General features: G+C 43.4%; 42 protein-coding genes and 1 pseudogene (1 of these 43 running past the window's edge). 17 read left to right on the top strand and 26 right to left on the bottom strand.

Annotated features, from left to right (window positions below):
* The 3 genes from bchM to LYNGBM3L_RS27440 all read left to right on the top strand — a co-directional run.
* Positions 1-501, top strand: the 3' portion of a protein-coding gene (gene bchM / locus LYNGBM3L_RS27450) for a magnesium protoporphyrin IX methyltransferase (RefSeq protein ID WP_008189103.1). The gene continues 186 nt to the left of window position 1, outside the view; 501 of the gene's 687 nt are visible here — the last part of the coding sequence; its start codon lies off the left edge, out of view; it ends in the stop codon at positions 499-501.
* Between the two features lie 668 nt (positions 502-1169).
* Positions 1170-1571 carry a hypothetical protein gene (locus LYNGBM3L_RS27445; protein ID WP_008189100.1) on the top strand — a complete coding sequence of 134 codons (402 nt, stop codon included), beginning with the start codon at positions 1170-1172 and terminating at the stop codon, positions 1569-1571.
* A 14-nt stretch (positions 1572-1585) separates the two neighbouring features.
* A complete protein-coding gene (locus LYNGBM3L_RS27440; protein WP_008189098.1) occupies positions 1586-1963 on the top strand; it encodes a DUF423 domain-containing protein in 378 nt (125 codons plus the stop codon).
* Between the two features lie 221 nt (positions 1964-2184).
* Here the strand turns inward: LYNGBM3L_RS27440 and LYNGBM3L_RS27435 are convergent, their stop codons facing one another.
* Complete coding sequence (locus LYNGBM3L_RS27435; RefSeq protein WP_008189094.1) at positions 2185-3126, bottom strand: glycosyltransferase family 2 protein; 942 nt, start codon at positions 3124-3126, stop codon at positions 2185-2187.
* 63 nt (positions 3127-3189) lie between these two features.
* Here LYNGBM3L_RS27435 and menB point away from each other — a divergent pair, with 63 nt between their 5' ends.
* Entirely contained in the window at positions 3190-4023 is an 834-nt protein-coding gene (menB, locus tag LYNGBM3L_RS27430; protein ID WP_044495057.1) for a 1,4-dihydroxy-2-naphthoyl-CoA synthase, read from the top strand.
* A 650-nt stretch (positions 4024-4673) separates the two neighbouring features.
* Here menB and LYNGBM3L_RS46180 read toward each other — a convergent pair.
* The 3 genes from LYNGBM3L_RS46180 to LYNGBM3L_RS27420 form a co-directional block, all read right to left on the bottom strand.
* Positions 4674-4991: a hypothetical protein gene (locus LYNGBM3L_RS46180; RefSeq protein WP_044495055.1), complete on the bottom strand. Its 318-nt coding sequence runs from the start codon at positions 4989-4991 to the stop codon at positions 4674-4676.
* 327 nt (positions 4992-5318) lie between these two features.
* The gene (locus LYNGBM3L_RS44440) at positions 5319-5492 is read right to left on the bottom strand and encodes a hypothetical protein (protein WP_154659936.1); all 174 of its coding nucleotides are present in this window, start codon (positions 5490-5492) and stop codon (positions 5319-5321) included.
* Entirely contained in the window at positions 5480-6103 is a 624-nt protein-coding gene (locus tag LYNGBM3L_RS27420; RefSeq protein WP_008189087.1) for a DciA family protein, read from the bottom strand. Before LYNGBM3L_RS27420 ends, LYNGBM3L_RS44440 begins: the two co-directional genes overlap by 13 nt.
* Before the next feature lie 371 nt (positions 6104-6474).
* Here LYNGBM3L_RS27420 and LYNGBM3L_RS27415 point away from each other — a divergent pair, with 371 nt between their 5' ends.
* Together LYNGBM3L_RS27415 and LYNGBM3L_RS27410 are read left to right on the top strand one after the other, a co-directional pair.
* The gene (locus tag LYNGBM3L_RS27415) at positions 6475-7899 is read left to right on the top strand and encodes an atrophin-1 family protein (protein ID WP_008189085.1); all 1425 of its coding nucleotides are present in this window, start codon (positions 6475-6477) and stop codon (positions 7897-7899) included.
* A gap of 86 nt (positions 7900-7985) precedes the next feature.
* Positions 7986-8681, top strand: coding sequence for a PspA/IM30 family protein (locus LYNGBM3L_RS27410; protein ID WP_008189083.1), 696 nt, complete (start codon positions 7986-7988; stop codon positions 8679-8681).
* A gap of 295 nt (positions 8682-8976) precedes the next feature.
* On the opposite strand, the gene LYNGBM3L_RS44435 is transcribed toward LYNGBM3L_RS27410, so the two are convergent.
* Positions 8977-9150 carry a hypothetical protein gene (locus LYNGBM3L_RS44435; protein WP_154659935.1) on the bottom strand — a complete coding sequence of 58 codons (174 nt, stop codon included), beginning with the start codon at positions 9148-9150 and terminating at the stop codon, positions 8977-8979.
* 92 nt (positions 9151-9242) lie between these two features.
* Here LYNGBM3L_RS44435 and LYNGBM3L_RS27400 point away from each other — a divergent pair, with 92 nt between their 5' ends.
* A complete protein-coding gene (locus tag LYNGBM3L_RS27400; RefSeq protein WP_008189078.1) occupies positions 9243-10010 on the top strand; it encodes a PspA/IM30 family protein in 768 nt (255 codons plus the stop codon).
* 238 nt (positions 10011-10248) lie between these two features.
* On the opposite strand, the gene LYNGBM3L_RS27395 is transcribed toward LYNGBM3L_RS27400, so the two are convergent.
* The 3 genes and pseudogenes from LYNGBM3L_RS27395 to iscB form a co-directional block, all read right to left on the bottom strand.
* Positions 10249-11214 (bottom strand): glycosyltransferase family 2 protein, encoded by a 966-nt coding sequence (locus LYNGBM3L_RS27395; RefSeq protein ID WP_008189076.1) that lies wholly within the window; start codon positions 11212-11214, stop codon positions 10249-10251.
* A gap of 457 nt (positions 11215-11671) precedes the next feature.
* Positions 11672-13210, bottom strand: a pseudogene (locus LYNGBM3L_RS27390) (carotenoid oxygenase family protein).
* Complete coding sequence (iscB, locus tag LYNGBM3L_RS27385) at positions 13197-14456, bottom strand: RNA-guided endonuclease IscB (RefSeq protein ID WP_008189072.1); 1260 nt, start codon at positions 14454-14456, stop codon at positions 13197-13199. The pseudogene LYNGBM3L_RS27390 and the gene iscB overlap by 14 nt, the downstream one beginning before the upstream one ends.
* Positions 14457-15326: 870 nt before the next feature.
* Between iscB and LYNGBM3L_RS27380 the strand changes: the two genes are divergently transcribed.
* Both LYNGBM3L_RS27380 and LYNGBM3L_RS27375 read left to right on the top strand, forming a co-directional pair.
* Positions 15327-19379, top strand: a complete 4053-nt coding sequence (locus tag LYNGBM3L_RS27380) for a two-partner secretion domain-containing protein (protein ID WP_008189070.1) — start codon at positions 15327-15329, stop codon at positions 19377-19379.
* A gap of 503 nt (positions 19380-19882) precedes the next feature.
* On the top strand, positions 19883-20092 hold the full coding sequence (locus tag LYNGBM3L_RS27375) for a hypothetical protein (RefSeq protein ID WP_044495053.1): 210 nt from the start codon (positions 19883-19885) through the stop codon (positions 20090-20092).
* An 826-nt stretch (positions 20093-20918) separates the two neighbouring features.
* Here the strand turns inward: LYNGBM3L_RS27375 and LYNGBM3L_RS27370 are convergent.
* A complete protein-coding gene (locus LYNGBM3L_RS27370) occupies positions 20919-21125 on the bottom strand; it encodes an SPOR domain-containing protein (protein ID WP_008189068.1) in 207 nt (68 codons plus the stop codon).
* A gap of 490 nt (positions 21126-21615) precedes the next feature.
* Between LYNGBM3L_RS27370 and LYNGBM3L_RS27365 the strand changes: the two genes are divergently transcribed.
* From LYNGBM3L_RS27365 to LYNGBM3L_RS27355, 3 genes are all read left to right on the top strand, one after another.
* Positions 21616-22062: a helix-turn-helix domain-containing protein gene (locus tag LYNGBM3L_RS27365; protein WP_008189067.1), complete on the top strand. Its 447-nt coding sequence runs from the start codon at positions 21616-21618 to the stop codon at positions 22060-22062.
* 676 nt (positions 22063-22738) lie between these two features.
* Positions 22739-24679: a ShlB/FhaC/HecB family hemolysin secretion/activation protein gene (locus LYNGBM3L_RS27360; protein ID WP_008189066.1), complete on the top strand. Its 1941-nt coding sequence runs from the start codon at positions 22739-22741 to the stop codon at positions 24677-24679.
* Between the two features lie 259 nt (positions 24680-24938).
* Positions 24939-27668, top strand: a complete 2730-nt coding sequence (locus tag LYNGBM3L_RS27355) for a CHAT domain-containing protein (protein WP_202799270.1) — start codon at positions 24939-24941, stop codon at positions 27666-27668.
* A gap of 112 nt (positions 27669-27780) precedes the next feature.
* Here the strand turns inward: LYNGBM3L_RS27355 and LYNGBM3L_RS27350 are convergent, their stop codons facing one another.
* From LYNGBM3L_RS27350 to LYNGBM3L_RS27305, 11 genes are all read right to left on the bottom strand, one after another.
* On the bottom strand, positions 27781-29181 hold the full coding sequence (locus tag LYNGBM3L_RS27350) for a CHAT domain-containing protein (protein WP_044495050.1): 1401 nt from the start codon (positions 29179-29181) through the stop codon (positions 27781-27783).
* Positions 29182-29650: 469 nt separating this feature from the next.
* Positions 29651-30718, bottom strand: a complete 1068-nt coding sequence (bchI, locus tag LYNGBM3L_RS27345) for a magnesium chelatase ATPase subunit I (protein WP_008189063.1) — start codon at positions 30716-30718, stop codon at positions 29651-29653.
* Between the two features lie 439 nt (positions 30719-31157).
* On the bottom strand, positions 31158-31370 hold the full coding sequence (locus LYNGBM3L_RS47930; RefSeq protein ID WP_143764239.1) for a hypothetical protein: 213 nt from the start codon (positions 31368-31370) through the stop codon (positions 31158-31160).
* A gap of 71 nt (positions 31371-31441) precedes the next feature.
* Complete coding sequence (locus LYNGBM3L_RS27335) at positions 31442-33703, bottom strand: molybdopterin oxidoreductase family protein (RefSeq protein WP_008189061.1); 2262 nt, start codon at positions 33701-33703, stop codon at positions 31442-31444.
* Between the two features lie 469 nt (positions 33704-34172).
* Positions 34173-35696, bottom strand: a complete 1524-nt coding sequence (locus tag LYNGBM3L_RS27330; RefSeq protein WP_044495048.1) for an MFS transporter — start codon at positions 35694-35696, stop codon at positions 34173-34175.
* A 396-nt stretch (positions 35697-36092) separates the two neighbouring features.
* On the bottom strand, positions 36093-36236 hold the full coding sequence (locus LYNGBM3L_RS46175; RefSeq protein WP_165691830.1) for a hypothetical protein: 144 nt from the start codon (positions 36234-36236) through the stop codon (positions 36093-36095).
* Positions 36237-36525: 289 nt separating this feature from the next.
* On the bottom strand, positions 36526-37902 hold the full coding sequence (locus tag LYNGBM3L_RS27325) for an ABC transporter substrate-binding protein (protein ID WP_008189057.1): 1377 nt from the start codon (positions 37900-37902) through the stop codon (positions 36526-36528).
* 197 nt (positions 37903-38099) lie between these two features.
* The gene (locus tag LYNGBM3L_RS27320; RefSeq protein WP_044495073.1) at positions 38100-39638 is read right to left on the bottom strand and encodes a ferredoxin--nitrite reductase; all 1539 of its coding nucleotides are present in this window, start codon (positions 39636-39638) and stop codon (positions 38100-38102) included.
* A 269-nt stretch (positions 39639-39907) separates the two neighbouring features.
* Entirely contained in the window at positions 39908-41017 is a 1110-nt protein-coding gene (locus LYNGBM3L_RS27315) for a hybrid sensor histidine kinase/response regulator (protein ID WP_008189053.1), read from the bottom strand.
* Between the two features lie 12 nt (positions 41018-41029).
* A complete protein-coding gene (locus tag LYNGBM3L_RS34330) occupies positions 41030-42775 on the bottom strand; it encodes a histidine kinase dimerization/phosphoacceptor domain -containing protein (RefSeq protein ID WP_008189051.1) in 1746 nt (581 codons plus the stop codon).
* 111 nt (positions 42776-42886) lie between these two features.
* A complete protein-coding gene (locus tag LYNGBM3L_RS27305; protein ID WP_008189048.1) occupies positions 42887-44164 on the bottom strand; it encodes a valine--pyruvate transaminase in 1278 nt (425 codons plus the stop codon).
* On the opposite strand from LYNGBM3L_RS27305, the gene tsaB reads away from it, so the two are divergent.
* The 5 genes from tsaB to LYNGBM3L_RS27285 all read left to right on the top strand — a co-directional run bounded on the left by tsaB (position 44163) and on the right by LYNGBM3L_RS27285 (position 47934).
* The gene (gene tsaB, locus LYNGBM3L_RS27300; RefSeq protein WP_008189047.1) at positions 44163-44954 is read left to right on the top strand and encodes a tRNA (adenosine(37)-N6)-threonylcarbamoyltransferase complex dimerization subunit type 1 TsaB; all 792 of its coding nucleotides are present in this window, start codon (positions 44163-44165) and stop codon (positions 44952-44954) included. The genes LYNGBM3L_RS27305 and tsaB overlap by 2 nt on opposite strands.
* A gap of 174 nt (positions 44955-45128) precedes the next feature.
* Entirely contained in the window at positions 45129-46262 is a 1134-nt protein-coding gene (gene dprA, locus LYNGBM3L_RS27295; protein WP_008189045.1) for a DNA-processing protein DprA, read from the top strand.
* A gap of 51 nt (positions 46263-46313) precedes the next feature.
* Positions 46314-46460 carry an endo-1,4-beta-xylanase gene (locus LYNGBM3L_RS37215; RefSeq protein ID WP_008189043.1) on the top strand — a complete coding sequence of 49 codons (147 nt, stop codon included), beginning with the start codon at positions 46314-46316 and terminating at the stop codon, positions 46458-46460.
* A gap of 570 nt (positions 46461-47030) precedes the next feature.
* Complete coding sequence (locus LYNGBM3L_RS27290) at positions 47031-47276, top strand: endo-1,4-beta-xylanase (RefSeq protein ID WP_081431851.1); 246 nt, start codon at positions 47031-47033, stop codon at positions 47274-47276.
* Between the two features lie 82 nt (positions 47277-47358).
* Entirely contained in the window at positions 47359-47934 is a 576-nt protein-coding gene (locus LYNGBM3L_RS27285) for a Uma2 family endonuclease (RefSeq protein ID WP_008189039.1), read from the top strand.
* A gap of 244 nt (positions 47935-48178) precedes the next feature.
* Here LYNGBM3L_RS27285 and LYNGBM3L_RS27280 read toward each other — a convergent pair whose 3' ends face one another.
* From LYNGBM3L_RS27280 to LYNGBM3L_RS27250, 6 genes are all read right to left on the bottom strand, one after another.
* A complete protein-coding gene (locus tag LYNGBM3L_RS27280; protein ID WP_008189037.1) occupies positions 48179-49489 on the bottom strand; it encodes a YeiH family protein in 1311 nt (436 codons plus the stop codon).
* Between the two features lie 516 nt (positions 49490-50005).
* Positions 50006-50194, bottom strand: coding sequence for a hypothetical protein (locus LYNGBM3L_RS27275; protein ID WP_131826974.1), 189 nt, complete (start codon positions 50192-50194; stop codon positions 50006-50008).
* Between the two features lie 914 nt (positions 50195-51108).
* Positions 51109-51798 carry a hypothetical protein gene (locus LYNGBM3L_RS27265; RefSeq protein ID WP_131826972.1) on the bottom strand — a complete coding sequence of 230 codons (690 nt, stop codon included), beginning with the start codon at positions 51796-51798 and terminating at the stop codon, positions 51109-51111.
* 60 nt (positions 51799-51858) lie between these two features.
* The gene (locus LYNGBM3L_RS27260; protein ID WP_008189026.1) at positions 51859-54348 is read right to left on the bottom strand and encodes a CHASE2 domain-containing protein; all 2490 of its coding nucleotides are present in this window, start codon (positions 54346-54348) and stop codon (positions 51859-51861) included.
* A 163-nt stretch (positions 54349-54511) separates the two neighbouring features.
* On the bottom strand, positions 54512-55690 hold the full coding sequence (locus tag LYNGBM3L_RS34325; RefSeq protein ID WP_008189024.1) for a DUF1822 family protein: 1179 nt from the start codon (positions 55688-55690) through the stop codon (positions 54512-54514).
* Between the two features lie 2 nt (positions 55691-55692).
* Positions 55693-57207, bottom strand: coding sequence for a hypothetical protein (locus LYNGBM3L_RS27250; protein ID WP_008189023.1), 1515 nt, complete (start codon positions 57205-57207; stop codon positions 55693-55695).
* Positions 57208-57671: the final 464 nt, after the last annotated feature.

The following is a 57671-nucleotide window of genomic DNA, read 5'->3' as shown; positions in this document are numbered from 1 at the left end:
TCGATTTGTGATGCTGGTTGTGGTGTTGGGAGTCTTAGTATTCCTCTGGCAAAAGCTAGCGCTATAGTTTTTGCTAGTGATATTTCTCAGAAAATGGTAGGTGAAGCTCAGGTAAGGGCTAAGGAGAGTTTAGGGAATACTGACAATCTCTCGTTTATGGTCAAGGATTTGGAAGGGTTAGGTGGTAGCTACCACACCGTAATTTGTCTAGATGTGTTGATTCATTATCCCCAGGATAAAGCGGCTGAAATGATAACTCACTTAGCCTCTTTGGCCGAGTCTCGTTTAATTCTTAGTTTTGCCCCGAAAACGTTGCTTCTTACTGCACTCAAAAAGATTGGTGAGTTTTTTCCAGGACCAAGTAAAACCACTCGTGCCTATCAGCATCGAGAAGCAGATATCGTTAATATTTTAGTAAATAATGGGTTTTCGATTCAGCGACAGGAAATGACTAGCACTCGCTTTTACTATTCTCGCTTATTGGAGGCTATCCGTAACTAAAAAAAAAGCATTCAGCGGTCAGCCCTCAGCGGTCAGCCCTCAGCGGTCAGCCCTCAGCAGTCAGCAGATGTAACAGAGATTAAATGAATGCTTACCGCTTTGATTCAAAAGCACCGATTGGGCTACGCGCATGCTGCGCGAACAGTAGCCTGGCACAGGCTTCGACCCTGGGAGGTAACCCATAAGCTGATACGCGACACGCTGATAACTGATAACTGAAAGCTGAAAGCGTAAGCATTCAGCCGTCAGCCGTGAGCTAAAAGCTCACGCTACTTGAGGTGCTTTTTGGCACAGGCTTTGGCCTTGGCCTTTTGGCCTTTTGGCCACGCTACGCGAACGGCCACGCGTGCGCGTTTGGCCACGCTGTGCGAACGACCCTGGGACTTCACTCAGCATTATTCCAATGCTTACTTGTTTTATTCAAAAGCTGAGAGTTGATAGCTCAGAGCTGATAGCTCAGAGCTGAAAGCTGAAAGCTGAAAGCTGAAAGCTGAAAGCTGAAAGCTGAATACTTACCTGAAAGCTGAAAGCTGAAAGCTGAAAGCTGATAGCTGATAGCTGAATAATTACCTGAAAGCTGAAAGCTGAAAGCTGAAAGCTGAAAGCTGAATACTTACCTGAAAGCTGAAAGCTGAAAGCTGATAAACGTTTGTTAAAAATTTGCTATAATGAAACGGTTTAAAAAAATATCTGCTGGTTTGCTGCTTACCTTTGGTATTCTATTATTGATGGTACCTGTTGTAGTTTCAATTCGAAGGGAAGCAACGTCGCAAGATAAAGTTGATGCAGTGGGAAGCTTGATAGTAGGTATCCCAGCTACCTTCTGGGGAGTATGGTTAACATGGGTAATGTATCGACAAGATCAAAAAGAAGTTATCGAGCACCTTCAGTCTACATTTTATCGCTTGATTCAAGACGAAAATGGTAGAATTTCAGTCTTGAAATTAGCAATGGCAGCCAAACTTCCTATAGATGTAGCTCAAGACTATTTGGATCACAAAGCTAGAGAGTGTGATGCCACCTTTGAGGTTACTGAAGAAGGGAGAATATTTTATAATTTTACACTTTAGTAAGGACAAAATTGATGACTCGGATTTTTTTAGCGATCGCATCGATTTTAGGAGGATTATCAGTAGCAGCTGGAGCCTTTGCTAGCCACGCTTTGAAAGAGAAACTGACCGAACGAGCATTGGAAATTTTTCAGACTGGTGCTCGCTATCAAATGTACCATGCTCTAGCGCTAATGTTGGTAGCCTTGTTGTTGAGCCGTTCAGAAGTAGCACAAACCTCCCTTACCGTAGCTGGCTCAGCTTTTATCGCTGGAATTGCCATTTTTTCTGGCAGTTTGTACGCCCTGAGTTTAACCGGGATCAAGTGGCTAGGAGCGATCGCACCATTAGGTGGTGCAGCGTTGATCTTGGGATGGGGTTGTTTAGCGATCGCAGCTTTCTCTTTCCAGTAATCACTAAATATTTTAGGGAACAGGGAAGAGGGAACAGGGAACAGGGAACAGGGAACAGGGAACAGGGAACGGGAAATAACGAATTTAAATGCAAATCAGCTTAACTATTTTCTTGACTTTCAACCTTGGCCAAAAGGCCACGCGATCGCGTTCAACCTTCAACTTTTAACATTAAAATTTAAACCTTCAACCTTCAACATCTAACCTTCAACCTTAAACCTTCAACCTTCCATATCCCGCTCAGCAGCATAAACACCTTGGACGTTATACCAGTTAAGGAAAATTCGGGCAATTTCTAAAGCTAGCTGGGATTTACCTCGGTCAATTAGCCATTGTAAAAAGGGAGCCATAGTGCGTTCGTTGAGTCGTCCACCTAAAGACAGAATCCCCCAGAGTAATCGGTGTAGCCAGGTCATCTGAATCATCATCCTGACTTCCCAGGTAGGGTGCTTCCGGTAGAACAATACACCCATACGCCCCCGTTGAATTTCCCGGTCAATCATCCGGGGAATTTGGTCGAGGCTAAAGGGAGGATGCCAATGATAACCTACCGCTTCGGGACATTTAATCAGTTTTAAGCCCAGCTGTTTTAGTCGGACACCCAGTTCTAAGTCTTCCCAGCCATAAAGTTGGAAGCGGGTATCAAACAGTCCAGCTTCTAAGAGCCATTTGCGTGCGATCGCAACATTCCCCGTCGCAAAATAGGCAGCAGAGAAATCAGTAATTTTATAGGGTTCGCTGGTAGGGTCGTCGAAATTACAGGTATTGATCACCCAACCGTAGGTAAATAAGCGATCGCATCCCAGACGCTGCTGTGCCTGTACCAAAGCATCAGCATGAGACTGGAGGAAATGCTCAGTAACTACTAAATCACTATCAATAAAGATAATTATTTCACCAAGCGCCTGCTTCACCCCTAGATTCCTGGCTGCAGCCGGTCCAGCATGGTTTTGAGCAAATGAGCGTACATGGGGAAACTGATCCCCGTGTGCTGTCAACCAATCTAAAGTGCCATCCGTTGAGCCATCATCTACTAAGACAACTTCATAATCCAAGACCTGGCGATCTTTATCTTGCCTGAGTTGCTGATGTTCTAATGCGATTAGGCACTTTTTGAGAATCGGTAAGCGATTGTAAGTGGGAATGACAATGCTTAGAAACAAGGTAACGTTTTTAATTTGATATGATTGTGAACTTAAACAGCGATCGCACCCATGGAAAAGGTTATGCAAATTGATTGGCAAACTGCCAAAACTTACGAAGACATTCTATACCACAAAACCGACGGTATTGCTAAAATTACCATCAATCGTCCCCACAAACGCAACGCCTTTCGTCCCAAAACCGTCTTTGAACTTTATGATGCTTTCTGTGATGCCCGCGAAGATCACAGTATTGGTGTTGTTTTATTAACTGGTGCTGGTCCCCACACCGATGGCAAATACGCCTTTTGTGCTGGTGGTGACCAAAGTGTACGAGGTCAGGCTGGATATATTGGAGAAGATGGCGTTCCTCGCTTAAACGTATTAGATTTACAACGCCTGATTCGTTCCATGCCCAAAGTAGTGATTGCCCTAGTTGCTGGATATGCTATTGGTGGTGGTCATGTCCTACATGTGATTTGTGACCTAACTATTGCTGCTGATAATGCTATCTTTGGTCAAACTGGCCCGAAAGTCGGTAGTTTTGATGGTGGGTTTGGCGCTAGCTATCTTGCCCGAATTGTTGGTCAAAAAAAGGCCCGAGAAATTTGGTTTCTCTGTCGTCAATACACCGCATCTCAAGCCCTAGAAATGGGTTTAGTTAACTGTGTCGTTCCAGTGGAGAAGTTGGAAGCAGAAGGGCTACAGTGGGCAAAGGAAATTTTGGCAAAAAGTCCTATTGCCATTCGTTGCTTGAAAGCTGCCTTTAACGCGGATTGCGACGGTCAAGCTGGTCTACAAGAGCTAGCTGGTAATGCTACGTTACTCTATTACATGACAGAAGAAGGAGCTGAAGGTAAACAAGCTTTCTTAGAAAAGCGTCCACCAGATTTTCGTCAATACCCTTGGTTACCTTAGATTATAGCAGTGTAAGCATATGCGCTACGCGCACGCTACTTGAGGTGCCGTCAGCTATCAGCAGTCAGCTTATGGGCAAATCCCCAGACTTTCAATTCTGATTAATCTCGAACTATTAGGTGCGACCCGTGGCGAATTTAATTCTTAATATTGTGCCTTGGCGCACGCTACGCGAACGGCGCACGCTACACGAACGAGGTTTATTTTAAGCATGATAGCTGACGGCACCTCAAGTAGCGTGGGCTTTTAGCTCACGGCTGACGGCTGATGGCTGATAGCACCTCAAGTAGGGTGCGCGTAGCGCATATGCTTATATCACTGTTCCCTGTTCCCCCTTCCCTGTTCCCTACCTTTACATGGTTAATTTTAAACTTAGTGCAAGATCTGATTATCAATAAAAAACGCACCTTATTTTGAATCAAAGTGCGAGTAAAGCTATTTTAATAGCAGATATCAGGTGCCGATTTTTATGAAATTATTTGGCTTTTTCAGCTGACACCTGTAAGCAGGTAACTACTAGAACTAGAAGATTTGGTTTAAACTGGTTTTTGTGAAATTTTTTTATTTGAATTATTGATTGTATTAAGGGTAAAGTCACTAGTAAGTTACTGCTGATATTGCTGATAATACGAACAATTTACTTCAACAATTTACACCAGCATGATATCTGTTGACGAACTTTTAGAGGTGATGGTCTCACCTTGAACGGTCGTGTCTGTCCCAGAGGATGTTTCAGAGCACGTTACCGATAGCTCCTCTGTGAGCATCAGTTGTTCATCTTGCCACATCTGTTCTAGTGTCTCCCAAGAAGAAGAAGAAGAAGAAAATGTAGGCACAGCAAAAGCACAAGCTTTCCAGCTAGCTCTGACAGGCACCCCCAGTTGTTGACACATACCCCCTCGTCGTCCTTCTGACTGATAATACTGGCAAAATCTGCAACTAGATATAGGTAAATTCAATGTTTTCATGATAAGTCTTTGTTCAGGAAAATTTTATCTCCTCTTCACATTTCATTCTGCTACCTCTTACCTCAGCTTCTTATAGATAGCAAGCTGTTGACCAGCCTAGGTTATAGCCATATCGTTAGCCACTGAAGCTTTAATATTTTCTTAAGAAGTTTGTTACAAATAGATACATTTTATTTTACAAAAAGTAACAAAAAGAGATGGCTTCTGAAAGAATTGGCTTGCTTTATACCAAAAACCCATAGGGATCAACCAAAAAAACACACCAAAAGTGTATTTAGATACTGAATTTAGCCCGATTAACTTATGAAAAAGTATCAGTTCAGTGTTCTAAAAATCAAGGGAACAGCGGATCCCGGAACAGGGAATTGGGAATAGGCAAGAGCCAAGAGCCAAGAGCCAATAGGGAACAGGAATGCCCCCGACCTCCCGACCTCCCGACCTCCCGACCTCCCGACTCCCGACTCCCGACTCCCTTCTAAAACCTTGCTCTAAATTTGCCATTGCTTAGTAGCACAAAGACCACAGACATCCCAACGGTGGAGTTCTCCTGGTGGAGTCGGACACTGACACTGAGGACAAAGTGGTAAATTTTGCGATCGCATCTGCATCATCTTTGCCCAACGTTTAAACGCTGCTTGGGGTATGTGAGTTTTGTCACTCGTTGTGTCAGTACTTTTGTCAGTGGCTTGACTACTTTCTGTGTTTTCTGTGTGGTCTAACTGCTCACAAACCAGTGATGAAGACATTGGCAAGATGGTGCTAGGATGTCTATGGTTTGGGGTCAACTCAGATTTTGAATAGCCATTGCCCAAAACTTGTGTTTTATGCCACTGAGCCGGAGAAAAGTGGATGTCAACTAGGGGCTCAGACCAACCAGCATTAAGCCGTTTCAACAACATCCGGCGCTGAAATTTTAGTTCTTGTGCCCAAACAGAGCTAGACGTAGCCACATATAAGATATCCCTAGAGATAGCATAGGGTCTGGTATGATTAGCTATGTTCACTCCTACTATTTCAGACCAACACTTAATTAGGGATGACAAGCGTTGTATACCTTGCCACTCGGGCTGATTTGTAATCCTATCTAAGATCTGATTGAGTGATTTAAGCATATCGCCTTACTAGATAGCGTTTATCGCAGTAATGAGGTACAGTCTTCTTTGAATTTGATTTCCTGTATTGATGCAGCGCATCCCTATTATTTATTGTTTCTTACCTGTTCCCTGTTCCCAGATCCGCTGTTCCCTAAAATTCCGAAATTGTGTACCTCATAGCTATGAGAATTGCTATAATTAGTTAATTTGACAATAGTTTTGATTGCTTCAGGACTTACGTCCCAGCGTTGAAGCCTTTGCCACGCTAGAAGCTTGTGTCACACTGGCCAAAAACTAGCTTATAGTTAGTAGGGTGACCCTAAAGATAGAATGGCTAGCGTTAAGTCCTGTTGCTTGTTCTGTAGCACAAACGACCGATAGAGTCCGCCATGAGCCAAAACTCCTCAGTTAATTCTTCCCCTAGCTCGACCGGTAACTACAAACTCAACTCAGTTTTACAAGCTGCTCTGAGTAGCCTTGATGTACAACTAGAGGAAGAATTAGCGCGCTACCGACGTCGAAGAGTAGGACGCCCAGTAATGACTAACCGTGGTCTTGGTCGTAACCGGGTCCGTAAACCCCTAGAGTTAATTTCTGTCGGTGAGGTAAAACAGAAACCCTCACCATCACCGACAAACCAGACCATCTCTCGACTAAACCAGCCATCAACCATTGCACTGCCAAACCTAACCACCAAGGCGACAACTTCTCAGAAACAACCACAACAGCCATTGGTTGAGGAGACTGAATCCCTAGATTCCCTCTCATCACAGTCCCCGAAACCTACTCAGCCACCAGTTGTATCCCAGTATAATAATGGTGACAGTGCTAGCCTAGGAATTCAGAAAGAGGCTACGGAGCAACTTAACCCTCCTGAAAAATTGCCTGAAGACTCAGGTAGTTTGATCAAGTTAGGGGCTAACCAAACCCAGCCAGAAGATTATCTCGAATCATCAGAAAAACTACTACAGAGTCTGGCAGAAGATGAAGAAGAATTTGACAACCAAAAGCAGGTGTCTTACCAACTGCTGACTCCGTTAAATGTCGGTTTCATGGTACTTTTGCTGTTGTTAAGCGCTACCCTACCCTATATCTTCTCCAATCCATCGGTGTTAAGTAATCTGGATCTGTCACGGCTGATCAGCTTCATCATCCCCAAGATCTCCAAAACCCCTCAGCAAATTAAACCACATAAACCACAACAGACTGAGTCGATTCCCCATTCTCCCCTACAGGGTGGACCTAATTTGGCTTCTGAGGAATTTGTAGACTTGAACTTACATACCCTTTCTCAAGTGGAAGCTACTCCAGGACCGCAGCAAAAACCTTTTTATACAAAAGATGTTCCTTTACCTAAGGTGGTTGAATCAGCTCCTAAGGTGGTAACTAGACCGATGCCTCCTAAAGGGTCTTCCTTATCTTCAGTACTTTTGCCTTCTGTTCAACCACTGCAAAAGGTTCCCTTGTCATCATTACCAACCACCTCAGGCTCTTTAGTACCCCCAGAAAGACGGGTACAGTCAGGATTACTTAAGCCAGCTATCTCTGAAACACTCCAGAATCAAGCCGCATCTCTAAGAACAGTGGTAGAGGAGTCTTTACCTGCTCGCGATCCTTTCTACTATGTGCTGATCAACTACGATGGTAAACGTTCCCTACAGCAAGCTAGGACAATTGTTGCTGATGCCTATGTGCGCAAATTATCTCAAGGTACCCGGATTCAGATGGGAGCTTTCAAATTTGAACATGAAGCACAAGGTTTGGTCGGAAAACTCCAGCAACAGGGAATTTCTGCTTCGATTTATCATCCTTAGTTAAGTTGAAACTGTCAAGTGTCAAGTTCAATCTTAATGACATCAGTTTTCATTCCCTAAGCCCTGATCATGTATGGAAAGCTGCCATGGGATTATTAGATCGTATGTTTAGAATAATTCGCGCTAGCCTTAATAGTCTGATTAGCCAAGCTGAAGATCCTGAGAAAATCCTGGAACAGGCTGTCGATGATATGCAGCAGGATTTGATTCAAATGCGGCAGGCTGTAGCTCAAGCGATCGCTACCCAAAAACGCACGGAACGACAAGCCTCCCAGGCTCAAGCCGCTGCTGAGCAATGGTACCGTCGCGCTCAGTTAGCCTTGTCAGCAGGAGACGACCAGTTGGCACGGGATGCCCTGACACGGCGGAAATCTCATCAACAGACTGTCACAACCATGAAAGCTCAGCTTTCCCAGCAAGCTGAGCTTGTTTCCAAGCTTAAGGAAGATCTCCGTACCCTAGAGCCGAAAATCTCAGAGGCCAAAACTAAAAAGAACTTGTATATTGCTCGGGCTCAATCAGCTAAGGCATCCATGAAAATTAATGAGATGCTGGGTAATGTGGGTAACAGTAGTGCCTTGAGCGCTTTTGAACAGATGGAAGAAAAGGTAATGCAGCTTGAAGCCCGGTCTGAGGCAATGGCTGAATTAGGCGGCAATCAACTGGATAAAAAATTTGCTGCTCTCGAAGGTAACTATGATGTGGAAGCTGAGTTAGCCGCCATGAAGGCTAATCTGATTAAAGGAACCGAAACTCCTCAATTACCCTCAACTCAGACATAATAACCGAAAAATCCGGAAAAATTGGATAAATAGCCGGAAAAAGTAAGTAGTTTCCCCATGGTCACCTCAATTGCACCTTGAGAAAGTTGTATCAAAACACCTTAGAGCCTTGACCCAAGGGGTTACTATATACGCAAACCGCACCTTCTCGACCTTCTTTCTCAATACTCGGAAAGGGAATAGGTAGAATAAGACAAGGACGTTTTCTGCTGAAGATGGCACTATTATATCATAAGCGCCTGTGGAAACCAGTTTTTAACCCCTCGAACAGCAATCCCGATCAATCCCCCATGGTTCAGCCGCCAGAAAGTTCAAACCTTAGCTTGTTGTCTAGCACTTTTTCCCAAGAAGTTTTTAAACTGGATGAAAGGCTCCCTGTCTTAATGGCTAGGGTATGGGTCAAGCCCGCAAATTTTTCAGTTACCCAATCAGACTTGAGATGGGACAGCAACAATTGCTTGTCCCTCAAGACAACTTAACTCAAGACAACTTAACTAGGCTTACGCACCAGCAAGCCAGTTTTATACCTACTTTGTACATTCCTAGAGGATAAACAGCGTTATGGGATTATTTGATCGCCTTAGCAGAGTGGTTAGAGCTAATCTGAACGATATAGTCAGCAAGGCTGAGGATCCAGAAAAGATTCTTGATCAAGCTATTGTTGATATGCAAGAGGATCTGGTTCAATTGCGTCAAGCAGTTGCCAGGTCAATTGCTGAACAAAAACGCACAGAGCAGCAATACAACAAAAACCAAACAGAAGCTAACAACTGGCAGAAAAGAGCTCAGCTGGCTCTGACCAAAGGGGATGAAAACCTGGCTCGTGAGGCTCTGGTGCGTAAGAAGAGCAATTCTGATACTGCTGGTACCCTGAAAACTCAGTTGGATCAGCAAACTGAGCAGGTCAATAATCTTAAGCGTAATCTGGTTGCTCTCGAAGGCAAAATTTCCGAAGCCAAGACCAAAAAGAATATGCTCAAAGCACGAGCTCAGGCGGCTAAGGCCAATGAAAAGTTACAACAAACCATGGGGTCTCTCAATACTAGTGGCTCCGTAGCAGCGTTTGAGCGTATGGAACAGAAAGTCTTGGATATGGAGGCTCGTTCTCAAGCTGCCCATGAGCTGGGTGGTAGTGACTTGGAAAGTCAATTTAAACTCTTGGAAGGCAATGATGTTGAAGATGAGTTGGCCACGATGAAAGCTCAGTTGGCTGGTGGTTCTGTATCTCAAGGAGCTTTACCAGCCCCAGAGGAGAAAAAATCGACTTCCTCAGATTCACCCGTTGACAAAGAGTTGGAAGACCTCCGCAAACAAATTGATAATCTGTAGTCAGATCAAATCCGGTTAATCACTTTGGTTTCACTGAAATTGTTAATTGTTAATGGTTAAGGGTTAATTGGTAATTGTTAATTGGTTATTAGCTAATTGCTTACTAGCTAATTGGTTACTAGCCAATTTTCGATTTTTAAGTTTTAGTTGACTAATTAATCACTTTGTGTTAAGGAAAATGGTTAATGGTTAATGGTTACTAGCCAATTTTCCATTAACTCATGATTCAAGTTGCCAATTAAAGCGGTAACTGGTGGTATAATTCTGGAGAGTATCCTAGAGTCTTTCTCAGTAACAGCAACTTCCAAGCAATCGGTGAGAAAGCAATCGGTGAAAAACACTCAGGAAACAATAACTTAGCGGCACTGATCAACTTACCTCGTTTAAGAGCTACTAAGCCCCAATGTAATCTCAGATAAGCGCCCAGCTCCCACAGTAATGGGAGTTTACCTTGATATTTTTCACTGACTAGTTCATAGATTTTTTGCTTAATCGAAATATGAGTCTTCAGACGTTTCTGGAACGAAAATTTTTGATTATAAGCACCAGACCAAACCGTCCGGTAAGCTAGGCACTTATTGATAAATATAGCATCCCCAAACTGGGCGATTCTAATCCAGGAATCAATATCATCAAAGTTGGTATCTAAGCTAGAATCCCAACCACCGGAACTGAGAAACCCATCACGGGAGAAAGCGACTTGCGCTGGGGTGCCAAACGGTACCATTTCCAGAAGCATTCCATAATGAATGTCTTCTTGGGCAATATATAACCTTGGCGGTGAACCTACTCGCCGTGTTATACTTAGTTCTACTCCTAAGGTATTTACTTGAGCCGATTGGCAAGAGCAAATCACTGCTTTCGGATGTAATGCGATCGCATTAGCCATTTCTTCAATGCAGTTCTTGGCTAAGTAGTCATCATCATCCAACAGCTTGATCCAATCACCAGTTGCCAACTCTACCCCTTGATTTACCGCTTTCGAGTGGCCCATATTATCGGAATTTCGGTGATAAACCAAGCTATGCTCACCAGCACGTGCCAACGCTTCACTGCGCTCTTGGACATAACCTTCAGTCCCATCAGACGAACCGTTGTCAACGATAACAATTTCACAGGGAAACGTCTGAGCAAGCGCGCTTTCAATTGCACGCTTGAGTAGATCTAGACGATTATAAGTCGTGATGACAACGCTGAATTTCATCTGGCACCCTCCAGGAAAATTCTGTTATTAGCTTAGCTTTAACCATCAAAGCTCCAACCTGATAATTTCCCTGAAAGCTTTATAACTAATAAGTTTAGCGTCATTATATCCCCATGTTGTTTAAAAGTTTCTAGTTAAAGTTTAAACTCTCAACCTGTAACCTTCAACCCACTAACCTTCAACCTTCAACCTTCAACCTGTAACCTTCAACCCACTAACCTTCAACCTTCAACCTTCAACCTTCAACCCACTAACCTTCAACCTTCAACCTTCAACCTGTAACCTTCAACCCACTAACCTTCAACCTTCAACCTTCAACCTGTAACCTTCAACCCACTAACCTTCAACCTTCAACCTTCAACCTGTAACCTTCAACCCACTAACCTTCAACCTTCAACCTTCAACCTGTAACCTTCAACCCACTAACCTTCAACCTGTAACCTTCAACCTTCAACCTTCAACCTGTAACCTTCAACCCCAGTCCCAGCAACTCAGAACTCCAGCTACCGTGTAAACCGTAAGGGATATGATGCTTCAAGTGCAGTCGTGCGACTGGTCCGCTAGTTAAATCACGACCATCTAATATGACTAGATCCGATCGGTGATGACTAGCATCATATACTAAGGTCAATACCCAACCATCATCTTCTCGTTCAGCATTGGGTCGTGGCACAAACATTGGTTCATTTACAAAACCCTTAGGGGCAGCACTCCAGAATTGTTGTGTCTTTGTTTCCATATCTATTTTTAGAATCCCTTGTAATGGAGCATTACGGGTGGGATGATCAGCAGCTCCGATAAATAAGTAGCGATAGGGATTTCCGACATGATTAGGGTGAATGCTAGGAAACTCGCAACAGCGCTCTTCTAATAACTTACTCCCTACGGTTTTGTCAGTTAAGTTTAAACTAAAGCGCCAGAGTTGCCCTGGTGCGTTCGCATTAAAATCAACCTTCCGGAAATCACTACCTACGTCTACTGCTGGTAATGACTCGTAGCAAATAGAATCGACATAAATCTTGCCATCTTCCTCAAAAGCATTAGCGTGATGGAAGATAAAGCCCGATTGGGTTTCTAGGATTTTGACTTCCTCTGTATTCTGTTTACGAGGAATCACTATAATCCGCGTCGGTTGTTCAGGCTGATATGCCAAACACTCACCAGCTCCTCGGTATCCCAACAGGAACGGAAAGGGATTATAGCTAACAGGATTTTGGAAGAAAATACAGTAGTTTGGGGTAATCGCAAAATCGTGGATAAAGGCAAAACCAGGAACACTATAACTCTGACGTCGTAATAGTTTACCGGTCGGGTCCAATTCGTAAATGGTAATTTTGGTAGACAGACCTGGCTGAATCGCGAAATTTACCAGACAAGGTTGACCACCATCAAGCTTACTACTAGGGTCAATCCAAGGATGAGCAGCAAAGGATTCACCTCCTGCTAATATTCCATCCAAGTTATCTTCACCCAAGGTTTCAAGAGTATGGGGGTCTAGACCGTAAGGTTTAGCGGCTTCCCATAAGGCTAAGAGCTTGCCACCCCAGTAGATCACATTGGTATTAGCAATATTTTTAAGTTGGATATCAAATAGATTGGCTAACCAACCCCCAGGCTTCTGAGTGCCAAACACTCCTCGATATACCGGTTTCCCCGCTTTCTGTTCCGCTAAGAAGCCCTCTGTGCGTACAAACCGATTCCGAAAATGAGCTCGACCGTGATCAAATGCGATTGACCGTAGGTCACGCTACGCGATCGCACAAATCATCCCATCCCCATCAAATGGATGATGCACCCGGTAACCATTAATATCCAGCAAACCAGGACCATTCCGTAACCAAGTGCCCTGCAACTCCTGAGGAATTTCCCCTTCTACTTGATCAATCCAATAATCGTATTCATTGGGTTGGGAGTCATAACCTCTTGCCCAATCTTCCTGCATATAAATAGGAGGCTTATTTTCAGGCAGTTCTTGGTAATCATCAGCAAAAGCCATAAGTATAACCATCCTTCAAGTGGACCCTAAGTAAATTCTTGAGGTGTAAACTTATTGCCTTTTTTCCGGGAACTGTGTAATTAAAGGAGTTACTTTTGCTCCTAGGGTTAACCCTTCCAAACTCCCCCGTCAAAAGGTTTTTAGCTATATCACCACTGGACCACCCCTTAATAGGTTTCAATGGGTTATACCTGATGGGGTAGCCATATTTATTCAGTGCAGCTTTCTGCCTTCCTCCCTGTCCTTTGCAGGTAACCAACAGTGGCTGAGATGTCTTTAACACCAAAGTTTTGATATCTCCAACACAAGCGGCATCAATCCAATGCTGCTTAGGTAGTCCCAACCTAGTTCGGTTATATTTTGTCTGAGCACCCGTGCCGGTAACTACAGGTTTTATTTCTTTGAGTACCTTCACTATCTTGTTCCGAGTCGTATTTACCGCTGCTGCATCCATTAATGGTTGTTTTGCCTTGGTTTTGATTTTTTGAAGTAAGCTTGGCTTCTTCTTTAGGAATTCCTCTATAGGCTTATTCCCTTTCCGTCGATTGCATTTTTCGCAGGCCAGACAAAGATTGCTGACCCGGTCGCTTCCACCACATGATTTTGGGTGAATATGCTCAATCTGTAGAGGAACATTTTGCTTGCCACAATAGGCACACTCCCTTCCCCACTTCTCAAGCAAATACTCCCTCACTTCATACCCGGCCAGTTCACCTTGTTGGTACTCAGTACCATTGACTTCAGGATTCTGCATTTTTTGGGTGTCAAACTTAACTCTTTCGATCCAGATCTGATTGACTGGACAAAACTTGATCAGTCGTTTCACCCAGGTTTCAGTAGTTAAGACCCTGTGTTCCAAACTCGGAGCAATCCAACCCTCCGGACGCCTGCGGTTAAGGAACCTTGGCTTCCTGTAACGGGTATTACGATTACGTCTCCCACGCCTAACGGCGCTTCTGGATTCTAGTTTTTTCTTGATCAGTGCCCCTCTGTGTTCTAGCTCCATTGCCCAAATAACTTGGTCGTTTTGAACTATGGCAAACCCAGTAGTTTTACTTCCCGGATCTATCTTGATTTGACTTGGTGAGATAGTCGGATTTGGGATCGCAGTCTTAAGGATGATCGTAAATGGATACATTCTAAAAACCGCAGCTTTTCCTTTATCTAATAGGCGTCGTGCCTTCTTTGGCGATATAGGGTTTAGTGGTCGCTTGTTCGTATCAATAACAAATACGTAATTTTGCATTTTTAGTGCGCCTCAAATCGGTAATGTTTTCCTCGGCCATGTTGTAATAGCTTGTGTTTTGCCAACCACACATTTTGCCTTCAACTTAATAGTTGACGATAGAGCTGGGAGCTGGAGGTCACTCCCAGGTATCATGACTAAAACAACGTAGGAAACTAATCCTTGGCCTGCAACCTAGCTAGATAACTTCCGAGTTTTGCCGGGAATTACCAAGGCTTTTACTAGGTGGCTATAGGACACACCAGGTAAGATCACCCCATTGGCTTCTTTCTTTAACACATTTTTTATTTTTTATCAAGTCCTTAGCCAGATTATTTTATGAATAGTTTTTAACTTTATTTACATTTTATTACATTATCAGACTTTGTCTAGTGGCGTAGGGTGCTTTAGGGGCGGGCTAGCTCTGATTTTCCGCCTGTTTCCGCTTGAAACAGCCCGACCCGTAACGCACCATCAGGTCAAACAGCTTTAAGGGAACAAGGAACAAAAATGATCACGATGGATTTTGGCTCCCTATAATGCCTTGCTTATGCCTTAGAGACCCATCCCTGTAGCTCTGGCTAACTTTAATGTCACAAATATGTCACAAAAATTCACATCAATTGCTAGCAAATATAGGTATAATAATTTCTGTTATTATACCCAGCAGTAATAATTAGTATTGCTAGTAGCAATAGCAGCTTGAACCGACTATTAATCAAACATCAGTTGTCAGCAATTAGCCGTCAGCCGTCAGCTTAAAATAAAGCCCACGTAGCTTGCGTCAATGGGCAAGCTGATAGCTGATAACTGTTCGCGTAGCGTGCGCGTAGCGCATAAGCTGATAGCTTAAGTTAAATACCCCTCCCCAGGCTCAGGAGAACGAATCCCATGGCATTAGATGTATTGAAACGCTATAACACTCAGTTAGGTTTAGCCCTATGCTTAGCCATTAGTGGAGCGTACGCATTTTCAGTCAACCAAGCTAATGCTCAGATTACTCCTGATGCGACTTTGCCCCAGGGGGAAAGGTCTTTGCTAGACCTAGGCTCTGGTGAGGTAAATGGGAAAATTGTTGATCTCATTAAAGGAGGAGCAATCCGGGATATCAATTTGTTCCACAGTTTCCTAGAGTTTAATGTCTCAGATGGGCAAAGGGTTTATTTTGCTAATCCAGCTGGCATTGAAAATATTCTGTCTCGGGTAACTGGTGCTAATCCCTCTAATATTTTTGGCACCTTGGGTGTCAATGGTGGCGCGAATTTGTTCTTGATTAATCCCAAGGGGATTTTGTTTGGGGAGAATGCCAAGCTGGATGTATCCGGTTCCTTTGTGGGCACCACTGCTGATGGGATTGGGTTTGGGAATCGAGGAGTGTTTAGTGCTTCTAATCCAGAGCCTCCGTCGCCATTGTTGACCGTTAATCCTAATGTATTCTTCTTTAATCAAATTCCGGGTAAGATTACCAGTCAAGCTAAGTTGGAAAAGCTAGCGGTTGATAACCTGTTGTTGCTCGGTGGTGATATTGAAGTTAGTAAGAAAGAGAATAGTAAGGAAGATAGTAAGATATCTACCAATCAAGGTGGGAATATTCTGTTAGCGGGATTGGGCGCACCAGGACAAGTAGCTTTGACTCAAGAGGGTGACAAGCTGGGTTTAGAGTTTCCCGATGGGGTCAAGAAAGGGAATGTTGTTATTAAGGATAGCGCTATAGAAACTTCCGTAGCCAAAGATAGCGATGTTGATGGTGGTGAGATTAGGATTATTGCTGATTCAATAGAAGTAGAAAACTCGGAAAATAATAGAGACCGGGGAATTTTTACTAAAACTGAGAATAATGGTAAAAAAAGCGGTGATATTAGTATAAGCGCTGATGAATCAGTCTTAATTAAGTCTACTGCTAGAAAAGAGCGCCAGGGAATTTTTACGATAACAGAGGATGAAGGTGGAGAAGGGGGAAAAATTACTATCGACGCTGGCTCGTTGACAGTAGAAACTGCTAAAAAGGAGCAGGGAATATTCACCATAACTAAGGTCAATGGTCAGAAAGGGGGTGATATTGTTATCACCGCTGATGACTCAGTTTCGATTATTTCTTCTAGTAACAAGAAGACTCAAAACGGAATCTTTACTTTAACTGACGAAAAAGGTGGCACAGGGGGAAGTATTCAAATTACTGCTGGCTCCCTGATGGTGGAATCTGAGAAAGAAGAACCGGGTATTTCGGCAAGAACAAAGGGAGATGGTGATACCGGCAGCATTACCATCAATGTGAGTGGCGATGTAGAACTGAAAAAGCATGGTACCATTCAAACCGAACAACGTAAAAACGAAAGACAGGGTAGTCCTGGGGATGTGACCTTAAATGTCGATGGCGATGTTACCCTCAATTATAGGAGCAGACTTCAGGTCGAAAATGAAGGGGACGGAGATGGCGGAAAAATTACCATTTTAGCTGGAGAATCAGTTAATGTTCTATTCAACAGTAAAATTGAGAATACTAATGACAAAAAAGCGAAAGGAGCGAGCGGGGACATTGAGATCAAAGCTAAGTCCCTATTCATTGATGCTCGCAATCCCAGCAATCCTGAATCGAAGAGAGGTTTCGTCCAAATTACGGCTAAGACCGACTCAAAAGGTGGCGGTGATGGCGGTGAAATAAAAATCGATGTCGGATCACTGACGATGATTGGAGCATCAGGTAGAGGTGGTTCTGATGGTATCACTACTAATACAACAGGAGATGGAAAGGCGGGAGATATCACCATCAGAGTGGAGGGAGACTTCATCATGACAGATCGAGCCCAAATTGAAGCGAAATCCAATGCTGAGAGTGCTACAGCTGATGGTGGTGAGATAATCATTGAAGCTGGTTCACTTTCTTTAAGCAAGAGAAGCCAGATAACTGCTCAGACTCGGAGTAAGAATGGTGGAAATCCGGGAAATATCGAGGTAGAGGTTAAGGATAAGATTGAGGTTACCAACAGTGACATTACAACTGTGGTAAGTGCTGAGGCTGGAAAACAACAAGAAGGCGTTGGTAACATTACCATTAAAGCTCGCTCTCTATCCCTCAAAGATGGAGGGAGAATAGAAGCTTCCACTGAAGGCAAAATTCCAGCAGGTAATATTAAAGTCAATGCCACCCATTTTGTGGAAATTTATGGGGTTAAAAGACCCAGTCGCATAGCCACCGAAAGTCAACTAGGAGCCCAGGCTGTTGGAGACAATAAAGACAATAAGCCTAAGGGAGGAACGATTGAGATCAATACGGATGGTAAACTAACCGTATCGAATAGCTCATTTATCAGCGCTCGCAGCATAGGTGAATTTGAAGGCGGTGAAATCACAATCAATGCTAAGGAAGTAGAAGTCACTGAAGGGGGAGAAATTATTTCTACTGCCACCAATAGTCGTCTCATCGAGGTAGTAGGTGTCACCGAAGGGGGAGAAATTGAGACTAAATCCTTAGATGATGATCAGGACAATGGTCAGGTTGGCAATGCTGGCAAGATTACGATTAACGCTTCAGACCAAGTTATTGTTAGTGGAAGTGGTCCAAAATCTTCAAAATCCACTTTTGATAGGATCAAGGATAGACTGGAAAAACAAAAGGAAGAGCTGGCTCAAGAAGATAAAAAACTTAAAAAAGAGCTTAAAGACGAAAATAAAAAACTCCTCAAGCAGCAGAATGATCTCAAAAAACTCAAGGATAAACTCAATGATGAACTTTCAGAAAAAGAAACTGAAAAAATCCTAGAAAATATAGTAAAAAAAGAGAAAGAGATAGAAGATCAAAAAGAAGAGATAGAAGACGATAAAAACAAAAGCAAACAAAAAAAACGCGAGATCAAACTCGAGACATCCAATGATATCCTGGTTATCCAAGATGATATCCCTGAAAGCCGGATTTCCGTTGGAGCCAGCAGAGGTAGCAATGCTGGAGACTTGAGAATAGAAACTGATAACCTAACTGTCAAAGATGGAGCAAGAATATCAGTAAGTGCTGTGCCATTAGATCAGGATGGTTTGCCAGACACTGACGTGGATGAGAGCGAACCAGGAGTAGCTGGCGAACTGACCATTGAGGCTGAATCTCTCACCCTAGACAACGGCCAACTTGTAGCTGGTACTGGAAAATCAACCGACCCACAAACCAACAGCGAAGACGCAGCAACTATCAAGATCAATGTATCAGGATTGACAACACTCGATAACAACAGCTTGATCTTGGCTGATGCTACAGGTGGTGATGATGTCAAAGGCGGGAACATAATTATTGACGGTGGATTACTGATCCTATTCCCCTCCGACGGTGAAACAGGTAACGATATCTTTGCTAATGCTGAAGAAGGCCAAGGTGGAGAGATCAAAATCAAGCTGCAAGGCTTATTCGGAAACTTCAGGTTACAGGAAGGTCGAACTCCATTTAATGATATCTCTGCTATTAGTTTTGCGCCGGGTCAGTTAGCTGGTGTGTTGCAGATCGATGCTGCAGTTAATCCTACCCAGGATCCTGAGATATTACCAACATCACTAGTTGACCCTTCATCATTAATTGTTGCTAACTGTCCCAGGAGTGGAAAAGTAGCGGTAGATGAACTGGGTGAATTCATTGTGACTGGACGAGGTGGCTTACCCCCAAGTCCTCTAGACCCAATTAATCAACAGTCTGTACTGGTAGATTGGGTTACCCTTGATACTGAAGAAGAGAACATCGAAGAAGCTACCTCTACTCCCACCCCTGATGTCAGTTACTTACCCATGAGAGGGAAACGCCGGACTGCCTCTACTCCTACTCCTGCTCGTCCCAAGAAGAAAATAGTGGAAGCTCAGGGTTGGACTGTTCGGGAGGATGGTACAATTATCTTGACGGCTGAACCGAATACTGCTACTCCTAAGAGTAATTGGTATAGTCCTAGGTCTTGTGGTAGCAAGGGTTGAGCAATATGTTGGAAATTGCAGTAATTTTCGGCGTTGCTGAATTAAGGAATGAATGCGCGATCATATGGTTTTGTTAAAGCCCCCTAAATCCCCCAAATTTGAGGGATTTTGAAAGTTTTGTTCCCCCACCGGTGCGCTTTCCGTCGGCGAATTAAATTCGCCACGGGTCGCACCGCAGAATTGGGGGGCTAGGGGGGCGAAACCATACCCAGAATCAGCAACGCCCAATTTTCAGCATTGAGGATACTTATGGATAAGTATAGCGCTAGGTTAAGTGGATTCAGCTTAATCCAGTCAGTGTTGGAAATTTCAGCAATTTGGGAAAGAGTGCGTACGCGTAGCGGCTCGTACCGAGCATCGCAATGTAAAAGACTAGCGCTAGGTTAAGTGGATTCAGCTTAATCCAGTCAGTGTTGCTGATTTGAGCAATGTTGAGAGAATGCGATCGCGTAGCTTGATCTACGGTCAATCGCGCCTTTTTGAGCAACAAAGCGTGAAAATCCTTGACTGTTGGAAACTCCAGCAATTTGGGAAATCACGATAGTGCTAGCTTAATCAGTTTCGGTAGTTATCGAAAATTACAGCAATTTGGGCTAATCATGATAGAGCTAGCAACAGCAACAAAGCGTGAAAATCGTTTACTGTTGGTAATTTCAGCAATTTGGGATAAGAGTGCGATTCGGGCTTTGCCCGACGCTTCGCGATCGCGTTGACTTGAGCAACGCGCGTTAGTTATCGAAAATTCCAGCAATTTGGGATAATTACGATAGCGCGCTTCTTCAGCAACGCCCGATAGTTATCGGAAATTACCGTAATTTGGGATAATCATTATCATACTAAATTGATTAACAAGGGGTGAAAATCCTTTACTGTCGTAAATTCCAGCAATTTGGGAAATCATGCGATTCGGGCTTTGCCCGACGCTTCGCGATCGCGCCTTTTTGAGCAACGCGCGATAGTTATCGAAAATTCCAGCAATTTGGGCTAATCATGATAGCGCGCTTCTTCAGCAACGCGCGATAGTTATCGAAAATTCCAGCAATTTGGGATAATCCCGATAGAGCTAGCTTAATCAGTTTCGGTAGTTATCGAAAATTCCAGCAATTTGGGATAATCCCGATAGAGCTAGCAACAGCAACAAAGGGTGAAAATCGTTTACTGTTGGTAATTTCAGCAATTTGGGATAATCGCGATAGAGCTAACTTGAGCAACGCGCGTGAGTTATCGAAAATTCCAACAATTGTGGATAATCGCGTACGCGTAGCGGCTCGTACCGAGCATCGCGTTAGCATGAGCAATTTCTATAGTTATCGAAAATTCCAACAATTTGGGATAATCATGATAGTGCTAGCAATAGCAACAAGGGGTTAAAATCCTTTACTGTTGGTAATTTCAACAATTAGTGATGATAGCGATCGCCTTTGGCGCGGCTGAGGCCAAAGGCCACGCTGCGCGAACGCCGATCCCATAGCGGTTAGTCCCAACCATCACGTAGGGTGACTGGATGTCAATTGAGCTAAGTTGAGCAACTTCTAAATCTTACTCCTCACTCCCCTCAGCTTCTTGATTCATAGGTTCAGGCAAATCAAAAATAATCACAAATTTACCATCAGGCATCAAGCGTTTAAGAGCCTTTAAGTGCCCCTCCGCATCAGACCGGTTCCGGTACCGACCAACAACCACCCGTTGCATCCTCGGCAATAGGCGGATGATTGCCCACGGGTATAGGCGTTCAGAGTAGGTCATAATTTAAGGTATCTCCTTAACTGGGGGTCTAGAGCCAGCCTTCGGCCTTCGCAAAACTTCAGGCTGGCTCTTAACGTTTTCACGTCAGATGATTCTATTATAACATACAAAAACTTTTATTATAACATATTTTGCAAATTTTTGTAACAAAGTATTGGGGGAATCGGGAGTCGGGAATCGGGAGTCGGGAATCGGGAATCGGTTAAAAAAAATAGCGCTAGATAAACTTGACTAAAGTATAGCGCTATTATAAACGGGTAACTTAATTAACCTAAACATCCCTTAAGACTCCAAAAAATAGCGCTAGATAAATTTCACCAAAGTATAGCGCTATTATAAACCTACCCACTTAATCAAATCAAACATCCCTTAGCACTTATAAAAAGTTAGCGCTAGATAAATTATAAATTTTTGTTAAAAAGCAACACAGTCTAGGAACTATGTGTTATCTTAAATATAAGATTAGCGCGATAGTAAAGGGGAACAAAAAATGAACCAACAAACCAAGATAGTCGGAACTACCCAAGCAGCTTTTCTTCTAGGGATTTGCGTCCAACGAGTTCGCCAACTTCTGAAAAATGGTAGAATTAAGGGCGCTCAAAAAGTAGGCAGATTTTGGCAAATTCCCCTATTTAACGGCTTGCCTAGGGTCAGTCCTGGTCGCCGTGGACCCAAGGGAACCTGGAGAAGAGGTTTCCAAAAGGTGGCGAGTTACATCCACGTCAACCAGAACGTGATTAAGCAAAATAAAAAGAACAACACCTACAACCCTGTGCTCACTGTCAAACAAGGTAACCGCAACACCTACGGTCATTATGTAGAAATCAAGGGTCCATCTCGGTTAGTCTATCAACCCAATTGTCCCAAGGATTGTGGAGCTACGGTGTGGCTGGAAGTTGACCCTTCTGTCGAAATTCTCACTAAAGTTTTTAGTTAATTGCAGGATGGGTATTAGCTTAGCGTTGCTGAATTAAGGAATGAATGCGCGATAATCTGGTTTTATTAAAGCCCCCTAAATCCCCCAATTATGGGGGACTTTGAGAGTTTTGTTCCCCCACCGGTGCGCTTTCCGTCGGCGAATTAAATTCGCCACGGGTCGCACCGCAAAATTGGGGGGCTAGGGGGGCGAAACCATACCCAGAATCAGCAACGCCATTAGCTTGGGGTCATTTCAGCTGGAAGCTGCTTGTTTGCGTAGCTTAAGAATTTAAAAACAAGGTGTTAACTTGAAGGTTAAAACTTTAAAATTAATGGCTTTTGGTGTTCCTTGGCCTAAAGGCCAGGCTACGGGAACGGGTAGGTTTAAATTTGGCAAGTAGACAACTGCGGCCAAGTTTACTGTAGTTGGTTTAATGTTGTTGGCAAAGCGTTCAACTCAAACAGGACGCAAAAGTTATCCCTAGATGACTCATAGATCTACTTACTTGTTACTTGTCAAATTCAGCCAACGCAAAACTTATTCCTATATACACTGATAGATTGACAGATCTATTACATTAGTTGTCAATTTCTTGCCTTGCTCTTGACTACTGTTCCTGTTGTTTGTCACTCTAGCACCAGGAAAACTAATTAATAGTTCTTACCTAAGAAAAACAGTTACGATATGGTAAGTAATGTTTAGATTTGTTGCAGTAGTAAAAAGTTCATCTCTGTTAACCTTGGGTGTATTAGCAGTCGTTAGTAACCTAATCCTGAAACCTTTAGAAGCTGGGGCTGTTGTTAATGATCAGAGTCTGGTCTTCGTAAAGGATTCATTGCCACAGGAACCAGTGCCAATTCCAGAGAAATTGAACAAAGGGGATAATCAGGTTTTAGGGAGCGACACTGTAACAAATTTCAACGCCATGGGTATTAACCAGCTCCCGAGTCCTCCAGCCCCAGCAAAAATTAGTCAAGCCCTACCTCCGAACCTACCTCCGGGTATAGAGCTACCGGAGGATCGGCTGCCGGAGAGACCTCCCTCTCTGGAACCAGCGCCAGAACCCCAACCTCCCCAGAAACTTCCTCCTGTGGATGAACTTCTTGACCCATCTACCCCTAGCCCTGATCTACCGGACGAAATTCTGGAGGATATTCCAAGACGAATCGTCATTAAACGCTTTAATATTATTGGCTCAACGGTATTCAGCCAGGAAAAATTAGCGGAAATTACCGATCCTTTCCTCAATCAACCCATCTCCTTGCCAAGATTATTTAAACTCCGGTCTGAGATCACCAAGTTATATGATCAGGAAGGATACGTTAACTCTGGAGCCTATATCCCACCTCAGGAACTTGAAGATGGGGTAGTTACCGTTGAGATTATCGAAGGGGAATTAGAAGATATTATTGTCAAGGGTCTGAGTCGGCTTAATCCTAATTACATCAAAAGCCGTCTTGCGATCGCTACCAAGAAGCCTCTGAATGTAAGGCGCTTACTGAACGGCTTACAAATGCTGCGACTCGACCCTCTAATTGCCAACATCTCAGCTGAATTGTCAGCGGGGGTGGAGCCTGGGGAGAGTTTGCTAGAAGTAACAGTAACTGAAGCCGATACTTTTAGCACCCAAATAGTAATAGATAATGGGCGCTCTCCCAGTGTAGGAAGCTTTCGGCGTCGTCCCCAAATTCGAGAAGGCAATTTACTGGGATTGGGAGATGCTTTAGAATTCAACTACACCAACACCGATGGTAGTGATACCTTTGATGTCAGCTACACCTTACCGATTAATCCCCGTAATGGTACTCTGCGCTTGGCTTATGGGACAACAGCTAGTGAAGTAATTGAGCCTCCTTTTGATAGGATAGATATTGACTCAGAATCACGGTTTTATGAGATAACCCTGCGCCAGCCTGTATTCCAAACCCCTACCGAAGAAGTAGCTATTGGTATCACCGGCTCACGCCAGGAAAGTGAAACATCTATCTTGAATAGACCCTTTGCTTTATCAGCAGGAGCTGATGATGAAGGGCGTACGCGGATTAATGCCATCCGGTTATTCCAAGAGTGGACTAAGCGCAGTGAGCAACAAGTGTTAGCAGCTCGTTCCCAGTTAAGTATCGGGATTAGTTCAGGAGATACTACGATTAACAGGGGTGGACCCGATAGCAATTTCTTCGCTTGGCGTGGTCAAGGGCAATGGGTAAGGCTACTGGCACCAAATACTATATTATTAATCCGAGGGGATGTGCAACTAGCAGACCGAGGCTTGGTACCATTAGAACAGATAGGGATTGGGGGTTTACAGAGTGTACGGGGCTATCGCCAGGATCTGATTCTATCCGACAATGGTGCGTTTATTTCTGCGGAGCTGCGTCTGCCAATTATTCAGAATCCTGATAGCGGAACTCTAGTGCAGTTGACTCCTTTTCTTGATTTTGGTACTGGCTGGAATAGAGACGATGATATTGATGATAACACGATCGCATCCCTTGGTCTAGGTTTGCGATGGCAGCAAGGAGATTTACTGGAGGCTAATATCGGCTGGGGCTTGCAGTTAGTGGATGTTGAAACTAGGGATAGAACGTTACAGGAAGATGGCTTCTACTTTTCGGTGATTTTTAGACCATTTTGAACATAAAAATTAAAATTCTAAATTCTAAATTCTACATTCTAATTAAGATAGCGTTTTTCATAGTGATGAGGTGCAGCAAGGGAGAAAATGAATCATGGTCAAAAAAAGGATATATTATGGTAGTCTAGCGAGAGTAAATCGAAAATCCTTAGGGTTGAGGATAAGGCGGTGGATAAGGTTACCTCTAATTGCTATATTAACAGCGTTACTGTGCAATTTAGTCCCTCCGGTTTTAGCGACAGTCCCACAAACTTTGAAAGTGGAAAGGTTGAAGGTTGAAGGGTATATTGCTCTTAAAGCTACTAACCTTAAACCTGATCACCTTAAAGCTGCTAATCTTGACCTTTCGGCCACGCTACGGGAAAAACCTGCTAACTTTCAACCTGCTAACTTTGGCCTTTCGGCCACGCTACGCGAACAACCTAAGAACCTTGAACAGGCTAACCTGACAGTTTCCACGTTACTTAAACAGGGGCAAGGTCTCTACGATTCAGGTAGATTTGCCGAAGCAGTAGATGTTTTAGAACAAGCTCTTGAGAGTAATCAAAGTAAGGGAGATCAGCTATCAGAAGCGATGGTGTTGAGTAATCTCTCGTTGGCTTATCAGCAATTGGGATTATGGAATCAAGCCAAGAATGCGATCGCTAATAGTGAAAAACTATTGCGCTCTATAAAATCCCCCGATTCGACAGCATACTTACAAGTGCTGGCTCAATCCCTAATGATAAAAGGAAGTATTGAGCTTGGTTCATCAGAAGCAAAAGCAGCAATGGAAAGTTGGGAGCAAGCTGCAGTAACTTATGGTGAATTAGGGGATGAAGCTGGTGAGATTCGCAGTCGGATTAATATAGCCCAAGCCTTACAAGACTTAGGGATGTATAAGCGGGCGTTGAATCTACTCAATCAGGTGGAGGAATCGTTAATTGCTCAATCTAACTCTTTGAATAAAGCGATATTGTTGCGATCGCTTGGGAATATGCGTCAATTAGTAGGACAGCTGAGCCAATCCCGGCAAACCTTAGAAAAAAGCTTACAGATTGCCCGAAGCTTATCATCGTCTCAAGAGATTAGCGCTACACTATTTAGTTTAGGGAATACAGCCCGGGCTCAGCTTAGCTCAGGGGATACAGCCGAGACTCAGCAAGAATTAGAAGAAGCTATTGACTACTATCAACAAGCATTCGATCAGTCTACGGATCAAATAACTAAGCTTGAAGCCCAATTAAATCAACTTAGCTTATTGATTGATAATAAAAGGATAAAGCAAGCCCAAGCACTAATCCCTCAAATCCTGCCCCAACTAGAATCCTTACCTCTGAGCCGCCGCAGTATCTATCTGAGGATTAATTTTGCTCAAAGCCTAATGAAGGATGAACTTAGAAGTATCAAGGATGAAGGAAATTTTGAGATTTCAGCCAAGAGACTTCAGCCTTCGGTTAAGATTGCGGTTGCTCCTTCTTATGAAATTGCTAAAATCCTAGCTACTGGGGCACAACAGGCTAAAGGATTAGGAGATAAGCGAGCTGAAGCTTATGCTATTGGTACTCTAGGTCAACTGTATGAGCAGAATCAGCAGTTGCCAGAGTCTCAAGACCTGACTCAACAAGCCTTAAAGTTAGCTCAGGAAATCAATGCTCCGGATATTAGCTATCGCTGGCAATGGCAACTGGGACGTATTTCGACAGGGCTTGGGGAAGAGGAAAATGCGATCGCAGCTTACACAGAAGCTGTTAACACCCTCAAGTCTCTACGCAGTGACCTAGTAGCTGTTAACCAACAGGTCAGGTTTACATTTCGAGAGAGTGTAGAGCCAGTTTATCGAGAATTCGTGCAATTACTGCTGCAATCAGACAGGAATGAAGCCAATCCCGACAACTTGGAAAAAGCTCGTGAGATCATTGAGTCACTACAGTTAGCCGAACTAGATAACTATTTTCGCTCAGCCTGCTTAAATGCTACTCCTGTAGTGATTGATCAAGTCATCGACCAAGTTGATACTAAAGCAGCATTAATTTATCCTATCATACTACCAGAAAGCGTGGATATTATTATCCGCTTACCCCAACAACCACTGCGCCACTATAGAACAGAGCTTCCCCAAGACCAAATTGAATCTACTCTGGAAGACCTGCGTCACTTCCTACCCCAGCTTCATCGACGGAAATTTTTCCCAATGTCGCAGCAGGTATACAATTGGATAATCCGACCGATTGAAGAGGATTTAGCTAACTCTCAAGTAGACACCCTAGTATTTGTTCTTGATGGAGCCTTGCGCAATATTCCGATGGCAGCACTTCACGACGGTAAGCAGTATTTAGTCGAGAAGTATAGTATAGCGCTAACCCCTGGACTAGATTTAATGAATCCCCAGCGCTTAGTCAGGGAAGATATCAAAGTCCTAACGGCTGGGTTATCTGAATCCCGTCAGGGATATAATCCTTTGCCATTTGTAGAAGTAGAGCTAGAGAAAATTAAGGCTCAAGTTCCTAGTGAAATCTTACTCAATCAGGACTTTACTGAAACCAACTTTGAAAATTCTGTTGAAGCAGCTCCTTTCCCAGTAGTACACATCGCCTCCCATGGTGAATTTAGCTCTGAAGCTGAGAAGACGTTCATTCTGACCTGGGATAGTAAGATAAATGTTAATGAGTTGAAGGACTTACTGCAAACAACAGACCTACGCCAATCCACTCCGATCGAATTACTGGTGCTGAGTGCATGCCAAACAGCAACTGGGGACAAGAGAGCGGCTCTGGGTATAGCTGGTGTAGCGATAGAAGCAGGAGCACGTAGTACTCTTGCTACTATTTGGCTAGTGGATGATGAAGCCACAGCTGTGTTAATGAATCGATTTTACCAGGAACTTACTGACAAATCAATCTCAAAAGCTGAAGCCCTCAATCGCGCCCAAAAATCAATTTTACAAGACCCAAGCTATGAACATCCTTATTACTGGGCTCCTTATATTATGGTAGGGAATTGGTTGTAGTAGCGTTAGCCATCAGCGGTCAGCAGTCAGCAGTCAGTGGTTAGTTGTCAGTGCTCAGCTGATAGCTGATAGCTGATAGCTGATGGCTGATGGCTTAAAGAAGAGCAGGGTTTTACCAAGGATTACCAACTACTGTAAAAGCCGCCCAATAATAGGGATGGGATAAATCTTCGTAGTTGAGAGATGCTAATTCTGGAGGCAAGGATACATTTGGTCGATCAGTAACACTAGCCAAACTTACCTTTTGTTTCAACATCCCAATCTGAGCTTGTCGCAAGGCTTCAGCCTTAATTGGTACAGTTTTAAGAGACCGATAAAATTCACTCATCAGCACTAAGGTTCCACCATCGCTGACATACCATAAACTAGCGACTGCTGACTTGACATTGGCGCGAACTGCTAATCCCGCAAAGCCTAGCTCAGCTTCTTTATCCCCGATGGCAGTTTGACAAGCACTCAGCACCAATAATTCTACCGCTGGTGAGTGCCAACGTAATTCAGCGAATGTATATAAAGTCAGTTTACTATTCCAAAACTGAATATAAGACTTGTTTGGTTTTCCCGCCTGGAAGTCTGAATGAGTTGCCAGGTGCAGGATTTGAAAATTCTTATGATATCCCAGTTGCCACTGTAGATTAGTTAGGGTAAAATCTTTATTGAGGAAAGATTTTCCTTGCCAGGGATATTGGGTGATAACAGATAACTCTACCGGCACAGCAGGTAAGGAATTGTGTTCATTAAATTCTGATGCCCCCATAGCCAAAACATCGGAATTTTTCAGATCACTATAAACGGTATCTGTTAATTTGAAGGCCGGAATCAGGGCTAAGCTATACTTTTCGACCAGAAACTCTTGGCCATCATGTAAGGCAGCAAAGGGCAGGTGGCGTAACCCTCCACCTAGGCAAAAAATTAGATTATCGATACCTTGAGTTTTAAGGTATGGTTCCAATGGCTCAATCATCCACTGATAGAGTTGCTGAGCTACTGGTAGATAATCTTTAGTGTGTCTACGAATAGGATGAGTAATAGTTTGGATAAACTCTTGCACTAGGCTCAACAGAGCTTCCTTATTGGCTGCGGAGACACGCTTGTGAATGGGCTTACCTTCTGGTGTAATTAATACCAGCTCTAGTTGCTGGGGTCGCGGAACCATATAGATAAGACCAGGCTTTTGACCAGTTTGATTGGTGATTTTGCCAAGAGTATCAGCAATTTCCTCCACAGTGATGGATTGGTCAGGAAAATTGATGCCTAGGTGATTCTGATATTGTTTTTCCCAAGTTTGTTCAATTAAAGGTACTGCTTCTACTACTTGGTTATTGTCCAGGGCTTGTCCAAAGTTGGGGGGATTAACAGCTGGTGATTGAGCAATAGTTTGAGTAAGAGCATTGGAGCCAATATTGTTAGACATTGGCCTACTGACTTGTGCCTGCACCGAAAGAGCACTGATAGTTCCGGTGAAGTGTAGTGTCGCTAGGAACCAGCTAAAGCTAGTCGCTATTCGTTTCATAGTTACCTCACGGGTAAAAGCAAAGGTAAGTAGCAAACGTAAGTATTTAGCGTGGGCGTAGCGTGACCTACGGTCAATCGCGCTACGCCCACGTTACACGAAGGCACTTATCCAGTCAGCTTTGGAATCAAGCAAAACTTAATAATTTGGCTGAAAGTGGCCAATAGATAAGTTTTTCTTGACAAATCTCCGTTTTTCGGATTATCCTGATTAGGAGTAGCTGAAAGCTAAACGCTAAACGCTGAATACTTACGATTAGAAAGAGCACAATTGACAGCAGATGGATTTTTCATCCATCTGTCAGAATAGTCAATCTTTTTTAAAGCAAGCCATTATAGCAATCCTATTGAATGGGAATCAGGATTGCTAATCTAATTAGGATTGCTCTCTATTACTTATCCGCCTTGAGTTAACTATTTATGCAAGAAAGAAAATTAATTATTTAAGAAAGGTATTGCACTACAGTAAATCAATCTTCTTCAGCTGCTTCAACCCCAAAAACACGGTTAAAGGATTTCTGCACCTTATATCCTGAATCAATCGACTCCAGGGGGTCTTTACGCAAGCGGTGTCGTAAACATAAGGTAATCACCCGGCGGATATCATCCACGGTAACTTCAGTTCGTCCTTCAAATGCAGCCAGGGCCTTAGCCGCCCGATTAGTCACAATATCACCCCTGAGCCCATCCACATCCAGTTCTGAGCAAACTTCTGAAATCTTGACCCGAAAGTCGTAGTCCATTTCTACTTCAGCAAGTCGCTCTTGAGCCATTACTATCTGTTTCTGTAATACTTCTTGCTCAGATTGGTGCTGTTCAATATATTTGTGAGGATTTTGGTCAAAATATCCCCGTTCTTCCACAATTTTGACTCGCAGCACTGGTTCTTTGACCGTACGGATTTCTGCGTGCATCCCAAAGCGGTCTAGTAACTGGGGTCGTAATTCTCCTTCTTCCGGGTTACCAGAACCTACTAACACAAAGCGAGCAGGGTGGCGAATGGATATGCCTTCCCGTTCTACAGTATTCCAACCACTAGCAGCGGAGTCTAGGAGTACATCCACTAGGTGGTCATCCAGCAGGTTAACCTCATCTACATAGAGGATGCCTCGATTAGCTTTAGCCAGAAGTCCTGGTTCAAAAGCTTTGACACCTTCAGATAATGCTTTTTCTATATCGATTGTACCACAAACCCGGTCTTCAGTTGCCCCTAAGGGTAAATCTATCATGGGAACTTTTTTCTTGACCGAAGTCCTGGATGCAGATGCTCCATTACCATTGCCCATCCAGTCAGGATCCAATGGGTCACTGTTAAAGGGGTCTTCAGCAACTACATCGATTTCTGGTAATAAATCAGCTAAGGCACGAATGGTAGTAGATTTGCCTGTGCCGCGATCGCCCATGATCATTACTCCCCCAATTTTGGGATCGATCACATTTAGGAGCAATGCCAGTTTCATTTCTTCTTGACCGACAATGGCAGTGAAAGGAAACACTAGGCGGCGAGTAGTCTTGGGCGCTTGGGCAGTAGGACTCACTGGGATTACTTAATTGTTATGGTTGATTTTTCTCGACGATTACTATTTTGCCATAGGGCGTGCCCTGAGAGTTGATCAGTCTTTTCCCTTTTAGCAGGAACTTCCAGTCGCTCCAGAAGTCCAGCCAAGATCTATGCCTATAAACTTCATAATTTACTCTTTTTCACAAAAATTAATGAAAATCTGTAACTAGTGTTACTTTTTGTGTTTTTATTTGGTAAATATAGCTACTTTTTACCAAAATGTTTGTATGATTCAAAATGTAAAGGATTTCGGTGTATAAACAAATACCAAGTTGCCGACTGTCCCTGCAACTTGGCATGAAGACGAACAATGCACTGCATCCTGACAGGAAGCAGTGAACTATCCATATATTCGTACACATCTATTTTGAGGTTTTAGTCATGAGCATGCAAGAGCTTAGCAGCACAACCCAGTCTCATGTTGTAACTACACAGTGGCAGCATCCAGTCAGGATGACTATGCTGATAGTTTTGTGCTCCTTGGTGATGGGGTTAGTGCCGTTTATGTCTATTTCAAATTTTGCCCAGACACAAACCCAGACTCCAATCACCCTTGGTGAGGCAGGTCTTTGGGAAACTCTCGGAGAGCGCAATTGAAGGTTGTTCGCGTAGGGTGGCCTTTTGGCCAAGGTTGAAGGTTGAAAGTTGAAAGTTGAAAGTTGAAAGTTGTTCGCCGGATAGGGTTCCGGTAGGTTAACAATTACCTCAAAACTTTGAGCTTCTCTAGAATTGGTGTTCCTATTGGCTCTTGGTCGGGATTTTGCGATCGCATACTGTCAGTTTCACTGATGGGCACCAAGTTGACAGCACAGGCTTTTAATTCTGGTTCCAGGGAAATGGGACAAGATTCGGGATGGGTCAGAGCATTAGCTTCTGCCTGATTTGCCCACAAAGCTCCCCAGTGCATGGGAGCAAACACTGTACCAGGAGTAATAGCTTTAGTGACTTGAGCTGGGAAGCGGCAAGTTCCGCGACGCGATCGCACTTCTACCCAATCCCCATCTTTAATCCCCAGCTTCTGGGCATCACGGGGATGAATTTCTAGTAACGGATAGGGGTACATTTTGGTGATTTTCTCAATCCGTCCGGTGCGGGTTTGGGTGTGCCAGTGACCATAAAGTCTGCCACTGGTCAGCACCAACGGATACTCGTCCGACGGGGGTTCTGCCAGTCCTTTAGAATGGAAGGCAGCAAATTTTGCCTTGCTATCGGGCGTATTGAATCGGAAGTCAGTATAAAGCCGTTTGCCACTATTGAGTGATGATTTCTCAGTGCTGAGTGACTTAGAAGACTCTTGGTTTTGTAACTCCTCAGGGCAAGGCCATTGAATCGGACCGTCTTTCCGTAAGCGTTCGTGACTAAGTCCGGTCATGTCACAAAGTCGTCCACGGCTCAGTTGGACAAATTCCCCATAGACAGCAGCAGAGTCAGTAAAGTCAAATTCTTTAGTAAAGCCTAGGCGACGCCCTACTTCCGCAAAGATTTCCCAATCCGGTCTGGCTTCCCCTGGTGGATTACGGAATTGGGGGCAAAGGGTGACAACTCGCTCAGAGTTAGTCATAGCGCCAGTTTTTTCACTCCACTGGGCTGCTGGCAGCAAGACATGAGCATAAGCAGCGGTTTCAGTGGGGTAGTAGGCATCTTGATAGACAGTGAAAGAGGATTTTCTTAGGGCTGCCTTAGTTCGTTCAATATCGGGCATACTCACAGCTGGGTTAGTGGCAGCAATCCACAAAAAACCGACTTCTCCTGTTTCTAAACCTTTGATCATGCTCCAAGCATCAAGACCAGGATTAGGAGAAATTGTCCCTGGCTTGAGTTTCCATAACTGTTCCACCTCACTACGGTGTTGGGGATTCTTTACTACCCGATAACCCGGTAAGATGTGAGCCAGTCCCCCAGCTTCTCGTCCTCCCATCGCATTAGGTTGACCAGTTAGAGAAAATGGTCCTGTTCCTGGTTTACCAATGTTGCCTGTCATCAGGTGCAGATTGATGATGGTGCGGACTTTAGCGGTACCTTCTGAGGATTGGTTAACCCCCATTGACCACAAAGACAGGACACGCTTTGATTTTGCCCAGTAGCGAGCGGCTTCCTCAAGTTCATGCACCGGTATACCACATCTTTCGGCAACGATATCCGGTGGGTAGTTGATAATTACCTGAGCGTATGCGGAGAAGTCGCTGGTACACTCCTCAATAAATTCCGTGTCCAGTTTACCCCAGCGCAATAGTAAGTGAGCCATACCATTGAGTAAATCAATGTCAGTACCCGGTTTAATCGCTAGATGTAAATCAGCCAGCTTAGCAGTAGACGTGCGGCGAGGATCTACCACTATCATTTTAACATGACGATGCTTTTTGTGATGCTTACGTAGACGGTTAAATACAATGGGGTGACAGTCTGCTGTATTAGTCCCAATCAAAAAGGCACAGTCAGTTAATTCTAAATCGTCATAGCAGCAGGGAGGACCATCGGAACCAAAACTTTGGATGTATCCAGCTACAGCTGAGGACATACACAGGCGGGAATTAGCATCAAAGTTATTAGTACCGAGACAACCTTTGAGCAATTTCTGGGCAATATAGTAGTCTTCGGTTTGGAACTGACCGGAACCGTACATACAAATTGCTTCTGGTCCTTGGGTGAAACGAACCGTCTGAATCCGATTCACTACTCGGTCTAGGGCTTCATCCCAACTGACTCGCTGAAATGGTTGGTCTAGGGAATCCCGCATCATGGGATACTTGAGGCGGTCTTTATCCAAAGACTCGCTAACCGTGGCACCTTTGACACAAACCATACCCTGGTTTGAGGGATGAGAGCGATCGCCTCTGACTTTCCAAATCGGATTGCCTTGGCTATCTCGATAGGTAGCACGACCAGAACCAGCTGGAGGCAATACTTCCAGACCACAGCCCACCCCACAGTAGGGACAGAGTGTCTTAGCTGAGTCAGTCATGATGTTTTCCCCCAATTTTTTTTTTTCACTATTTTTATAGTTTGTAACTATATTAAATAGTTTTTAAATTGATTGATGATTAATAATTCTTATATCAACTATTAGCTATTTATAACAAACGTTTATCTAAAATTAATCATACATTAGTTAATCAACTAGTTAGCTAAATTAGTTACCGTTTTGAGGCTTTTGCAGGAGCAATCACATACTTCCAGAGGCTTTTGGGAAAATTTCTGTTAATTCCAAATCTTGCTCAGTCTTGAAGAGCTGATAGCTAAAGGCTGACTATTTTTTTCCTTGTTTAAGAAGCGATTATTTCGCAGGTGCGACCCGTGGCGAATTTAATAATTAGATGCTGAAAGCACACCTTGTAAGTTTTGGGGCAATCTTGATTAAGATTGCCCCACTTCTATCTAGATATTTTTGAGCCATCTAGTGTAGAGTGCGTTCAACTAGACCCACCAAGTAACTAGTTCATCACGTCTCCAGCTCCCATACTGGCAGCAGGGCTAGCAGCAGTAGCGTATTGTTCTTCCCCTTCATGGAGGTCAGCAAAGGAACCCTTAGGTTCTTTTAAGACTAGGAAGCACAGGAAGGCAACAATCAAAGCTGTAACACCCAACATCTGGAAGAATATGCGGTTACCCACATCTCCTGCTGGCAATAAACTGAAGATAGTCAGGTAAGCGACAGCACCCACGTTTCCGTAAGCACCTACGTTACCAGCCACCTGACCGGTGATCCGTCGCTTCACCAGAGGTACGATGGCAAAGGTAGAGCCTTCTCCAGCTTGCACAAAGAAGGAACAAGCCATGGTCAGCAGTACCGCACCAGGAAGCCACCAGCCTCCTTTCACCGTACTGAAGATCAGATAGCCAATACCCATACAGAATGTTAGAACTGCCATGGTCATCTTGCGGCTACCCAGTTTATCAGAGATTAAACCCCCACCAGGACGGGACATCAAGTTCATGAAGGCGTAGCTAGCAGCAATCATCCCGGCTGCTTGTTTGCTCAGTCCGAAGGTGCCTTCAAAGAAAGCAGGGAGCATAGAAACTACAGCTAATTCAGAGCCGAAGTTAACAACGTAGGTCAACTCTAGAATGGCAACTTGAGAAAAATTGAAGCGGTCTTCAGGAGGATAGCGCTTACGACCTGCTAACAAATCTTTGTTAACTGCCCAGCAGTTGTAAGCTTGGAACAAATACAACCCAAGTAGACCAGCCCAAACGATGTAGAGAACATTTTGCTCGAAAAAGCCTACTTTATTCAAGCGCCAAGCCAGGACACCAAGAATGATGGATAGAGGAGCATTCATCACCATCAGAAACCAAAAGTCTTTTTTGGTGGTGACTTCCATTCCTCTGGCGCTTTTGGGCTTCTGATAAACTTTGCCTGGGGGAGTATCTTGGACGTTAAAATAATAGAGGACACCATACAGAGCAGCGATAATCCCGGTCCCAGCAATGGAAAAGCGCCAGTTCAGACCTGGACTGCCAAAGGCTAAAAATGCGGCAATGGTAGGTAGGGTAAAGGCTGCTGCTGCAGAACCAAAGTTACCCCAGCCCCCGTAAATACCTTCGGCTAAACCAATTTCTTTGGGAGGGAACCATTCTGCCGTCATCCGGATGCCAATCACAAAACCTGCACCTACGATACTCAGTGCCAAGCGGCTAATCACCAGTTGACTAAAGTTCTGTGCCGAGGCAAAAGCAATACAAGGTATTGCTGCATAAATCAGCAAAAGGGAGTAGGTGATTCTTGGTCCGTATTTATCTAACAGCATCCCGATGATGATACGGGCAGGCACTGTCAGGGCAACGTTACAAATTGCGATGGTTCGGATTTGACCTACTTCGAGACCGAAGTCTGATTTCACCTGTGTTGCTAGGGGCGCTAAGTTGAACCACACTACAAATGACAGGAAGAAAGCAAACCAGGTCATGTGGAGGATTTTATACCTACCACGAAAGGACCACATTTCTGCGAGCATCTATATACCTTTCCTCTACTCAAACAAACTACGAAAACAGAAGATTCACGCACCAACAGCATTAGCCATTACAGCTGAGCGTTTGGGTTAATTTAGTCTCCTCCAAAAACTACTCCAAAGAATCCCTTTCAAAACAATCCAGCTGATCGGTTGCCATCAACTTGCTGACTGATTAAAGTTACCTATTAGTTTGAATACTATAGCTTATTGTTTTAGGGTAATTCTTTCGGAATTCATTGCTACAGTAATCGCCCATAGATACTAATTTTCTGAGGTTAACTTAATACTATTGTTCAGGTACTAATAGTGACACCCCTGAAACAGAAGTTTCGTATGATTTGTTACAAATCATTTTATTGATTGAATTAAATGCATAATTAATATTCAATAGTTACATCAAAGCCATAAAATTGGCGTGTTGGCCAATTGTGGAATGAATTGAGAGTAATGGGTAATGGGTAATGGGTAATGGGTAATGGGTAATGGGTAATGGTTAATGGGTAATGGGTAATAGGTAATGGGTAATTGACTACTGACCACTGACCGAACTATAACTTGAGATTATTCCTAAGTTAAGCAAAGCCAATTAGTGAAGCAGCTGAAGGTTGATTGGTGGTTTTAGCTGCATGGCATTCTAAACCAGCTAATGTGATGCAAGGCTTGGGCGCATAAGAAGTTTAGAGACTTTCAATAGATAAAGTCTCTAGGTCGGCTTTTTTACTTGGGATTTTTTACTTGGGCTTTGTTACTTGGGCGATGCTTGGGTCTTAAGTGACTGATAGCTGATAGCACCTCAAGTAGCACCATCTGTAGCCCATAAGCTGACGACTTAATTGACAGCAGCAAACACCTGAGAACGATCAGCTCGGATATCGAAACCATTGAGGTAATTAACTGGCTGACTAGGATCAAATGCTCTTTGATCCACAAACACATCAGCAGGTTCAACCCTCATACGCTCACTAGGTAGATCGATTTTCAACGCCTTGGCAACCTCTTCATAAATTTTCACTGGATAAATCCGGTCGATAATTTTATCCGCATCCTTAGGATATTGACGTCGGTTAATATGACGCCAGCGAATCATTTGGGTTAGCAACCAAACACCATGGGAGCGCCAAGGATAATTAGCATGATTGGGCTTTTTCAGATAGTCTGTATCTTGGAAGTGAAATAAATTAAAATCAGGGATTGCTTCAAATCGGTCTTTCTGGTCAAAGCCACCATAATTATAGTTGCCCAGTAAAGAACCTTCTATATAATTTACCTTAGTGTCGATGTATTTGCTCCTAGATATAATCTGAGCAATTGACTGGCGATTTTCTAGTTGGTCACAATACTGACAAGCTTCCAAAACAGCCGCTACCAAGGCTCGGGCGGTTGTGGGATGTTTTTCTGCCCAAGGTCCCATGGTTGCGAGTATTTTTCCTGGATGACCTTTCCAAATATCCCGATTGACATAAACCGTAAATCCAGACTGGTCTACAACTGCTCTTTGGTTCCAGGGCTCATCTAAACAGTAGCCATCTACTATCCCAGCTTGGAGTTTGTATACCATTTGAGATGGTGGAAACTCGATTAACTTAATCTGTTTATCGGGATTAATCTCTATAGCTGATAGCCAGTAGAGAAGGGTATAGTTTGCCATGGAGTTGGTCAAGTCTATCCCTAGCTTGAGGGGCTCGGCTAATTTTTTAATGTATTTCCTGTAGGAGTAGGCAAAATCTTGGAAATTATAGTACTCCGTTGAAGCACGAATAGCACCTTGCCAAGCTTTTTTGGAAAAGGTGATTCCAGCACCATTGCGATTGAGCATCATTAGAGATATAACTGGTGCCTTGGCTGAACCAAAATTGGTTAGTATTGGCAATCCAAACAAGGCAACGCAGGCATCTATACCCCATGATAGTAAGTCTTTGTGAACCGCTGACCAGTCAGGATATTTCTTAAGACCTACATTCAGACCATAACGCTGAAAGAAGCCCTTTTCTTTGGCAATGATTAAAGGAGTAGAGTCAGTTACAGGAACAAAGCCAATTGTCAGGTTAGTTTTCTCCAACTTACCAAAGTTAGCCGGAGGTCCTTGAGTTGGCTCAGAGGAGCGATCGCGTTTTGGGAAATCGAATAGATTATTTGAGCTACAGGCACTAAAACCACATCCTACTGTGGCATACCCGATGTATTTGAGAAACTTGCGGCGCTCCATATTGTCGTCTAGGATTAATGGACAATAGAAAATGGAATACTATGTTTTAACCATTACCTAAGCACTAACCACTAACCCTTGACAACAGTTATAAGGGATTAGCTATGAGGGATTAGCTATCAGTTATTAGCTATTACTCGAGTAACTAACATAGAGTCTTCTACTGTTTAGTGATGACTCTCCGACTCAGAACTAACCTAGTGGGATTTTGCTCCAAAATTCTCGATCAGTATATTGCCCAAGACCTCTGGTAAGTCATCACAAGCCACACTTTTTAGCACACACTCGCCCAGTTTAGCATCTTTCCCAACTTTGCCACCCATGTAAATATTGACTCCTTCAACAGACTTACCGTCTTTACGCACCTTAGTTCCCATCAAACCAATATCAGCTACTTGGGGTTGACCACAAGAGTTGGGACAACCTGTCCAATGAATCCGTACGGGGTTTGGTATATCTAACTTTTCTTCGAGTTCCCGAACTATTCCCAAGGCACGATTTTTGGTTTCAATCAGAGCAAAATTGCAGAACTGGGCTCCTGTGCAAGATACTAGAAGCCGTTCTAGGGGTTTGGGCTCAAGGGTAAATTTCTGCAAGAGGGGTTCAGCTAAGAAAGCGTCGAGATTAGCATCCGGAATATTCGGAATAATCACATTCTGCTCAACCGTTAGGCGGATTTCGCCACTGCCATAAGCCTCAGCCATCCGTGCCAGATCAAACATCTGCTGAGCATAAAGCCTACCAACCGGGACGTGTAAACCCACATAATTCAGACCTGGTTGCTTTTGGGCAAAGACACCGATATGGTCTCGTTTTTCCCAATCTATTTCATCGTGAGGAGCAGCCGTCGGGAGTTCTCTACCAAACTGCTTACTGACTTCCTCCCGGAACTTGTCAATCCCCCACTCATCAATCAACCACATCATCCGGGATTTTTGCCGATTCGCCCGCGAGCCTTCGTCGCGATAAACCTCTAGTATAGCACGACACAAGTCAACCACATCATCATTAGGCAGTACCCAAGCATTGAGGGGAACAGCAGCTTCACAACGCTTGGCCGAGAAAAAGCCACCTACGAGTACATTCAAGCCTAGTTGTCCATCTTTGTAGGCAGGCACGAAGGCAATATCATTAATTTCAGCATGGACTGAGTTATCCCGACCCCCTTCAATAGCAATATTGAATTTACGGGGCAAGTTAGTAAACTCATAATTTCCTTGACTGTTATTAGTGATCATGTCCTGTACTTTTTGGACAAGATCCCGAGTGTCAATTAATTCATCGCGATCTATCCCCGCCATGGGAGAACCAGTAATATTGCGGACATTGTCCATACCAGATTGGACGCTAGTTAAGCCAACTTGCTCGAACCTGCGGAAAATATCAGGCATGTCTTCAATGCGGATACCTCGCAACTGGATGTTTTGGCGAGTTGTAATATCAGCACTACCATCTTCACCATAACGCTGGACTATCTCAGCTAGTACCTGCATCTGAGTGCTGTTGACAATCCCGTTGGGTGTCCGCATCCTTAGCATGAACTTGCCTGGAGTAACAGGTCTATAAAAGACACCCATCCACTTCAGCCGATGCTGTAGGTCATCTGGATCTATTGCTTCCCAGCCAATTCTGGCAAACTCTTCTATTTGTTCCTTAATGGCAAGACCATCTTTCTTTGCCTTGAATTTTTCAAATTTGTTCAGTTTTTTGGCGGCTGGCTTAGCTGCGCTGGTCATAGCTGTTCCCTCGTTGCCTATTGCTCTATTGCGATAAGTTTTGTCCAGAGCCTCTGATGTCACTACTCTTGATGTTGATAAATTAATTTAAAGTATTGCTAAAATTTTGTATATTTTGTTACTTAATAATGATTTTAATTAAAAAAATGCATAAATTAAATGCACAAATTGCATTATAAAGTTATATCAAGTCTGCCCCTGCTCCAGAAGCTCCCCTGCACCCGAAGCTTCCCTGCTGTCATAACCATGGCATTCAAAGGAAGACCAGCTTACTCCCAATCCTGACTGGACAGGGGTAGTCTAACGGTAAACACAGTACCGACACCAACCTGGCTATCTACCAAAATTTGACCACGGTGCTGCTCTACACTCTTTTTAACAATCGATAATCCTAGACCTGTACCAGGAATATCCCCAACATTGCTAGCTCGCTGGAAAGGTTCAAACAGCTGGGAAAGCTCTTGTTCGGGAATACCAATTCCCGAGTCTTTAATTTTAAAAATTGCCCAGTTACCTTCCACGGTTAACTGAAACTCTACCGTTCCCCCTTCAGGAGAATACTTAATCCCATTGGATAGCAAGTTATTGAAAATATATCTGAGGAGTTGGGTATCCATATAGGCATCAGGAATATTACCTTGAGAAGTCAAAATAATCCTATGGCTCCCCTCGGTAGCCAACTGCATCTGCTCTATCAAATCAGAGCATAATTCTACTAGGTTAATTGGAGTTGGGTGAAAATTTAGCTTGTTTCCTTCTGCTTTTTCAATAAAGAGGATTTCATCCAAGAGTTGTCTCATATCTTGGATAGAGCCTTTAATTTGCTCAAAATACTTGCGATGTTTATCCTTGACCAAATCTTTGCTATAACGTTCTAACAATTCAGTAGCTAGGAGAACTTTACTCAGAGGTGTACGACATTCGTGGGAAACAATAGAGACAAAGCTAGATTTTTGTTCTCTAAGCTCCTGTTCTATTACTAGTGCTTGACGGATTTTTGTTTCTGCTTGGAAGCGAGAAAGGGCAATTTCAATGGTAACTCGCAGTTCTTCTTCCTCAAATGGTTTCAGGAGGTAACCAAACGGTTGGGTTATCTTAGCTCTTTCTAGGGTGATATCATCACTATAGGCCGTCAAATAGACCACTGGGATATTCCATTTTGTCCTAATCAGTCTGGCAGCAGTCACTCCATCTATTTCCCCTTTCAGACGAATATCCATCAGGATTAAATCCGGTTGAATTTCCTCAGCTTTTATAACTGCTTCTTCTCCAGATACAGCCACAGCAGGAACCATGTACCCTAGGAGTTTGAGGCTATTCTTGATATCCATAGCCACAAGGGTTTCATCTTCAACAACTAGGATTTTTTTCTTGGTCATGCTCGACTTGCCCTAGAGATCCAGTGAATGGGGAAACTTTATTTCTAATCTAGTGCCTTGGCTACAGTCAAGGATGATGTTACCCCCCAGTTGTGCAGTCAAGTTACGAACAATACTCAAACCAAGGGATTTAGTGGATTGAAAGTCTAAATTGTCCGGTAAACCAATACCATTATCACTTACCTTCAGGATTAGCTGACCCTGTTGATCTGAACTTAGACTGATTTCCATCTTACCCTCTTGATTTTCAGGAAAGGCATATTTGAGTGAATTAGACACCAATTCATTGATGATTAGCCCACAGGGAATAGCTACATCAATGGTCAAGGGAGCTGTGGTAACTTCGATATTGAGGGCGATTGTCTGTGGGTTAATGCCGTAGGAACGGAACAAGTTATTGGTTAAGGTTTGAATGTATTTTCCGAAATTAATCTGGGCTAAATTTGGCGATTGATACAGCTGCTGGTGAATCAGAGCCATAGATTGAACCCGATGCTGGGAATCTTTGAACAAACTTAATGCTTGTGGATCTTCAACTTTCCTTGACTGTAGTCGGAGTAGGCTAGAAATAATTTGCAGGTTATTTTTGACCCGGTGATGAATTTCTTTGAGCAAAACCTCTTTTTCGGTTAGAGAGGCTCTCACCTGATTTTCTGCTTGCTTGCGTTCGGTGATATCTACAATTTGATAAAAAAATTTTCGGGGCTTACCTTGAGAATCCCTGACTAAAACTGCTTTCTTGGTCAAAACATGGATCACTCTACCATCTTTGGAGAGTAAGCGATTTTCCATCTGAAAGTGGGATGTTCTTCCTGGCCACAAGTCTTGATTCGGGGTAAGGTTAATTGTCAAATCATCGGGATGGATAATATCTGTAGCCTTTTTCTGCCCCAGTTCCTCGGCTGTGTAACCAACCGTGTCACAACAGGCTTGATTAACCTTTAGCACGGAGTCATCAGTGCTGGTAATTGCCATACCCATGGGAGAGAGTTCAAAAATCAGGCGAAATTGTTCCTCACTTTTGCGAAGTTGTTCATTGACGAACCGTAGGTCAGAAGTCCGTTGTTCGACTCTGAGTTCTAGTTCTTGGTTGAGCTGTTGTAGAGCTAATTCTGCCTGTTTATGCTCGGTGATATCAATCCCTACACACACGGCTGCAGCACCTTGCTGGTACTTCTGAGCGGCAATTAGATAATATCTCGAAGAATTTTTCACTTTCAGCTCGACCACCTGGGAAGCTCCTGAGTCCCGACAGGCGAGAAACTCACCCATAAAGCCAACAAACTGAGGGCTGCTCTCCAGAAAGCCCAACTCTTTACCGACAAAAGTCTCTGGAGGTAATTGCAGGCTCTGAGCCAGATGTCGGTTCACCCCAAGATATCGACCATCAGCACTAATCCAAGACACCGCTCCCGGTACAGCATCCAAAACTGCCTCTAGTTGCTCTTTTGCTTGTCGCAGCTGATGATTAGCTTCGGACAATTCTGTTGTCTGTTTTTGAAATTGGTATTCCAATTGCTGATCACCCAGAAGCCATTTCTCCTGAACCTGCTTACGGTTGGTGATTTCCGGTTGTAATTGCTGATTGACCTGAGTTAACTGAGCAGTTTGTTGTTCCACTACTTGCCCAAGTCCTTTGATAATCCTACACATCTGTGTAGAGTCAAGGGTGGTGAGCAAGTTAGGCTGGTTAATAATGCCTAGCAACTCCCCTAGATCGCCAGTTTCCAACACTTGTGCTAGCTGCTGCTGTTCCATCTGTTAATATAGTTTGAATATTACTTAATAAGTACTCACCGAACAAGTACTATGGAACGCTGTTAGATGATCACAACATCTCCAACGGAAACACTATCTCCAACGGAAACACTAACCTGACCCAATCCGATAGACTTCCTCGACCAATGTTGCTAAACGCTGCATGGCAATTTCAATTTCTTCTTCAGTAGCGGTAAGGCTGATGCGAATGCACTGTTGCTGGTGAGACCAGTCTTCTCGTAAGCCGGGGAAAAATGTACTCCCAGGCACAACAATCACACCCACCTGCTTCAACTTTTGGTACAGTTCCCAGTCGGTAATTGGCAAATCCTGTAACCACAACCAAGCAAAGATAGCTCCTTCACCCCGATGCAAGAACCAAGGCAAGTCTTTGGGCATAGATTTGTCTAATGTAAGTTCAAGGGTCACAAACTTTTTCTGGTAGTGGGGGCGAATCACATTAGTGGCAATCTCGGGGAGTGCTCCAGATGCGATCGCTTTTGCGGCAATAGCTTGTCCATAGCGGGACGAATGAATACAAAGATTGGTCTGGAAGGATTCCAAAATGCTAATTAGCTTGGGATTTCCAATGGCTACACCAACCCGTTCCCCTGGTAGTCCAGCTTTTGATAAACTCAGACAGTGGATGATATTGTCTCGAAAGACTGGTGTCATTTCGGTAAAGTTCAGTGCTGGAAACGGTGGAGCATAAGCTGCGTCAATCAACACTGGCACATTGAATGGTGTAGCTATTTCGGCAATTTTGATTACTTCTTCATCGGTGATAACATTGCCAGTGGGATTACAGGGACGGGAAACAATTACACAGCCAGTCTCTTGGCTAATCTTTAATTGGCTGAAATCAGGGCGATACTTAAAGCGGTGTTGCTCGTGATTAATTTCCAGAGTAGGTTTGTATGCATATACTGCTTCTGGAGTCAAGCTTACTCCTCCATAGCCAGTGTATTCTGGAGAAAGGGGCAAGACAACTTGTTTGAGTTGGCCGCTGCTGGTGTAGCCACCAAAAACGTTAGCGGCGTAGAAGTAAATGGATTGAGAACCGGGAGTAATCAGGATATGGCGATCGCTTAGGGAAAGACCGTAGCGTTGATTGAAATCCTTTGCGATCGCATCGATCAGAGGCTGGTATCCTTGAGATGACCCATAGCGGCAAATCACCTCACCGTAGTCTGAGCTAGCCAACAGTTGTGCCGTACAATCGCGCCAAAGTTGCTCGACTTCTGGCAAAATCACTGGATTCCCTGCACTGAGATTAATCCAATCTTGTCCCTGACCAGCTCGTAGGGTTTCGATAATATCTTTCATAATCGCTCGGACACCAGTCAGTTTGGACATCTGAGTCCCAATTTGAGTCAGGGTAGGATCCATGGATAGTGATAACCTTTTGGCTTTGAGGATACTTGATCAAGCTTCTCCAATCGAAAATCATACCAAAATGCCGATTCTCGAACCAAACAAATATGCTCTTGCCCTTCACACCACTAGTCCTCAACTGGGGCTGGTGATCAGTAACTTTGCCAAGGATACCCGCTGCCAAACTTGGGACTTAGGGCGAGAGTTGTCTGCCCAATTGCATCAGCACTTGACTGAATTTCTGAATTCCCAAAGTTGGGAAAACTTAGAATTCATTGCGGTAGCTATTGGACCAGGTAGCTTTACGAGTACCCGTATCGGTATAGTTACTGCTCGTACCCTAGCACAACAGTTAGATATTCCCCTGTTTGGCATTTCTACACTGGCAGCGATCGCCTGGTTAGGGGAAGAGGGGAAAGAGGGGGAAGAGGGAGCTATGTATCAAGACAACTCGGGATCAGCAATCAGCAATCAGCAATCAGCAATTAGCACTCAAAACTTATCACTAAGCACTCAGATTGCTATTCAAATGCCTGCCCAACGGGGTCAGCTGTATACCGCCATCTATCAGCCATCAATAGCTGGTTTGGGGCTGAGGAAGATTTTACCAGATGCTGTCATGACTTCAGATCAATGGAAACAAGTTTTGGATACCTTAGAAACACCATTACGATTGCTAGAGGCTCCGGCCAATTTAGGGAGTTATGCTAGGGGTGTCTTGGAACTTGCTTATCTCGATTGGCAACAGGGAAAGCGCCCCAACTGGTCAGAAGTACTGCCGTTTTATGGACAGCATCCAGTTTAAGAATTAAGAATTAAGAATTAAGAATTAAGAATTAAGAATTAAGAAAATTATATTTTTTTGATAATTTATAATTGAATTTATGGAGTATTTTTGAATTTTTTTTGATAATTTATAATTGGATTGATGAGGTATTTTTTGATTTTGAATTGATAATTTATAATTGGAGCGAAGCGATTGACCAAGCAAGAAGAACGTGCGTACTGGCTAGCATGGTCAGAAGTTCCCGGTATCGGATCAGTATTGCTCCAACGGCTACACCAACAGTTTGGAACTCTGGCAGAGGCTTGGAAAGCGTCAGCTTCAGAGTTAGGAGCAGTTGAGGGGTTCGGGGTGCGGCTGATCGAAAGAGTAGTGAAAATGCGTGGGCAATACTTACCGGAACAGCTACTTGAGCAACACTTGGTCAAAAATCCTTGTTTCTGGACACCAGCGGATGGAGAGTATCCCCGCTTGTTACTAGAAATTCCTAGTCCTCCCCCAAGGCTATACTATAGCGGAGTAGTTGATCTAGCAGAAAATTACGGTAGCAAGCCGATAGTTGGGATTGTGGGTACCCGCAATCCCAGCGAATACGGTAAACGTTGGACTCGTAAAATCAGTGCTACCCTTGCTAAGCATGGTTTTACAGTGGTGTCCGGTATGGCAGTGGGAATTGATACACAAGCCCATCGTGGGTGTCTGGAAGCGGGTGGTAGAACCATAGCAGTGTTGGGAACTGGTCTTGATGTGGTATATCCCTTGAGCAATAGTTATCTTTATAAACAAATTCAAGAACAGGGATTGGTAATCAGCGAGTATCCAGCCAGTACCAAACCCGCACGTTCCAACTTTCCCCAACGCAATCGGATTATTGCTGGTTTAAGCCGTGCAGTTTTAGTGATGGAAGCGCCTAATAAGTCCGGAGCGCTAATTACTGCTAGACTCGCCAATGAGTTCTGTCGGGATGTCTATGCACTACCAGGTTCCTTAGATAATCCCAATTCTATCGGTTGTTTGGGACTGTTAAATCGGGGTGCCCATGTAATTTTAAGTGAAGGTCACTTGTTGGAAATGCTCGGAGCTATTCCAGAACTTGACCCCCACTCCGCTCTAGAACAACCTTTACCCGCTTTACCTGTACCGACCTTAGAGCCAGCATTGGCAAAAGTGTTGGATGCGATCGCATTTGAACCAACCTCATTCGATATCATTGTCCAGCAAGCAGCTTTAGAAGCAGGCTCAGTATCCAGTGCCTTGTTACAGTTGGAACTAATGGGATTAGTGTCTCAGGCTCCAGGGATGCGATATCGAAGATTGATAACTGAATAGTTATTTAATGATTAATACAAATAACACTAATTTACGTTCCTTGGCTTTCAGATGCACGTTAGTATTCAAAATCCTCCCAAGCCAGAAGACATAGCAGCAAACATGAAGCGTCTGGGTGAGTTGGGATTGCAGGTTCAGGTCACCGAGATGGACTTGACACTCCCCGCTTTAAAAAGACGGGGATTCCATGATCTTTGACCGGCCTTAAACCTTCGTGTCCAAATGGCAATATCTAAGCCGAAATCCCGTCAAGACTAAGATTTCAGTTCAGCTCACGAAAGACCCAGCGGGCTAGTCTCGCGATAGCGTTCAGCTACTTATTGAGAAGTGCCTTAGAAAGTCCGTTACTTCCCTGTTTCACTTGGTTCCGGCGTGCCCCGCCGTACCGTTCAATTTCAAGTTGTTATCTTGCTGGGTTCACACACCAACGGTTAATTGATGATTGGGTTTTTAAGGAGGATTTTCCCAGAGACGAAACCTTAGTAGAGTGGAGCCTTACTACAAAACCTTTTCCCTATGCTGCATAACCTGCCGACTATAAAGGCGACCCTCTACTTACGGTAACTTCAAGCCCTCCGGGCATTACTACTTTCAGGTCGGTAAGTTACGGGTCTCTCTCCCGGCTCAGCCTGCGGTTTCTCAGCCTGTACCCTATACTTTAATTACACCCTAGCGCCAATGTATTGTCAACTCGGCGACTCAAGTCGCTACGGTCTTTCATCCCCGGTTTAAAAACACGGGGCTTTCAGCCTTAGGAGTTCCGTAAAAATTCATGATGATAGTGGCACACCAGAAGAACGGGTGGCTGCTCAGACAAAGGTATATCAAGATATCCTGCAAGTTTGTCTAGAGGCTCCCAATTGTACAGCGTTCCTAACTTGGGAATTTGCAGATCATCATTCTTGGATTCCCGATTTCTTTGGTAAACCAGATTCCCCTCTACCTTTCGATAACTCCTATCGTCCTAAAGCTGCTTATCACGCGATGGTGGAAGTTTTGAAAATTGAGGCTTAAAAAGTAAAAAATAAAAGTAAAAATAGCTTAAATTGTACTTGTTATTTCATAAAAATATTCTATAATTTTGGAGGTAATTAACATGGTATATTTACCTGATAACCTCGAATTAACTATTAATTTAAGTGACGAACAATTTTTCCAGCTTTGTCAAGATAACAGGGATTTAAGATTTGAGCGCACCTCTGAAGGAGATTTAATAATCATGTTACCTACCGGAGGAAATACAGGTAGACGAAATATTAAACTATCGACTCAACTAGAATTGTGGAGCAGTCAAATGAAACTTGGTGTTGCTTTTGACTCTAATACAGGATTTCAACTGCCTAATGGAGCAAATCGTTCTCCTGATGTGTCTTGGGTTAAACGAGAGCGTTGGGAAGGGTTAACATCAGAAGAACAGGATAAATTTGTTCCTTTATGTCCTGATTTTGTGCTCGAATTGCGTTCTCCCAGTGATTCCCTGAAAATGGTGCAAGCTAAACTCCGAGAATATATGGAAAATGGGACTAGATTAGGATGGTTAATCGATCCCCAAAATAAGGTTGTGGAAATCTATCGTCCCAATCAAGAGGTAGAAATTATCCAATCTCCGAAAACCTTATCAGGAGAAGATGTTTTGCCTGAATTTACGTTAGATTTATCAGAAATTATATGATATATTCTGCTATCCATAGCAGTTACCAACTCAATAGATAACTGCTATAGTTGAATAGGCTAATCATGAGATAGTATCTCTACATCTGTCCAGAAAATTCCTGAAGCATCACTCTCGTTTTCGTATATATCCTGTACGCTCGACCCCAAATAACCACCTACTATCAAGCTATTCAATAACCACAGTAGTAGCGGAAGTGAGCAAATACTAATCAAAAAGATTAGGGATTTTCGGATAGTGTTTATCACTGTGCTAACTCCGGTATAGGAAAAATAATTCCGCTTAACATTAGCCAAGCTATAGCCAAAGTCAGGACAATGTTAAAACTCTGCCCTACCAAATAAAGAATCATGGGTTTACCACCCTGAAGTTGTGTTCCTAAATCCCGAAAGTTCGAGTCTAGACCAATGGACAAAAATGCGATACAAAATAGCCAGCCACGATAGATCTTGGTTTGACTAAGAATGTTTTTAACTGTATCCATCCCCATCAAGGGAATACAAACAAAGGATACTAACAGAGAAGCAGCTATAAAACCTAAGATAAACTTGGGCAAACGTACCCATAATTCCCTCAGTTGTGGTTTAGGAGCATTTGGCTCGCGCTCTATAAAAAACACCCAAAATAAAGCGATCGCAAAAGCTATCACTCCGATCAGCATATTTTGAATCATCTTAACTAAAGCAGCTGCTTGACCAGCAATTTCCCCTACTGTTTCACCAGCAGCGACAACTGCGCCAGTAGAATCAATGGTTCCCCCCAGCCATGCACCACTGACTAATTCATTCATACCTACAGCCTTGACAAACAAGGGCATGATCACCATCATGGCAACAGTAAAAATGAGAGTCATCCCTACAGCTAAAGTCAACTCGTTTTTCTTAGCCTTACAGGCTGCTGCTGCTGCAATAGCGGCTGATACACCACACACTGATGTGGATGTGGCGACTACCATCACCAGTGATTTCTGCTGCATTTTCAGAACCCGAGTACCAAACAGATACATAAATATGATCACAATAGGCGTAACCAGCCAAGCGGACGCTAAACCATAGGGTCCGAATTCGACAATTCGGTTAAAGAGAATTTCTGCACCGAGAATCACTAAGCCAGTCTTGATGTAATATTCAGTACGCACCGCTGGCATCATCCACCTTGGTGTACCAATCGTATTACTGATGATTAGTCCAATCAACAATGCCCAGAAAGCATAGCCGAGGTTAATTGCTTTAGCGGTCTGTGAATTCCCAAGTATATAGGATAAAACTGACAAGAGAAAGATAACCAAAAAGCCTGGTATCATGTTTCTGCCTTCTTTTCCCTTCATTACCAGGTTGCCAAGGGTAAACAGAGCACATAAACCAATGGCGAGCAATGCCAGTTTAGGAAACAATTCCCAGGGGAGTGCCGATAAGAAATCTATCCCTTTCCATTTAGGCATCTTTGGCACAACGGTTATGATGCCACTAAACACCGTCCCCAATAACAGCAGACCAATCCATACAGACCACCAGTCTTCTAATTTGTAGAAGTTAGACCATTTTGTTTGACTCATTAGTAGATTTTATTTTACCCTGGAAGCCACCACCGAAATAATATCAATACATAATACCAATTCATAAAAGTAGCACGCTAAGATGCAGATGGGGAGATGGACATCTCCCCGCGCCGGGGTCTGTTTTTGTAACTATTTCCTATTCCCTGGGCACAGCGCTATAGTTTATTAACGGTGACGATTGCTCCTAGTGGTACTTTCAAAGGCTCTAGACTCGAAATCCCCTAAAAGCGAAGCAGAGCTAGGAAAATACATCGGCGCTACCAAAATGACTGAAACCCAAGGTTCATGTAGGGTGGGCAGTGCACCACAGATCATGAACCTTGCAAAGGGCGTTGGTAGGCACTGCCCAGCCTACGATTAATGACAATGGTGCAAGATCTCGGAAATACGTCGGCGCTACCAAAATGACTGAAACCCACGTGGAGCAGCGACTGCATCAAGAGAAGGAGATACTGCTGATGGACTATTACCTAGCTCTGGATCTACTTTTGAGGCTATTTAGGAGGGTTTATCTTAAAATCCCACTACAAACTGCTGGTCGAACCTGAACATAAATTCAACTCTCAACCCATTAATTCCTTCCCAGGAAATATTCCGAAACACAGGAGCAGCCTCTGCTTTATAAACGTAACATGCGATCGCAATACAAAGAGCAACACTGGTGACTGCAGTATTAACAATTTTGGCCAGTTTTTTTTTCATTTTTAGATTATCTCGACTACATTTGGTTACTACTGACTGTTCAAACAAGAATTAACTTTAATGGCTGATTAGATTGGTAGTTGATCAATTATCTAGCAACGAGAGGTTAGAACTAACAGCGCTAATATAATTCAGGAGCTCCCTCAAACCCCTCAATGAATGTTGATAACTATAGCTTCCTATGCCGTTCCAGGTTTCTGTAAAAACAATCTTGACGTTGATTAGAACGATCTTATCAGGTGTTCCGGACAACGTGCATCAAGTTATTATCAATATAATTAATGGTTTTGTTAAGAGAGCTTTAAGGAAATATGAAACTAGTTTAGGACTTAGGCAAAACTATTCAAAAAAAACTATAGCTAGTAGAACACTACAAGTCGATTTGCTGTCTAATTGTAAGCATTCAGCATTCAGCATTCAGCTATCAGCATTCAGCATTCAGCTATCAGCATTCAGCATTCAGCATTCAGCTATCAGCATTCAGCTATCAGCATTCAGCATTCAGCATTCAGCATTCAGCTATCAGCCATAGGCCAACGGCTGACGGCTGACGGCACCTCAAGTAGCGTGGCCAAAGGCCAACGGCTGACGGCTGAATGCTTACGTCTAATTCCTGTAGTTAAGACTAGGGCGTGTTTTCAAAGTTTTCCGCAAGATATTAGATCCCCCCCAGCCCCCCTTATTAAGGGGGGAGCCATACTCAAAGTCCCCTTTTTTAAGGGGGACCAACGGGGGTACTCGGAGTTTGAAGACACGCCCTAGTCTCGTTAGACTATGAAAACTAAAAATTATGAATTGTGAAGACTGATAATACCTGATTTTGACATAACAAACTATCCTCCGATTGAGGAGCTTTGAGTCAGGAGTAATATTAATTTATTTTACAGTAATTTTTAAGATAAATTAGTCCTTGACTACTCACAAAACTCTTGATATAATTCCTCAGTATTAGTTTTCCAACTATCTAAGTCCCCAAACACCGAAATCACTCGTACCACATCTAGGAAAAGATCGCGATCAGCAAAGTAACTCGCATGCTGATCTCGAAACTGCTCAGCTGGCAATTCAGCTTGGATAATCTGATACGCTTCAGCACCCATAACTTGAAAGGGAATAGTTTCGGTATCTGTAATTAGTTGTCCATTATTATCCGTTGTGTTGTACTCTACCCAGTAATAATATTCTTTACCTCGTTGAAGTGGCTGACCTTTACCATCAGCATTGTACATAACACTAGTCTGATTATCGTTTACCTGATAAGACCATAACGCTTGTCCATTGCGAGAGGAACGAACTTGAATGATATTAACACTTCCTTCCCAAGCAAATAGAGGTTGGTCACTCCAGGTGCGATAGGCAGCAATATTAGGGGAAATTGAACAAAACTCTCCATGGGTACCTGCTTCATCCTTCTTCCTACGAAAAATATCTCGGATCTTAGCCCATACAGATTGTGTTTCCTGTTTGGTTTGACTCACTGCTTTCGGTACTTGATTCCCTTGACTGGTAAACGAAGCTGCAATTGATACTGATGAGGTCGGACAACTAATACTCATCGTTCCAGTAATTAGCAGTAGATAAAAGACTCTAATTAATCGATACATAGGATTTAAATGTTAAAGGCTTGCCGGAAATTAAATTAATAATTACCAATTAATAATTAACTAAATAATATAAAACCAGAGTATAATTGATGGTAAAGCTATAGGCATTAAAAGAGAAGCTGAGATATAAGCCTGTAGTCCGATTATTCCATAGACCGCTGTAGCACCAAATAATATCAATATTGATTGCTGTCGTTCTTGAGGCTTTTGCTGGAGCAGTAGCAGCATTGTTCCTTTTCCTGACAATGCTGCTAATAGAATCATCCAGCTGTCGGGAATTAATTTTATTGTATGCTGCGATAAAAAATGGTGAACCATGTAAGCATGGGCTTCACCTCCGGTAAATACCTTGGGACAAGTATCTGGTGGCTTTCTGGTTCGATTCAGTGGATTACACCAATATTCAATAGCTAGAGGTAGAGAAAAATTATCCTCGGCTTCATCATATCCCCCAGAGGCAATGATAACCACTTGCTGCTCAATGTTAGAAAAGTCACTTTTGAGGAATTCCCAAGCAGGCTTGTGCTCATAAGCCTGTTCTGGAGGAATAGAAAAGTCAATAATATAGCGCATCCCTAACGGTAGATTCTTTGGTTTAACGGATGCGATCGCGTAGCGTGGCCTACGGCCAATCGCAAAAGGTAGATTCTTTGGTTTAACGGATGCGTTCGCGTAGCGTGGCCTACGGCCAATCGCATTATCCTGGCTACTGACTTGCTGAAGATACTGACTAACTTGCTGCTGAAAGTTGGTGGTACTTTCAAAATTAGGATTTAATCCTATCCCGTGGTTTGGCTGTTGGTGCAACTGGTGTGATAGAGCCAGTAGATAGGCAAAAGGACATGACTTGTTGCAGGTGGCATCCTGCGGGAGTTCCATATCCCAACGGAAAAAAGTAATATCCCCTTGTAGACTCCATTTAGGGCTAGCAATTTTCGGAAACACCTTGCGATTTTTATCCTGATTGACCCCAAAGACAAACCAGGTATCCTGTTGACTGACAGCGGATTGAATCGCACTAGCCAGTTTTTCCTCTCTCGGTTCTTGGGTATGGAGCAGATAATCAATTCCAATTACCTTAGCGCCTGAGTTCGAGAGTTGTCTGACTAATTTGCCAAGGTATTCCCGTTCCATCGGCTGGGTTTTAAAGCCTTTAATCTCCAGTTGCGCCTGATTGATTGAGTCTTGATCAATAGCAATTAACAGTACAGAGCGTGGCTTCGCCGAGGATAACCCCTCCCGAGGAAACTGGTTTGTGCTATCGCGATAGACAGCTTGAAGAAACGTTCGCCCATCTAGCAACATGTCTTGTACAGGAACCATAGCGCTAACTAAAAGCACACTAGCTAATGCGATCGCTTCTTTTGGTTTAGGTAGCCACTGCTGAAGTAGTTTCTGGTAACCCCAAGGCTCAATCCGAAATGGCTTAGCACCATAGGGACTAAAAAACGAAGGAATCAGGTAAGCTGATGGATAGACAAATTTTTCACTTACCTGTAAATTGCGACAAGCTGCCAGCATTGCTTCCTGGACATCCTGATACTGAGCTAAGCTGCTGCAAAATTCTTTGAGAAATACATGAGCAACATTATCATGAACTTCCTCCCGCATGATCACCACTTGCAATCCTAAATCAGCCAACCGATTCGCTATTTTTAGACCATTACAGGAGTTAAAGACGCACAACTGAAGTCCCTGATTTTTAGCAGTAGTTAGGTATTCCTTTATTTCACTGATAGATACCAACTGCTCTGGCGCGATCGCTAATTTTCCATCAGTAACTTTTGTTTCATCACTATGACCCATAAAAAATAGAGCATCCCACCCCCTTTCATCGGTTATTTCTGCCGCCAGTGCTGCTTTAAGATTCACCCCATCTTCTTGGTGTTGCCAGTCAAAGAACTCTACTTGAGCAACTCCTTTGAGCAACTTAAGAGCCTGCTTATCTTTCTCCAAATTCAGATCTGTATTATCCCCCAAAATCGCTAAAATCCGAGGTTTCCCATGGCGCATATTATCTAGCGCTATTGTTTCTCCCTGAGTAGTCATCGGAATCCTGGTAATCCGAATTCTCCCACTGGGGATATCCTCTGGAAGCAACTGCCATGCTTCCCAAGGAAGCCGTGCCAATTCCACAGAATCGCAGGCTATAAAAATAGCTACTTCTCGATAGGCTTCTGCTGTCTTCTTTGACTGTGATTCCTTTCTAGCAATAGTGAAAATTTGATGTTGAATTGTTTCTCGAATAGTCTGTAATTGACCTAACCACCGTTGAAAGACATCCAGAAATATCTCTTTTGCTTCTTCTAATTCATGTCCCAAGTCATCGACTAATGGTGTGATGGCACCACTGGATAATTCTCTTGCTCGCAATTTCGGGTAAAACTGGAGGTAAAGGTATCGCCACTCCTCATAACAGTCTATTACTTTAGCTGGATAGTCCAACTTTGCGGATACTTCCTGTCCGTGATTACCCCGTAAATAAAACAGACAGGATGAATCAGCTTGCCAAACATTTAGTCTAAAACTACTTTGATGATTAGTTGTCAATCGCTTCGCTCCAATTCAAAATTATCAATTAAAAATTAAAAAAAATACTACAAATGAAGTCGGGGGCTTGAAACATCGCTTCGCTCCAATTTAAAAATGGTAATTTGTTACTTTTTTATTCCCCCTACTCCCTACTCCCTACTCCCTACTCCCTCTTAAAATATCATAAACATTTATCAGGATCAAAAGCGAAGGGAAGTAGGGTTAATGAGGCTCCATTACTTAGAGAAATGGTAGCTACAAATTTTTGGTTCCACCTACCTGCTACTGCAACATGGAGATAACGTTCATTTACCAATATCGCTTCAGAGACAACACCAGTGAATTCGCTGATTCGTAACTTCATACCAGGGGGAAGTGTATTACCAAGACAGTCTTCGATTAGCAATAGCAATGCCCATTCTCGAGTATCTTCTGGTGCTTTCTGGTAAATGAACCAGGTAACAGCACATAGTTTGAACAGAATGCCATTTAAATTAACAGTTTGGTAAGAGCCACGAGCATGAGACGGAACAATTAATCCTTTTTGTCTTCTCAACTCTTTAGCGATCGCTCGATATCTGTCTGGTTCATCCGATACTGGACTAATCCGACGCATTGATGGCTTAGAAAAGGTATAGTCAGGAAGCAGTTGCCAAGATAAACAGCTTGCTAACTCATCCATTTCTCCTCGCAGCCATTCTGCTGTATTAATGGCTGTTTCAGCAAAGAATGGTAGGATTTCCTGAACAGAACGCTTAGTATCAGCAACTGGAATTGTGATCTCTTGGGAATCTAACCAACGCAAGTAGTGCAGTAAATGATTTGGTTGCTGATCAAATAAAGACAGAGGTAAGTTATAGTTACGGTTACCTTGTGGTAAGTTAGCTGTTTCGCGATAGTTAACCAACTCGTCGTGACGTAAAATACCTCTAATAATACCCTGTTCTTGGGTTTCTTTCACCTCAATTATGATATAAAAATGAGCGGCAAGTTCTGGTAATTCAACAGCAGCTATTGGTATATTAACCCCTGGATATATGAGGGTTTCCGTGACAATTATACACAGATTAAAATTACCAACTTTAAAATTACATACCGTTTCAATCAGATTAGCATACTCTGGTTGAAACACCGAACATTTATCCTTATTAATTGGCAGCTTAACCCGTTCTTCTAACCATCTTTCAAAACCAAATAAGGCTAAACTATTTAGATAATTTGGCCAATTTTTGGCCTCACTATTAACTTTTTCACTAATCTTTATCGCTTGCTCAAAGTCTTCAGGTTCTAGCCAAAATACTTCTCGGTTTGCAAGGGCTATATCCCTGGAATCTGTCCTATCCTTATTCATTAGTTTCATCCTTATTTTTTTTGATTGTGTTCATCTAGATATCGGCACAATCGCTGAGCATATAAACTAGCCATTGAACGGGTTTTAGAAGTACTCAGTTCTGCTACCGCTTCTTGAAAAACTTGTGTGTTCAAGAAAGCCTCTACTTCCTGCATCAGGTTACTCAAATAATCGAGCTTTGTGGCATTTTCTTCCAGAGCTAATCCCTTAGTAGTTGTTGAGATAAGCTGGAAAAAATTTTCTACACTCAGATAATGAACGCGATTCAGCAGTTTCCCTGGTGCCAAGACTCGGCTGGCTTGGGAATGATTGGTCATCTTCACAAGGGTTGCTATCTCTTTAAGAGACTTACCCTCACAGTAAAGGAATCGGAAACCTGGGATAACCTTTGAAGCAAAACAAGCGTAACGGCGACTTTGCTCTAAAGAGGCAATGTGCTCAGCCAAGGCTTGCGCTATCGCGTGATCTAAAACCTCAATCAGTCCCTGTTCAAGAAAATCCTGCAATTCAGATTGTCCTAAATGATCTATGGTATTAATAGAGTTTAGATCAGGTAATTCTTTGGGGACATACTCGCCAGTTTCTGGATCCCGTGCTTCTAGAGGTTCCCAGATCGGACTTCCTCTGCGGCTCCAAATCTCCTCTTCTTGCAGACCCTTGGCTATCCTGGTTAGTTCTTTGTGAAGCTCTTTGGTGGAATTGATGATAACACCACGTTCTGGCAACAGGTGGAGCATGTCTTGGAGTTGGTCATCCCTAGGCTCAAGGCATTGGTTAACTCTAGGGTTAAGTTTATGGTTAACTCTATGGCGCCGTTGCTGTTGTCTGTCTTGAGAATAGACAGTATGGAAGGTTTCTACTAGTTTGCGATCGCGTGGATAGAGCTGTTCAAGGTGTCTGAGTTTAACTCGTCCCAACAGTGACCAGTTACTGGACAAGGGCAATCCCTGTTCAGCTAAGCAACGTTTGATATCAGGATGTTGTTTGGTTTTCAGATATGCCCAATTGTCCAAACTGAAGCGAGCTGGTGAGTTCAGACGATAGCTTGCCAAGACATCAATCGTAAAAAACTGACCAAGTCCAGGTTCAATCTCACCTTGCTTATTAACAACCAGTTGAGCTTTGCCATCACTATCGAGAATAATCGGAGTTTTGCCATCATCATTGAGTACATAGGATAGCAGCTCACGGTAAGTTAACCGATAGTCAAGGCAAAACTGACTCGCTAGTTTTTTACAAGCCTTTAGGATAGGCATTGAAACATAGCACCGAAGACACAGTCCAGCTAACGCCCGGTATTTAGGATCACATGTAGTATCAACAGTAGATAGCTCAGCACGAAACCAGGATAGCAGTAAATCCTGGATACCTCGCTCCCACTGAGCTAATAACCTTTCCTTTTGATCCAATCCCAGGAGTGTTTGTTGAAAAAACTCCTGTGCTTCCTGTTGATGGCAGACTTTGTAGCCTTTTTCGTTATTGGTTGGGTCAAATACCCGAATTGTCGAGTATCTAGATGCATCCATAACCGATTGAGACAGCACTCTACTAGTATATAGATGTCAGGCTATTTAACCTGTGCAGTTTTCTCTAGCAACAGCAACAGGCAAGGCGTTGGTCAATGGTGGAACGATTGAGGGTAATCGGTAATCATTAATCAGTAATCAGTAATCAGTAATCAGTAATCAGTAATCAGTAATCAGTAATCAGTAATCAGTAATGTTAATTTGAGATTCCCTCACCGTCAATCATCAAACTCCAACCTACCCTACAACGGACGCCTGGACAAAAACCACCTCCAAGCCTTCAACCTTCAACCTTGGCCAATAGGCCACGCCATCGCGTTCAACCCTCCAACCTTCAACCTTGGCCAATAGGCCACGGGTTCGCTGAAAGCGGGACGAAGTCCATCGCGTTCAACCTTCAACCTCCCAACCTCCCAACCTTCAACCTCCCAACCTTCAACCTCCCAACCTTCAACCTCCCAACC

Source organism: Moorena producens 3L (genome assembly GCF_000211815.1).
In the GTDB taxonomy this organism is placed as follows: Bacteria; Cyanobacteriota; Cyanobacteriia; order Cyanobacteriales; family Coleofasciculaceae; genus Moorena; species Moorena producens.
This window is presented reverse-complemented; position numbering and strand designations above follow the sequence as displayed.

What these genes read in the sequence shown, in the direction of transcription:
- LYNGBM3L_RS27285 (WP_008189039.1), top strand. Translation starts at nt 47,359, where the DNA reads ATGGTATATTTACCTGATAACCTCGAATTAACTATTAATTTAAGTGAC.
- LYNGBM3L_RS27320 (WP_044495073.1), bottom strand. Translation starts at nt 39,638, where the DNA reads ATGACCAGCGCAGCTAAGCCAGCCGCCAAAAAACTGAACAAATTTGAA.
- LYNGBM3L_RS27350 (WP_044495050.1), bottom strand. Translation starts at nt 29,181, where the DNA reads ATGAAACGAATAGCGACTAGCTTTAGCTGGTTCCTAGCGACACTACAC.
- LYNGBM3L_RS27365 (WP_008189067.1), top strand. Translation starts at nt 21,616, where the DNA reads ATGAACCAACAAACCAAGATAGTCGGAACTACCCAAGCAGCTTTTCTT.
- LYNGBM3L_RS27305 (WP_008189048.1), bottom strand. Translation starts at nt 44,164, where the DNA reads ATGGATCCTACCCTGACTCAAATTGGGACTCAGATGTCCAAACTGACT.
- menB (WP_044495057.1), top strand. Translation starts at nt 3,190, where the DNA reads ATGCAAATTGATTGGCAAACTGCCAAAACTTACGAAGACATTCTATAC.
- LYNGBM3L_RS34330 (WP_008189051.1), bottom strand. Translation starts at nt 42,775, where the DNA reads ATGGAACAGCAGCAGCTAGCACAAGTGTTGGAAACTGGCGATCTAGGG.
- LYNGBM3L_RS27335 (WP_008189061.1), bottom strand. Translation starts at nt 33,703, where the DNA reads ATGACTGACTCAGCTAAGACACTCTGTCCCTACTGTGGGGTGGGCTGT.
- LYNGBM3L_RS27445 (WP_008189100.1), top strand. Translation starts at nt 1,170, where the DNA reads ATGAAACGGTTTAAAAAAATATCTGCTGGTTTGCTGCTTACCTTTGGT.
- iscB (WP_008189072.1), bottom strand. Translation starts at nt 14,456, where the DNA reads ATGCAAAATTACGTATTTGTTATTGATACGAACAAGCGACCACTAAAC.
- LYNGBM3L_RS27275 (WP_131826974.1), bottom strand. Translation starts at nt 50,194, where the DNA reads ATGAAAAAAAAACTGGCCAAAATTGTTAATACTGCAGTCACCAGTGTT.
- LYNGBM3L_RS27280 (WP_008189037.1), bottom strand. Translation starts at nt 49,489, where the DNA reads ATGAGTCAAACAAAATGGTCTAACTTCTACAAATTAGAAGACTGGTGG.
- LYNGBM3L_RS27410 (WP_008189083.1), top strand. Translation starts at nt 7,986, where the DNA reads ATGGGATTATTAGATCGTATGTTTAGAATAATTCGCGCTAGCCTTAAT.
- LYNGBM3L_RS27250 (WP_008189023.1), bottom strand. Translation starts at nt 57,207, where the DNA reads ATGGATGCATCTAGATACTCGACAATTCGGGTATTTGACCCAACCAAT.
- LYNGBM3L_RS27400 (WP_008189078.1), top strand. Translation starts at nt 9,243, where the DNA reads ATGGGATTATTTGATCGCCTTAGCAGAGTGGTTAGAGCTAATCTGAAC.
- LYNGBM3L_RS27330 (WP_044495048.1), bottom strand. Translation starts at nt 35,696, where the DNA reads ATGCTCGCAGAAATGTGGTCCTTTCGTGGTAGGTATAAAATCCTCCAC.
- LYNGBM3L_RS27440 (WP_008189098.1), top strand. Translation starts at nt 1,586, where the DNA reads ATGACTCGGATTTTTTTAGCGATCGCATCGATTTTAGGAGGATTATCA.
- LYNGBM3L_RS27395 (WP_008189076.1), bottom strand. Translation starts at nt 11,214, where the DNA reads ATGAAATTCAGCGTTGTCATCACGACTTATAATCGTCTAGATCTACTC.
- LYNGBM3L_RS27265 (WP_131826972.1), bottom strand. Translation starts at nt 51,798, where the DNA reads ATGTATCGATTAATTAGAGTCTTTTATCTACTGCTAATTACTGGAACG.
- LYNGBM3L_RS27360 (WP_008189066.1), top strand. Translation starts at nt 22,739, where the DNA reads ATGTTTAGATTTGTTGCAGTAGTAAAAAGTTCATCTCTGTTAACCTTG.
- LYNGBM3L_RS27370 (WP_008189068.1), bottom strand. Translation starts at nt 21,125, where the DNA reads ATGACCTACTCTGAACGCCTATACCCGTGGGCAATCATCCGCCTATTG.
- LYNGBM3L_RS27380 (WP_008189070.1), top strand. Translation starts at nt 15,327, where the DNA reads ATGGCATTAGATGTATTGAAACGCTATAACACTCAGTTAGGTTTAGCC.
- LYNGBM3L_RS37215 (WP_008189043.1), top strand. Translation starts at nt 46,314, where the DNA reads ATGCACGTTAGTATTCAAAATCCTCCCAAGCCAGAAGACATAGCAGCA.
- LYNGBM3L_RS27325 (WP_008189057.1), bottom strand. Translation starts at nt 37,902, where the DNA reads ATGGAGCGCCGCAAGTTTCTCAAATACATCGGGTATGCCACAGTAGGA.
- tsaB (WP_008189047.1), top strand. Translation starts at nt 44,163, where the DNA reads ATGGATAGTGATAACCTTTTGGCTTTGAGGATACTTGATCAAGCTTCT.
- LYNGBM3L_RS34325 (WP_008189024.1), bottom strand. Translation starts at nt 55,690, where the DNA reads ATGAAACTAATGAATAAGGATAGGACAGATTCCAGGGATATAGCCCTT.
- LYNGBM3L_RS27315 (WP_008189053.1), bottom strand. Translation starts at nt 41,017, where the DNA reads ATGACCAAGAAAAAAATCCTAGTTGTTGAAGATGAAACCCTTGTGGCT.
- LYNGBM3L_RS27420 (WP_008189087.1), bottom strand. Translation starts at nt 6,103, where the DNA reads ATGCTTAAATCACTCAATCAGATCTTAGATAGGATTACAAATCAGCCC.
- LYNGBM3L_RS27415 (WP_008189085.1), top strand. Translation starts at nt 6,475, where the DNA reads ATGAGCCAAAACTCCTCAGTTAATTCTTCCCCTAGCTCGACCGGTAAC.
- LYNGBM3L_RS46180 (WP_044495055.1), bottom strand. Translation starts at nt 4,991, where the DNA reads ATGAAAACATTGAATTTACCTATATCTAGTTGCAGATTTTGCCAGTAT.
- LYNGBM3L_RS44440 (WP_154659936.1), bottom strand. Translation starts at nt 5,492, where the DNA reads ATGGCAAATTTAGAGCAAGGTTTTAGAAGGGAGTCGGGAGTCGGGAGT.